At 48.9% G+C, this 57,671-nt stretch carries 52 protein-coding genes (1 of these 52 running past the window's edge); 22 read left to right on the top strand and 30 right to left on the bottom strand.

Annotated elements, in window-relative coordinates; all coding sequences use genetic code 11:
* From VFK44_09740 to gerQ, 5 genes are all read left to right on the top strand, one after another.
* On the top strand, positions 1-545 hold the 3' portion of the coding sequence (locus VFK44_09740) for an ABC transporter ATP-binding protein (GenBank protein ID HET7628656.1). It extends 178 nt beyond the left edge of the window; the window shows 545 of its 723 coding nt (coding positions 179-723); its start codon lies off the left edge, out of view; the stop codon is at positions 543-545.
* On the top strand, positions 542-1,564 hold the full coding sequence (locus tag VFK44_09735) for an ABC transporter permease (protein ID HET7628655.1): 1,023 nt from the start codon (positions 542-544) through the stop codon (positions 1,562-1,564). The genes VFK44_09740 and VFK44_09735 overlap by 4 nt, the downstream gene beginning before the upstream one ends.
* 34 nt (positions 1,565-1,598) lie before the next feature.
* Positions 1,599-2,252, top strand: a complete 654-nt coding sequence (locus tag VFK44_09730) for a TetR/AcrR family transcriptional regulator (GenBank protein ID HET7628654.1) — start codon at positions 1,599-1,601, stop codon at positions 2,250-2,252.
* Between the two features lie 195 nt (positions 2,253-2,447).
* On the top strand, positions 2,448-2,876 hold the full coding sequence (locus VFK44_09725; protein ID HET7628653.1) for a cell wall hydrolase: 429 nt from the start codon (positions 2,448-2,450) through the stop codon (positions 2,874-2,876).
* 25 nt (positions 2,877-2,901) lie between these two features.
* Positions 2,902-3,528, top strand: coding sequence for a spore coat protein GerQ (gene gerQ, locus VFK44_09720; GenBank protein HET7628652.1), 627 nt, complete (start codon positions 2,902-2,904; stop codon positions 3,526-3,528).
* Between the two features lie 48 nt (positions 3,529-3,576).
* Here gerQ and VFK44_09715 read toward each other — a convergent pair whose 3' ends face one another.
* A complete protein-coding gene (locus VFK44_09715) occupies positions 3,577-3,942 on the bottom strand; it encodes a DUF423 domain-containing protein (protein ID HET7628651.1) in 366 nt (121 codons plus the stop codon).
* Positions 3,943-4,235: 293 nt separating this feature from the next.
* Between VFK44_09715 and VFK44_09710 the strand changes: the two genes are divergently transcribed.
* The 3 genes from VFK44_09710 to VFK44_09700 all read left to right on the top strand — a co-directional run bounded on the left by VFK44_09710 (position 4,236) and on the right by VFK44_09700 (position 7,433).
* Entirely contained in the window at positions 4,236-5,246 is a 1,011-nt protein-coding gene (locus VFK44_09710) for an ABC transporter substrate-binding protein (protein HET7628650.1), read from the top strand.
* A gap of 121 nt (positions 5,247-5,367) precedes the next feature.
* A complete protein-coding gene (locus VFK44_09705; protein ID HET7628649.1) occupies positions 5,368-6,219 on the top strand; it encodes a proline/glycine betaine ABC transporter permease in 852 nt (283 codons plus the stop codon).
* A 41-nt stretch (positions 6,220-6,260) separates the two neighbouring features.
* The gene (locus VFK44_09700; GenBank protein HET7628648.1) at positions 6,261-7,433 is read left to right on the top strand and encodes a glycine betaine/L-proline ABC transporter ATP-binding protein; all 1,173 of its coding nucleotides are present in this window, start codon (positions 6,261-6,263) and stop codon (positions 7,431-7,433) included.
* A 26-nt stretch (positions 7,434-7,459) separates the two neighbouring features.
* Here VFK44_09700 and VFK44_09695 read toward each other — a convergent pair whose 3' ends face one another.
* Positions 7,460-8,830 carry an FAD-linked oxidase C-terminal domain-containing protein gene (locus VFK44_09695; protein ID HET7628647.1) on the bottom strand — a complete coding sequence of 457 codons (1,371 nt, stop codon included), beginning with the start codon at positions 8,828-8,830 and terminating at the stop codon, positions 7,460-7,462.
* Between the two features lie 99 nt (positions 8,831-8,929).
* On the opposite strand from VFK44_09695, the gene VFK44_09690 reads away from it, so the two are divergent.
* Positions 8,930-9,694 (top strand): sulfite exporter TauE/SafE family protein, encoded by a 765-nt coding sequence (locus tag VFK44_09690; GenBank protein ID HET7628646.1) that lies wholly within the window; start codon positions 8,930-8,932, stop codon positions 9,692-9,694.
* Between the two features lie 74 nt (positions 9,695-9,768).
* Here VFK44_09690 and fumC read toward each other — a convergent pair whose 3' ends face one another.
* Positions 9,769-11,157 carry a class II fumarate hydratase gene (fumC, locus tag VFK44_09685; GenBank protein HET7628645.1) on the bottom strand — a complete coding sequence of 463 codons (1,389 nt, stop codon included), beginning with the start codon at positions 11,155-11,157 and terminating at the stop codon, positions 9,769-9,771.
* A 143-nt stretch (positions 11,158-11,300) separates the two neighbouring features.
* Here fumC and VFK44_09680 point away from each other — a divergent pair, with 143 nt between their 5' ends.
* Complete coding sequence (locus VFK44_09680; protein ID HET7628644.1) at positions 11,301-11,585, top strand: hypothetical protein; 285 nt, start codon at positions 11,301-11,303, stop codon at positions 11,583-11,585.
* Between the two features lie 3 nt (positions 11,586-11,588).
* On the opposite strand, the gene VFK44_09675 is transcribed toward VFK44_09680, so the two are convergent.
* The 6 genes from VFK44_09675 to VFK44_09650 all read right to left on the bottom strand — a co-directional run bounded on the left by VFK44_09675 (position 11,589) and on the right by VFK44_09650 (position 16,715).
* On the bottom strand, positions 11,589-12,482 hold the full coding sequence (locus VFK44_09675; GenBank protein ID HET7628643.1) for an NAD(P)-dependent oxidoreductase: 894 nt from the start codon (positions 12,480-12,482) through the stop codon (positions 11,589-11,591).
* A 12-nt stretch (positions 12,483-12,494) separates the two neighbouring features.
* Positions 12,495-12,884: a hypothetical protein gene (locus VFK44_09670; GenBank protein ID HET7628642.1), complete on the bottom strand. Its 390-nt coding sequence runs from the start codon at positions 12,882-12,884 to the stop codon at positions 12,495-12,497.
* A 4-nt stretch (positions 12,885-12,888) separates the two neighbouring features.
* Entirely contained in the window at positions 12,889-14,121 is a 1,233-nt protein-coding gene (locus VFK44_09665; protein ID HET7628641.1) for a ParM/StbA family protein, read from the bottom strand.
* 192 nt (positions 14,122-14,313) lie between these two features.
* A complete protein-coding gene (locus tag VFK44_09660) occupies positions 14,314-14,880 on the bottom strand; it encodes a uracil-DNA glycosylase (GenBank protein HET7628640.1) in 567 nt (188 codons plus the stop codon).
* Positions 14,881-15,025: 145 nt separating this feature from the next.
* Entirely contained in the window at positions 15,026-15,844 is an 819-nt protein-coding gene (locus tag VFK44_09655) for an aldo/keto reductase (protein ID HET7628639.1), read from the bottom strand.
* 103 nt (positions 15,845-15,947) lie between these two features.
* The gene (locus VFK44_09650) at positions 15,948-16,715 is read right to left on the bottom strand and encodes an APH(3') family aminoglycoside O-phosphotransferase (GenBank protein ID HET7628638.1); all 768 of its coding nucleotides are present in this window, start codon (positions 16,713-16,715) and stop codon (positions 15,948-15,950) included.
* A 72-nt stretch (positions 16,716-16,787) separates the two neighbouring features.
* Here VFK44_09650 and VFK44_09645 point away from each other — a divergent pair, with 72 nt between their 5' ends.
* Positions 16,788-17,060 (top strand): alpha/beta-type small acid-soluble spore protein, encoded by a 273-nt coding sequence (locus VFK44_09645; GenBank protein HET7628637.1) that lies wholly within the window; start codon positions 16,788-16,790, stop codon positions 17,058-17,060.
* A gap of 28 nt (positions 17,061-17,088) precedes the next feature.
* Here the strand turns inward: VFK44_09645 and VFK44_09640 are convergent, their stop codons facing one another.
* On the bottom strand, positions 17,089-18,351 hold the full coding sequence (locus VFK44_09640) for an NAD(P)/FAD-dependent oxidoreductase (GenBank protein ID HET7628636.1): 1,263 nt from the start codon (positions 18,349-18,351) through the stop codon (positions 17,089-17,091).
* 106 nt (positions 18,352-18,457) lie between these two features.
* Between VFK44_09640 and VFK44_09635 the strand changes: the two genes are divergently transcribed.
* Genes VFK44_09635 through VFK44_09625 form a run of 3 tightly spaced genes read left to right on the top strand, consistent with a single transcriptional unit; the run spans position 18,458 to position 20,001 of the window.
* Positions 18,458-19,327 carry an AraC family transcriptional regulator gene (locus tag VFK44_09635; GenBank protein ID HET7628635.1) on the top strand — a complete coding sequence of 290 codons (870 nt, stop codon included), beginning with the start codon at positions 18,458-18,460 and terminating at the stop codon, positions 19,325-19,327.
* A 40-nt stretch (positions 19,328-19,367) separates the two neighbouring features.
* Complete coding sequence (locus VFK44_09630; GenBank protein ID HET7628634.1) at positions 19,368-19,745, top strand: VOC family protein; 378 nt, start codon at positions 19,368-19,370, stop codon at positions 19,743-19,745.
* A gap of 46 nt (positions 19,746-19,791) precedes the next feature.
* Positions 19,792-20,001 carry a gamma-type small acid-soluble spore protein gene (locus tag VFK44_09625; GenBank protein HET7628633.1) on the top strand — a complete coding sequence of 70 codons (210 nt, stop codon included), beginning with the start codon at positions 19,792-19,794 and terminating at the stop codon, positions 19,999-20,001.
* A gap of 12 nt (positions 20,002-20,013) precedes the next feature.
* On the opposite strand, the gene VFK44_09620 is transcribed toward VFK44_09625, so the two are convergent.
* Positions 20,014-20,586, bottom strand: a complete 573-nt coding sequence (locus VFK44_09620) for a DUF6241 domain-containing protein (GenBank protein HET7628632.1) — start codon at positions 20,584-20,586, stop codon at positions 20,014-20,016.
* Positions 20,587-20,868: 282 nt separating this feature from the next.
* Between VFK44_09620 and VFK44_09615 the strand changes: the two genes are divergently transcribed.
* Complete coding sequence (locus VFK44_09615) at positions 20,869-21,138, top strand: hypothetical protein (protein ID HET7628631.1); 270 nt, start codon at positions 20,869-20,871, stop codon at positions 21,136-21,138.
* A gap of 110 nt (positions 21,139-21,248) precedes the next feature.
* On the opposite strand, the gene VFK44_09610 is transcribed toward VFK44_09615, so the two are convergent.
* The 4 genes from VFK44_09610 to VFK44_09595 form a co-directional block, all read right to left on the bottom strand.
* On the bottom strand, positions 21,249-21,731 hold the full coding sequence (locus VFK44_09610) for a divergent PAP2 family protein (GenBank protein ID HET7628630.1): 483 nt from the start codon (positions 21,729-21,731) through the stop codon (positions 21,249-21,251).
* Positions 21,732-21,792: 61 nt separating this feature from the next.
* Positions 21,793-22,884, bottom strand: a complete 1,092-nt coding sequence (locus VFK44_09605; GenBank protein ID HET7628629.1) for an acetyl-CoA C-acyltransferase — start codon at positions 22,882-22,884, stop codon at positions 21,793-21,795.
* Positions 22,877-24,325 carry an AMP-binding protein gene (locus VFK44_09600; GenBank protein ID HET7628628.1) on the bottom strand — a complete coding sequence of 483 codons (1,449 nt, stop codon included), beginning with the start codon at positions 24,323-24,325 and terminating at the stop codon, positions 22,877-22,879. Before VFK44_09600 ends, VFK44_09605 begins: the two co-directional genes overlap by 8 nt.
* A gap of 20 nt (positions 24,326-24,345) precedes the next feature.
* Positions 24,346-24,909 carry a biotin transporter BioY gene (locus VFK44_09595; protein HET7628627.1) on the bottom strand — a complete coding sequence of 188 codons (564 nt, stop codon included), beginning with the start codon at positions 24,907-24,909 and terminating at the stop codon, positions 24,346-24,348.
* 103 nt (positions 24,910-25,012) lie between these two features.
* Between VFK44_09595 and VFK44_09590 the strand changes: the two genes are divergently transcribed.
* The gene (locus tag VFK44_09590) at positions 25,013-25,462 is read left to right on the top strand and encodes a hypothetical protein (protein HET7628626.1); all 450 of its coding nucleotides are present in this window, start codon (positions 25,013-25,015) and stop codon (positions 25,460-25,462) included.
* Positions 25,463-25,529: 67 nt separating this feature from the next.
* Positions 25,530-26,351, top strand: coding sequence for a peptidoglycan-binding protein (locus VFK44_09585; GenBank protein HET7628625.1), 822 nt, complete (start codon positions 25,530-25,532; stop codon positions 26,349-26,351).
* Positions 26,352-26,866: 515 nt separating this feature from the next.
* Here VFK44_09585 and VFK44_09580 read toward each other — a convergent pair.
* Entirely contained in the window at positions 26,867-29,995 is a 3,129-nt protein-coding gene (locus tag VFK44_09580) for an MMPL family transporter (protein ID HET7628624.1), read from the bottom strand.
* A gap of 144 nt (positions 29,996-30,139) precedes the next feature.
* Here VFK44_09580 and VFK44_09575 point away from each other — a divergent pair, with 144 nt between their 5' ends.
* Positions 30,140-30,724: a TetR/AcrR family transcriptional regulator gene (locus VFK44_09575; GenBank protein ID HET7628623.1), complete on the top strand. Its 585-nt coding sequence runs from the start codon at positions 30,140-30,142 to the stop codon at positions 30,722-30,724.
* Between the two features lie 27 nt (positions 30,725-30,751).
* Here VFK44_09575 and rlmN read toward each other — a convergent pair whose 3' ends face one another.
* From rlmN to VFK44_09545, 6 genes are all read right to left on the bottom strand, one after another.
* Positions 30,752-31,831 (bottom strand): 23S rRNA (adenine(2503)-C(2))-methyltransferase RlmN, encoded by a 1,080-nt coding sequence (rlmN, locus tag VFK44_09570; GenBank protein ID HET7628622.1) that lies wholly within the window; start codon positions 31,829-31,831, stop codon positions 30,752-30,754.
* A 154-nt stretch (positions 31,832-31,985) separates the two neighbouring features.
* Positions 31,986-33,359, bottom strand: a complete 1,374-nt coding sequence (locus tag VFK44_09565; protein ID HET7628621.1) for a DUF4179 domain-containing protein — start codon at positions 33,357-33,359, stop codon at positions 31,986-31,988.
* Entirely contained in the window at positions 33,337-33,879 is a 543-nt protein-coding gene (locus tag VFK44_09560) for a sigma-70 family RNA polymerase sigma factor (protein ID HET7628620.1), read from the bottom strand. The genes VFK44_09565 and VFK44_09560 overlap by 23 nt, the downstream gene beginning before the upstream one ends.
* Before the next feature lie 455 nt (positions 33,880-34,334).
* Positions 34,335-35,249, bottom strand: a complete 915-nt coding sequence (locus tag VFK44_09555) for a transglutaminase family protein (protein HET7628619.1) — start codon at positions 35,247-35,249, stop codon at positions 34,335-34,337.
* Positions 35,246-36,211 (bottom strand): alpha-E domain-containing protein, encoded by a 966-nt coding sequence (locus tag VFK44_09550; protein ID HET7628618.1) that lies wholly within the window; start codon positions 36,209-36,211, stop codon positions 35,246-35,248. Before VFK44_09550 ends, VFK44_09555 begins: the two co-directional genes overlap by 4 nt.
* Positions 36,212-36,232: 21 nt before the next feature.
* Complete coding sequence (locus tag VFK44_09545; GenBank protein HET7628617.1) at positions 36,233-37,663, bottom strand: circularly permuted type 2 ATP-grasp protein; 1,431 nt, start codon at positions 37,661-37,663, stop codon at positions 36,233-36,235.
* A gap of 661 nt (positions 37,664-38,324) precedes the next feature.
* Between VFK44_09545 and VFK44_09540 the strand changes: the two genes are divergently transcribed.
* The gene (locus VFK44_09540; protein ID HET7628616.1) at positions 38,325-40,214 is read left to right on the top strand and encodes an Ig-like domain repeat protein; all 1,890 of its coding nucleotides are present in this window, start codon (positions 38,325-38,327) and stop codon (positions 40,212-40,214) included.
* Positions 40,215-40,371: 157 nt separating this feature from the next.
* Entirely contained in the window at positions 40,372-40,767 is a 396-nt protein-coding gene (locus VFK44_09535) for a hypothetical protein (protein HET7628615.1), read from the top strand.
* A gap of 192 nt (positions 40,768-40,959) precedes the next feature.
* On the opposite strand, the gene VFK44_09530 is transcribed toward VFK44_09535, so the two are convergent.
* From VFK44_09530 to VFK44_09500, 7 genes are all read right to left on the bottom strand, one after another.
* A complete protein-coding gene (locus VFK44_09530) occupies positions 40,960-41,571 on the bottom strand; it encodes a class D sortase (GenBank protein HET7628614.1) in 612 nt (203 codons plus the stop codon).
* Positions 41,572-41,641: 70 nt separating this feature from the next.
* Positions 41,642-46,681: an Ig-like domain-containing protein gene (locus VFK44_09525; GenBank protein HET7628613.1), complete on the bottom strand. Its 5,040-nt coding sequence runs from the start codon at positions 46,679-46,681 to the stop codon at positions 41,642-41,644.
* Positions 46,682-46,812: 131 nt separating this feature from the next.
* Positions 46,813-48,426, bottom strand: coding sequence for a leucine-rich repeat domain-containing protein (locus tag VFK44_09520; protein ID HET7628612.1), 1,614 nt, complete (start codon positions 48,424-48,426; stop codon positions 46,813-46,815).
* A gap of 172 nt (positions 48,427-48,598) precedes the next feature.
* Complete coding sequence (locus VFK44_09515; protein HET7628611.1) at positions 48,599-49,195, bottom strand: response regulator transcription factor; 597 nt, start codon at positions 49,193-49,195, stop codon at positions 48,599-48,601.
* Positions 49,195-51,006 (bottom strand): histidine kinase N-terminal 7TM domain-containing protein, encoded by a 1,812-nt coding sequence (locus VFK44_09510; protein HET7628610.1) that lies wholly within the window; start codon positions 51,004-51,006, stop codon positions 49,195-49,197. The genes VFK44_09515 and VFK44_09510 overlap by 1 nt, the downstream gene beginning before the upstream one ends.
* 137 nt (positions 51,007-51,143) lie before the next feature.
* Positions 51,144-51,809, bottom strand: a complete 666-nt coding sequence (locus VFK44_09505) for a YdeI/OmpD-associated family protein (protein ID HET7628609.1) — start codon at positions 51,807-51,809, stop codon at positions 51,144-51,146.
* A gap of 49 nt (positions 51,810-51,858) precedes the next feature.
* Complete coding sequence (locus VFK44_09500) at positions 51,859-54,063, bottom strand: FUSC family protein (GenBank protein HET7628608.1); 2,205 nt, start codon at positions 54,061-54,063, stop codon at positions 51,859-51,861.
* Positions 54,064-54,482: 419 nt separating this feature from the next.
* Here VFK44_09500 and katG point away from each other — a divergent pair, with 419 nt between their 5' ends.
* A complete protein-coding gene (katG, locus tag VFK44_09495; GenBank protein HET7628607.1) occupies positions 54,483-56,687 on the top strand; it encodes a catalase/peroxidase HPI in 2,205 nt (734 codons plus the stop codon).
* A gap of 30 nt (positions 56,688-56,717) precedes the next feature.
* Here the strand turns inward: katG and VFK44_09490 are convergent, their stop codons facing one another.
* Positions 56,718-56,909, bottom strand: a complete 192-nt coding sequence (locus tag VFK44_09490; GenBank protein ID HET7628606.1) for a hypothetical protein — start codon at positions 56,907-56,909, stop codon at positions 56,718-56,720.
* 180 nt (positions 56,910-57,089) lie between these two features.
* On the opposite strand from VFK44_09490, the gene VFK44_09485 reads away from it, so the two are divergent.
* A partial coding sequence (locus VFK44_09485) for an aminotransferase class I/II-fold pyridoxal phosphate-dependent enzyme (protein HET7628605.1) occupies positions 57,090-57,671 on the top strand: 582 nt, incomplete at its 3' end.

Raw genomic sequence — 57,671 nt, 5'->3', positions numbered from 1 at the left:
AGGTCGACGTACTTGGTACACGTATGCCAAATTTGAGTACCGTGAAGCGAATCGGATACATGGCGCAATCCGACGCTTTGTATGATGATTTGACCGCGAAGGAGAATTTGCATTTCTTTGCGTCGTTGTACGGTTTGCGGAGGCAAGCGCGCACAGAACGCATCAGCGCCGTACTTGAGATTGTCAACTTGACGCATGAGGCGGATAAGCTCGTCCGGAAGTTTTCCGGCGGCATGAAACGGCGGCTTTCATTGGCGATCGCGCTCGTACACGAGCCGAAGGTGCTCATTCTCGACGAGCCGACGGTCGGCATCGACCCGGTGCTGCGCCGACAAGTGTGGCATGCGTTTGAAAAATTGCGGGACAATGGCACCGCGATTCTCGTCACGACGCATGTCATGGATGAGGCGGAGCGGTGCGACCGGTTGGCGATGATTCGCGACGGCGAATTGATCGCGAACGGGACGCCGGACGCTTTAAAAAAAGAAACCGGAACCGCGTCGATCGAAGATGCTTTTCTCGTATACGGAGGTGCCGCCCAATGAAAATCATGATGCTCGTGAAAAGAATTTTGCTCGAATTCAAACGCGACAAACGGACGCTTGCGCTCATGTTTGTGGCCCCGCTCTTCATCATGAGCTTGTTGTACCTTGTCTTTCAAAACGACGAGTACAAACCGTCCGTCGCCTTCGTCGACGTACCCGCACCGATCGTGCAGCACGCCAAGTCGACGAATGCCGATATTCACGAATGGTCGATGCCGAAAGCAAAAAGTGCATTGGCCGATCAAGAGCTGGACGCCATCGTTTCCTTCACCGACCACAAACCGGAAGTGTGGCTCGAAGGCAGCGACCCGACGGCCAACCGCGCCGTCCTGCAACTTTTACAAAATGTCTTTCAATCCGCAGTCGGCCCGGCTGCCGTGCAGCCGGACATTCATTATTTGCACGGAGGTCCGTCGCTTTCTTCCTTCGACCGCTTCGGCCCGGTGCTGCTCGGCTTTTTCGTCTTCTTCTTCGTGTTCTTGATCGCCGGCGTCGCCTTTTTGCGCGAGCGCACGAAAGGCACGCTTGAGCGCTTGCTGTCGAGCCCGATCCGCCGTACGGAAATCGTCGTCGGCTACGTGATCGGCTTCGGACTCTTCGCGATGATGCAAACCGCCGTTTTCGTTGCCTACACCGTCTATGTGCTCGACCTATGGATGGCCGGCAGCGTCGGCTACGTTTTTCTCATCAATTTGCTGCTCGCCTTGACCGCGCTTTCGCTCGGCATCTTGCTGTCGGCCGCCGCCCGGAACGAATTGCAAATGATTCAATTCATTCCGCTCGTGATCGTGCCGCAAGTATTTTTCTCCGGCCTTTTCGAACTGGAGACGATCTCAGATTGGGTGAGTTGGATCGGTTACTTCACTCCATTGTTTTACGGAGCGGACGCCTTGCGCGGCGTCATGCTCAGAGATGCTTCTTTCGGAGACATCGGCCTCGATTTGGCCGTCTTGCTCGGGTACGCGTTGTTGTTCATGATCCTGAACATTGTCGCATTGAAACGGCTTCGTCGTTTATAATGAGAGCGACCGGTTTTGAAAAGAGGGATATTGAATGGACTGGGATGCATGGTTTCAAGAAACCGCCCAAGACGAAACGTTAACGGAAAAGCAGAAGCAAATCATGATCGCGGCAATCGAAATGTTTTCTGAGAAAGGCTACGCCTCATCCTCGACGAGCGAGATCGCCCGGCGCGCAGGCGTCGCCGAAGGTACGATTTTTCGCCATTATAAGACGAAGGAAAAACTGCTTCAGGCGATCGTCGAACCCGTAATCCGCCAAATTATCGCGCCGTTCATCATCGGCGACTTGAACAAAGTACTCAATCGGCGTTATGAGCATTTCGAGGACTTCGTACGGTCGATGATTGAAAACCGAAGAAAGTTTCTCGAACGTCATTTTTCGCTCATTAAGATCGTGTTTCAAGAAATCCCGTTTCACCCGCAGCTGCAACAACTGTTCAAAAAACATGTCGCCCCGGCGCCGCTCGCCAAAATTCGCGGCATCATCGTCCATTTTCAGGAGAAGGGCGAACTCATTCAAGGATCGCCGTACACGATCATGCGCCTCGCGGCGTCATCGGGGGCAGGCTATTTGCTGGCCCGCCAATGGTTGCGATCCGAGCTGAATTGGGATGACGAGGAAGAACGCGAAGCGACGATCCGTTATATATTGAAAGGGCTCAGCCCGGATGCCCCGCCATCTTGACCTCCCGAACGGGAGGTTTTTTTGTTCCTCGTTGCTTAAGCACATTTCGCCACGCCTTCGCATTCCCTATAAAAGAAACTTGTGGGCGGTTGACTCGATATGTTCCAAAGCAATTCAATCCTTGTCCCCGTTGACTTTCGGGCATAATCGATCGATACGCTCATAAAATGGATACAGATCAGGGTGAGGTGAATTATGGCCGTTATTAGAGCAACTTCGGAAGACATTAAGCTGCTTGCGCGTTTAATGCGGGCGGAGGCGGTGAGCGACGGTAATTTAGCGATGCTGATGGTAGGAAACGTCGGCGTCAATCGCGTGTTGGCCAATTGTCTCGACTTTGAAGGGATCCGAACGATTCCGCAAATGGTCTACCAACGCCCGGGAGGATTCGAAGCCACATTGTACGGTTTTTTTTATCGACGAGCTCGTCAACACGACATCAATCTTGCCCGGAAAGTCATTCAAGGCCAACGGTATTATCCAGCCAGCAATTCGTTGTGGTTTTTCGAGCCCTCGGGCGAATGCCCCGCGCAATGGTTTGATCAGTGGAACGTCGGAAGGTATAAGTCATTCTGCTATTACGCGCCGGCTGAGAGTGAATGTCCGCACGTGTACAATGGTTAACTTCCAATAAAAAGGAGTGAGGCGGTTGTCGGAATATGAATCCGAGGAAACGCGTGAACAAGGGAAAAAGGGAGCCTATCCGGAAGGAGGCATGATGCAGTCCAACCCGTACAGCGGCTATTACGGCGGTGCTGCTTGGCCGGGTTATGCGCAGCAGTCAGCGTACCCGTATACGCAAGCTTCATATCCGTACGGTTATGCCCCCCAGCAGCCTTCGTTCCAATCGCAGCCAATGGGCGGATCGATGGGCTTTCAAATGGGCGGACAGGGACAACATTATTATGGTGTAGGCGGAACCGGCGCGCCGCAAGGCGTTGCCGGAGCTGGAGGTTTCGGTCAAGGGGTGTTCGGCGGAGTTCCGCCATCGATCGCTCAGCAAGTGCAGGAAGCCTCTTACATTGAAAACATCCTTCGTCTCAACGCCGGAAAAGTAGCGACCATTTACATGTCTTTCGAAAACAACTCGCCGTGGTCCAGCAAAGTTTTTACAGGTGTTATTGAAGCCGCCGGAAAAGATCATATCATCCTGAGGGAAAGAAACGGAACAAGGCGTTACGTATTGCTGATGATTTACGTCGATTACATTACTTTCGAAACGGAAATCAACTACTTTTATCCGCCGGCACCTCAATTTTATTCGATTTCCGGTTAGGAACCGGAAAAAGACCGCGGGAAGTTGAATCTTCCAGCGGTCTTATCTTTATCCCCGGAGTACGGCAACCAGCACGAACACCCAGCCAGCTAGAAAAGCGACACCGCCGATTGGGGTGATTGCTCCAAGCACCGAAATTTTCGTTATACTCATCACGTACAAACTGCCGGAAAACAACACGATTCCGGCAAACAACAGCCAACCGGCTGCCTGCATGAACGTTCCGGGAAACTTGTCTGCCAGAATGCCTACTAAAATAAGCGCCAGCGCATGGATCAAGTGATAGTGCACGCCTGTCTCATAAATGTCCGCCCATTTGCCAGTTACAATGTTTTTTAAGCTGTGTGCGCCGAACGCGCCGATCACGACGCCGAGAAAAGCCATCAAGCTGCCGAGGGCCACAAACCCTTTCATCGGAGGTCACCACTCCTTTTTTATCAAGTTGAAAATCATCTTTACCAAGTATACCGTGCCAATTCCGGCGCGGCAAGATTCTTGGCAACCCCTCGCAATCTTTGTAAAACAGGTTTAATTTGTTTTAATTTGTGGTATTTATTCCTTTGATTGATTCTCTGTCCATTCTCAAGCCATAATAACCTCATATCCCCGCAATTCCATTCATACAACGTTTGCCGCATCGGATTACCCGGTGTTAACATAAGTATAGGTTATTAATAACATCATTCGATATAAGGAGGACATAATCAGTGAACCGAAAGATGAAACCGATTTTGTTTTCATTACTCGTCATCCCGCTTCTCGTTTTATCTGCCTGCGGCAGCCAAAATTCTTCAGGGAAAGACGTTGGGAAGATCGTTTTCGCTGATCCCCAATGGAGCAGTGTTGAATTGCATAACTGGATTGCCCGCACCATCCTTGAAGAAGGGTACGGATACGAAACCGATGTAAAAACGGGTTCTACGGCATCGACCTTCTTGGCTTTTCGTCAAGGCGATATCGACGTGTACATGGAAATTTGGCCGTTGAACATTCAAGATATTTATAACAAAGCGATTGAAAACGGCGAGATTAAACAAGTTTCTGTCAACTACTCCGACGCCCGCCAAGGAATCTTCGTACCGACGTATATGCTCAAAGGCGATCCCGATCGCGGCATCGAGCCGATGGCTCCGGATCTCAAGTCGGTGAAAGACCTTCCGAAATACTGGGAATTATTCAAAGATCCTTCCAATCCCGAAAAAGGAAGAATCATCGGATCGCCGACGGGTTGGGAAGCAGACAAGGTACTTCGCCAGAAAATCAAAGCGTACGGCTTGGACAAAACATACAACTATTTCAGCCCTGGTTCGCAAACGGCGTTGTTTACGTCTTTGAAGAAAGCTTATGAAGCTGGCGAACCGTGGGTCGGCTACATGTGGGGCCCGACTTGGGTGCTCGGCAAATACGACATGACGTTGCTGCAGGAGCCGCCTTTCAGCGAAGAAGTGTGGAAGAAAAGCAAAGCTTGTGCTTGGCCGCAAGAAGAAGTGTCGGTCGCCGTCAATATGGAGTTCGCCGACAAAGCGCCTGAGGTCGTTGATTTCTTAAGCAATTACCATACAAGCGCAGATTTGACAAATGCGGCATTAAGCTACATGGAAGAAAATGAAGCGAAACCGAAAGATGCCGCCCAATGGTGGTTGAAGAAATACAAGGACATTTGGACGAAATGGGTTCCGAAAGATGTAGCCAAGAAAGTGGAACAATCGCTACAATAAAAAAGTGGAGTCACAATTGCACCGAAGCAAGGAGAGTAGTTGGCCGTTGGCGCCAACTATTCTTCCTTTACCAACTGAAAAAGAGAGGTGAGCAGGTTCGGATTCGTCCGGACCGTTTGACATGTTCGATTTTCCGGAGGCATTACGAATTCACGCCGGCGATTATGTCGCCGATTTCGTGAACTGGCTGAAAACGACTCTCGGATTTGTGTTCGACGCCATCGGAAATTTTGTTCTTCATTTATTACTGTATATCCAAGATTTCTTGCTATGGCTTCCGTGGTGGAGTTTTATCATTATTGTTTTCTTGATCGGCTGGTGGTTGCGTACGTTCGGCCTTGGCTTGTTGTTCGCCGCGATGTTGTTTCTTATTGGTACGTTCAACCTTTGGGATCATATGATGCTGACCTTGGCGATCGTTTTGACCTCGGTCATTATTGCGGTCATCATCGGAATTCCGGTCGGTATCTTAATGGCGACATGGAAAACGATTGAAATGATCATGAAACCGATTTTGGACTTTATGCAAACAATGCCGAGTTTCGTTTATTTGATTCCTGCCATTTTGTTGTTCAGTCTCGGCGTCGTTCCCGCGATTTTCGCAACCCTTATTTATTGCGCACCTCCGGTCATTCGCTTAACGAGTTTGGCCATCAACGGCGTTTCGAAAGAAATGGTGGAGGCGGCCCAATCCTTCGGTTCCTCGCGCTGGCAGTTGTTGATGAAAGTTCAATTGCCGCAGGCGATGCCGACGATCATGACGGGGGTCAACCAGACGACCATGATGGCGTTGGCGATGGTCGTCATTGCTTCGATGGTTGGCGCCGAAGGACTCGGCATGGATGTGCTGCAAGCGATTAACCACATTCGCATTGGCGACGGGTTTGAAGCCGGAATCAGCATCGTTTTTCTCGCGATCATCATCGACCGGTTGACGATCGGCATTGCCAATCGTTTTACGACGCAAAAATAACGGCAGATGAACACGCCTGTCCATAGTAAAGGAGCAAAAATATGGCCACGAAAATTCAAGTGAATCACGTATCGAAAATTTTCGGACCGCATGCAAAATCGATTTTATCGAAAGTAAAAGAAGGAAAAGCGAAAGACGAAATCTTAAAAGAAACGGGGCATACCGTCGGGGTAAACGATGTTTCCTTCGACGTCAACGAAGGAGAAATCTTCGTTATCATGGGCTTGTCCGGCAGCGGAAAATCGACATTGATCCGGTGCTTGAACTTGCTCAACCGGCCGACCGCCGGGGAAATCCTTGTTGACGGAGAAAACATCGTCGCCTTTGATAAAAAAAGATTGAAAGCCTTTCGGCAACAAAAATTGGCGATGGTCTTTCAACATTTCGGGCTTTTCAGCCATCGCTCGGTCGCCGCAAACGTCGAATACGGCCTGGAAATTCGCGGCGTCGACAAAGAAACGCGGCGCGAAAAAGCTTTGGAAATGTTGAAAACGGTCGGCTTGCAAGGGTGGGAAGACAAGTTGCCGAGCGAATTGTCAGGCGGCATGCAGCAACGGGTCGGTCTGGCAAGGGCGCTGGCAAACGATCCTGACATCTTGCTGATGGACGAACCATTCAGTGCCCTTGATCCGCTCATCCGACGCGAAATGCAGTTGGAACTGTTGGATCTGCAATCGAAATTGAAAAAGACGATCGTCTTCATTACGCATGACGTGAACGAAGCGTTTAAGCTCGGCGATCGGGTCGCGGTCATGAAGGACGGAGAAGTCGTCCAGATCGGCACGCCGGAAGACATCTTGTCCAACCCGGCGAACGAATACATTTCCGACTTTGTCCAGGACATCGACCGCACAAAAGTTTTGCAAGCGAAACATATTATGCGCAAGCCGACGACGACCATCCATGCTTCCGCCGGACCGAAAGTAGCGGTTAAAGAAATGGAGGCCGACGGTTTGTCCAGTATTTTCGTCGTCGACGCCGATCGGAAATTGCTCGGCCTCGTCACCGTCGACGATGCGGTGAAAGCGGCGAAAGAAAAACGTCCGCTGACGGAAATTGTCCGCAAAGAATTTCATACGACTGATCCGGAAACGTATATCCAAGATTTGATCGATCTCGCGGTTGAATCGAAATACCCGATCGCGGTGGTCGACGATGACGAAAAGTTCGTCGGCATCATCGTCCGCGTCTCGGTTCTTTCTGGACTCATGTAACAGACGGCCGTAACGGCCGTCTGTTTTCATTTATCGCACGGCAACACTTTCCCTGGATTCAAGATTCCCGCGGGATCTAACGTTTTCTTCAACGCCTTCATGACTTCGAGTGATTCACCGTGCTCTTTTTGTTGGTATTTTTGTTTGCCGATCCCGACTCCGTGTTCTCCTGTGCACGTTCCCCCTCTGCTTAACGCGTGATCGACGATCTTCTCGTTCGCTTGAATCGCTGCCTCCAATTCACGGCTGTCGTGAGGATCATACATAATGAGCGCATGAAAATTCCCATCACCGATATGACCGAGCACCGCACCGTCCAATCCGGCCAGCTCCAATTGCTCGCGGGCATGAACGACGGCGCCGGTCAACTCTGTTAACGGCACGCATACATCGGTGAACATAATCTTTTTGTCTGGATACCCGTGAATGAATGCGTAAGCAAGATGGTGCCTGGCCAGCCACAACTGCGCTCTTTTTTTCGAATCAGATTCGATTTCGAACGATTCTGCCCGCTCATCTTCTGCACATTGCTGCGCCAAGACCACATCTGCTTTTAACCCGTCTTCGTTTCCGTGAAATTCCAAAAATAACGTTGCCTTTTCACTATATGCCGTTCCTTCATGCCCGTTCACTTGCTTGATCGAACGGGCGTCGACCAATTCGACCCGTGCCAGCGGAATTCCGGAAGCCAACATCGTCAACGCCGCGTCGACAGCGTTCTTCACACTCGGAAAAGCCGCCCGCGCTGCCGCCGTCGCCTCGGGAATGCCGTGCACGCGCAGCGTAATTTCTGTGAACACGCCAAGCGTTCCTTCAGAACCTAGGAACAAATGAGTTAAATTGTATCCCGATGAAGACTTAGCAGCCAAGCCGCCGGTATGAATGATTCGCCCGTCGGCGAGAACCACCTCGAGGTCCCGCACTTGATCCCTCATCACCCCGTAGCGAACTGCCGTCGTGCCGCTCGCATTGGTCGCCGCCATACCGCCGATCGTCGCATCTGCCCCCGGATCGACTGGGAAAAACAGCCCGTGTTTTTTCAACGCTTGGTTCAATTGCGTCCGCGTCACACCTGGTTGAACTTTTACTAAAAAGTCGCCGGACCGGACCTCCAATATGCGGTTCATTCGCTCAAAATCAATCGATATCCCGCCTTTTATCGGGATTACATGGCCTTCAAGACTGGAACCGACGCCGAAAGGCACGATCGGCACGCCGTTTCGGCTCGCATAGGCAAGCAGTTCAGCAATCTCTTCTGTTGTCTCGGGAAACACGACAACATCAGGAAGTCTCGGTTCATGATGCGATTCATCCTTCGCATGATTCCTTCGAATCGTTTCGTTTTCACTGACGCGTTCCGGCGCCAGGATTTCCCGTAATTCTTTCGCAAGCTTCATGAAACTTTACCCCTCTCCCGGCTGTAAGCAGAATGCTGTTCACATTCGGTTTTTCTGATATATGATAGGAAGACAAGACGAAAAGGACGTAGGACACTTATGACTATCGAACATTTGCTGCTCATGATCACGGTCGGCATCTTTGCCGGTTTCATCAATGTCATGGCGGGAGGCGGATCTTTACTCACGATGCCCGTGCTCATATTCATGGGTCTCCCCTCTGCTACGGCGAACGGCACAAACCGAATCGCTCTCGTGTTTCAAAGCCTCACATCGATATGGAATTTCCGCAGAAAAGGTATCTTCGATTGGAAAATGAGCCTGTGGCTCAGCATTCCGGCGGTGATTGGCTCGATCATCGGGGCAAGTTTCGCGATTACGATCTCCGATGCCTTGTTTCAAAAAATATTGGCCGTCGTTATGATCGTCGTCGTCGTTTTCATCGTTTGGCAGCCGCAGAAAAAACTGCAACAGCTGAATGCTCCGCTCTCCCGGGGCAGAAAAACATTGGCCGTCATCATCTTTTTTGCGGTAGGACTTTACGGCGGTTTTATTCAAGCCGGCGTAGGGTTATTGATCATCGCCAGTGCAACGGCCGTGCTCGGCATGTCGCTCGTTCGAGCGAACGCCATGAAAATGTTTGTCACTGGCGTGTACATTTTGTGCTCCTTTCTCATCTTCGTCATTAACGGCGAAGTCGATTGGCTGCTCGGTCTCATCCTTGCGGCCGGAAACAGTATCGGCGCTTGGATCGGAACGCATTTGGCCGTCGAAAAAGGCGACAAATGGGTTCGCGCCGTTCTCGTCATCGCCGTCGTCCTCATGGCGCTGAAACTGCTCGGCTGGTTCGAACCTTTGTTTTAAAACAACCGGTCGCAGACACGAACTATTTGGATCGAGCAAGAAAACCGGAACGCGTCGACGTTCCGGTTTTTCCGTTATTCTTTCGGATGAATCATTTCTTCGGGACGAACGTATTGTTCAAATTGTTCTTCCGTCAAAAGGCCGCTCTGTACGGCAGCTTCTTTCAACGTCAACCCTTCTTGGTGCGCTTTTTTCGCAATCGTTGCCGCCTTTTCATAGCCGATGTGCGGGTTCAACGCGGTGACGAGCATGAGCGAGTTCTTCAAATGCTCGGCGATTTTCTCCTCGTTCGGCTCGATTCCGACCGCACAAAGATCGTTAAACGATTTCATCGAGTCCGCCAACAATTTCGCCGATTGCAAGAAGTTGTAACCGATGACCGGTTTGAACACATTCAGTTCAAAATTACCTTGACTGGCGGCGAAACCGATCGTCGCGTCGTTGCCCATCACTTGAGCGGCTACCATCGTTACCGCTTCCGCCTGTGTCGGATTCACTTTCCCCGGCATGATCGAACTCCCCGGTTCGTTTGCCGGAATCTCCAGCTCGCCGATGCCGCAGCGCGGACCGCTCGCAAGCCAGCGGACGTCATTCGCAATTTTCATCAGATCGGCGGCGAGCGCCTTCAATGCCCCGTGGGCCGTCGTAATTTCATCATGACTCGTCAAGGCATGGAACTTATTCGGCGAAGAAAAGAAATCGATGCCTGTTACATGGCTGATCTCCTTAGCGACCATGTCACCGAAATCGGGATGAGCGTTTAATCCGGTGCCAACAGCGGTTCCTCCGATCGCCAGCGCTTTCATTTTCTCCGTCGTTTCGCGGATCATTTCTTTCGACCGGTCCAGCATGTACCGCCAGCCGCTGATTTCTTGCCCGAGCGTAAGCGGCGTCGCATCTTGCAAATGCGTTCTCCCCGTCTTGATGATAGCTTTGAATTTTTCTTCCTTCTCCCTCAACGTATTTCTCAATTCGTCCAGCGCGGGGATGACTTGTTCTTCGACCGCCAAAACGGATGCAACATGCAACGCCGTCGGGAAAGTATCGTTAGAGCTTTGCGACATGTTCACGTCATCGTTCGGGTGCACGCTTTCTTGACTTCCTTTTTCCTGCAAGATTTGGTTGGCCCGATTGGCGATGACTTCATTCGTGTTCATGTTCGATTGCGTACCGCTTCCGGTTTGCCAAACGACGAGCGGAAAATGTTCATTCAACTCTCCATTAATGATTTCATTTGCGGCCTGCACAATCGCTTCCGCTTTTTCGCCGGGCAGTTTCCCGAGTTTCTCATTCGTAATCGCCGCACTTTTCTTTAACACGGCAAATGCATGAATGATCGGTTGCGGCATTTTCTCCCAACCGATTTTGAAATTTTCGCGGCTCCTTTGCGTTTGCGCCGCCCAGAGCTTATCCGCCGGCACTTTCATTTCGCCGAGCGTATCTTTTTCGATTCTGTACTCCATCGTTTCCCTCCTTAATGAAACTTTCGGTGATCTTCCTCTTTCTATTTTCCTCGCCGGCATCCCATTTGTCAAAAAGATCACTTGTTTAGATCATAGAAGAACTCGCCGATATAGAAGATAAGTCGAAAATAAGGAGTCGTCGAATGAATGTTACGCAACGCACAATAAAAATCGGCCGTACGGCCGATCGGAAAGTTGGGATGCGCAGGCGGGACAACGAGGAAAGGCTCGCGTTCATCTGCATGGCTTTCTTCATTCCAGTGTTCGGCCTCATCCCGGCCGTATACGTAATGCTATCCACCATTCGCTCCGGAAACCCGCGTTCCGCGAAAGCGCAACTTGCTTATCCGTGCGCGGCGTTAACTTTGTGTCTCAACGGCATTCCCGTCTTATTTCTTTTTGCCGTCTTGCTGGCTTTTCACAGGTAATGCTCAAACGTTCGCCTCTCCGGCCTTGTACAGTTTATACAGCGCTTGCGTTCCGCTGTTTTCATCGCCCCGCTCCGCGAGTTTTTCATATAATGATTTCGCTAGGCTAAGCCCCGGAGTAAGCAGCCCCATTTCTTCAGCCGAACGCAAAGCGATCGTCATATCTTTGATAAAATGTTTCACGTAAAAACCCGGCGCGAAGTCACCCGCAATCATTCTTGGCGCCAAGTTGCTCAACGACCAGCTTCCGGCGGCGCCGAAGGCGATGCTTTTCAATACGTGATCCGGATCGAGCCCGGCTTTTTCGGCATAAACGAGCGATTCGGCAACACCGATCATGTTCGAAGCAATGGCGATCTGGTTGGCCATCTTCGTATGCTGGCCGGCCCCCGGCTCCCCTTGACGGACGACGTTTTCCCCCATCACTTGAAAAACCGGCGTCATCCGCTCATAAATTTCCGCATCGCCGCCGACCATGATCGTCAATTTGCCGTTTCTCGCCCCGATGTCTCCCCCGGAAACCGGTGCGTCGAGCGCATGGATCCCCTTCTCCCGAGCGTTTCGGTCAATGTTTTCCGCCAACCGCGGGCTGGACGTCGTCATATCGATGACGACTGCTCCCCGCCGGGCATGGTTCAAAATCCCGCCGTCCGCGAAATACACTTCTTCAACATCGCTCGGATAGCCAACCATCGTTATCACGACATCCACTTGTTCGGCCAAAACGGCAACTGATTCGGCCCAACGCGCACCTTCGGCGATCACCTCATCCGCCTTCGTTTTTGTCCGCGTGTACACGTCAACTGGATATCCGGCTTTCATTAAATTGAGCACCATGCTTTTCCCCATGACTCCGGTCCCAATAAATCCGATTCTTTCTTTCTCCGCAACGCACATGCGCGTCCCCCCTTAAATGTTCATCCAATGATCAATAATGTCATCCGAATACTCTTCTTCACTTTCTTCTTTCTTGTCAACTTCATCGGCCTTCCCGGTCTCTGCCTCAGCGGTTTCCGTCTCAGGCTCTGATTCCCGCTCCTGCCTGTCCGGCTTTTCCTTCTCCGGCTCTGCCCCGACTTCATGCCGCTCCAGCTCGACAAGCGCGAGCGGCTTTCGTTTTGCCGGTACATACTCCTGCAAGTCCCTAACGGCATTGGCGCGGATTTCTTCCTCAATCAAGTAGCGGATCGCGTCGCTCAAGTTCGATTGACGGTTCATCCATTCGAGTACGAGCGGAGACTCATTGTTTTTTAACCGCAAAATAATATGATCCCCGGGTTTCTTCTCCTTCTTCGCCATGTCATCATCCTTCTACTTCCGCCGGTTCCTTCTCCGTTGGCTGCCCAAGCACCTTCTCCTTCAAGGCAGAAAATATTTTTCCTCTCACGAACAAATCCAGCCCTTCCGCGTTCATTGTCACCGCGTAGGCCTCCGGAACGTACAACAATTGAATGTCCAACCGTTCTGTAAGTGTTTCCAGTTCTGGATGCAAGACGTCGCGCATTAAAATACTTCCGCCGCCGTAAACGACCACGACGTCGATCAAATTGCGCGCAGAGCTGATTTGCCGTTTCACGTTGTCAACGATCGCTCGCGCTTGGTTTTGCAGCGGCGTACGAATGTGTTCCATCGCTGCCGCATGAAATTTATGGCTTTTGTCGACAAGGCATTTGCTGAAGAAGCTTCGCGGCACTTCCGTCTGCATAATCGCTTGCTTGAAATCGGGAGCGGCTTCCTCAATCGCGTAACCGACACCGTTGTTCGAGCCATGCTGGAAATTGGAATCAACCCGGCTTCCTCTTGTGATCGGATATTCTGTCGTACCTTCGCCGATGTCGACGTGCAATACGTCTTTGTCTGCAAAATATTTCCCGTCCATCTTCGCGAGCTTGTACGTTTTTTTGAAATCGGCAAACAGATCATCGTTCCGCCACTTATCCTCATGATCCTTTTGCAAAGCAAAAATGACCGGCGTCGCTTCCGGAAGCACTTTGACAAATTCAAATTTCAATTCCACAGACACGCGTTTTCTGCCGACATGCACCGTTGCCCGATGCGTTCCTTCGGTAAACCGTTTTTCATAACGCTTGCTCGTCTGCTCTTTATATTCCTCGTATGGAATCGCCGTTGCCATATCAACGTTCACTTTGATTGATTCCGGGACTTGTTTGTTCTCCTCGAACGCCCGCTGAACGGCGACGCCGGCAATGTTTCCGACCGTATTAATAATCGGAAGCGCCGATTCCGACTTTCGGTCGATGCCAACGACCATGTTGTTCGCGGAATTGCTGTTCTTGCTGTTGACCGCGCTTTCCCCGATAAAATAAAGTCCCGCAGGAGCTTCCGGCGAATCGATCGTAACGATTAACTGTTCGTGGATGGATGGAATGAACGCTTCAGGATTCACCTCGTCCACCCATGGAATGCGGTCTTGCCTTATGTACGTATTCGGCTGTCGGATCAATTGACCGTCCACAAAAAGATCCTGTTCACTGTTCCCGATGTCATTGCCCACCTTAAAATGATAGTCTGCCATTTCGCTTCCTCCCGCTAAATAGTAGTCGTCCCAAGTCAGACTTTTCCCTCTGCAGCAAACACGCCATGTCCAGCATAGCGCAGGTCTTAATGTCTTGTATATACTTATTCGTCAGCCGGCATGAGAAATCGGGGAGGAAATGACCGTTTTTTTGGTTATTTTTGTATATACATTATCTATACAATGTATTTATTATTTATAGAGTTTGTATAGATAAGACCAGTCTTTCATAAAAAGGGTTCTCAAGTTCGGGCGGCGCCGTACGGCAAGCGGATGGTAGGACACGACGGCGGGAAGCGAAAAAATTTCATGGACGGTCGAGCGCAGTGATTTAACGTTAAGGGTGGGATCGTCAAAAACCGACTGCACAGCCGCGTCACCGAGACAAAAAAGCATTTCCGGCCGACGGCTGAGCAATTGCTCGCGCAAATGCCGCATACAAAGACGGCGCGTCGCAGGCTTATCATACTTTCGTATCGGCCTGCGTTTTAATACGTACGTCACATACAAATCTTCCGTCCCGAATCCGGCGTGGAAGGCCGCCTCCTGCAAGGTCTTCCGCGTTCCGCACACGAACGGTTCCCCTTCCCTGCTTTCCCGCATGCCCGGATTATCCAACACAACGAAGATCGGTGCGGTCGGACATCCTTCGCCCCAAACCATCCTTGTTCCGTGCGTATCGAGTCCGCAAATTTTACAATTTTGTACTTCGGCAGGCACCGGATCTTCCGGCCAAACGATTGGACAAAACGGTGTCATTTGCTGGCGGCCTCCTTCGAAAGTACGCCTATCATACCCTTTCCTGCCGACGAATATGTCGGCGTGCGGCGAAGGCGGACGAAAAAAATCCTTCCCCGAAAAGAGGAAGGAAGCGTTCTGAAAGTTTTTGATGTTCATGATTCTTTTAAAAATCATCCGGGTCCGGACCGGTACGTTCGTTTCGGTTCAATTCCGCGATTTGCTGCATGTCTTTCGCACTCAACTCAAAGTCGAACAAGTCAGCGTTGCTTTTGATTCTTTCATCGCGAACCGATTTTGGAATCGTTACGACACCGAGCTGCAGTTCCCAACGCAAAACGACTTGCGCCGGTGTTTTTCCATGCCGTTCGGCGATTGCCATCAAGGTCGGATCATCGAGAATCCTCCCGCGCATGAGCGGTCCCCATGCTTCCAGCTGAATGTCGTGGCCGCTGCAAAAGTCGAGCAGTTCTTTTTGGAAAAGGCGCGGATGGAATTCGACTTGATTGACCATCGGATTGACTTCGTTGTCTTTCATCAAGTCTTCAAGGTGGTGGATCTTGAAGTTACATACGCCGATCGCTTTGGCGCGTCCTTCTTTGTATATCGTCTCAAGCGCTTTCCAAGTTTCCTTGTACTTCCCGGAAACCGGCCAATGCACTAAATATAAATCAACGTATTCCATGTCAAGCTTGCTCATGCTTTCTTCAAAGGCGCGAAGCGTTTCGTCATAACCTTGGCGGTCGTTCCACACTTTCGTCGTGATAAACAAGTCTTCCCGAGGCACTTCCGATGCTTTCACGGCTTTGCCGACGCCGATTTCGTTGTCATAAAAGGCTGCCGTGTCAATGCTTCGATAGCCCGTCTCGATTGCCGTGCTCACCGCATGCTCAACTTCGTTTCCCTCTTCGATTTTATAGACGCCAAACCCGAGCTGAGGCATTTCTACGCCGTTGGCCAGCGTCACCGTTTGTCTGATGTCCATTCTCGACTTCATCTCCTCTCACGCTTTAGATTCCCTTATTATCGTATACCATAATGGCGTAACATTCGAATCATTTGACCGGCACCGCATCCGAACCCTTTGCTTAAAAAAATTCGTCCAACAGCTGATAATAGTCGATTTTTTCCGGTTCAGGACGGTCAATGCCGTAATGGTAAAAGAACGGCTCGACCCATGATTCCCCGTAATTGCGAACGATGCTTCGCGCCGCCAGTCCTAGATCTTGGTAACGGTCTGCGATGCCGGCGCGTCCCCAATCAATAAATCCGCTGATCCCGTTTTCGTTAAGCAAGATGTTCGGCATGCAATAATCGCCATGCGTGAAAACAAGGTCTTCTTCATCTGGACGGCAAGCGACAAGTTCCTCCAACAACACCGACGCCGTCTTACCCGCCCTCGATTCATCAAAATTCGTCTCATCGACGGTTCCGCACATCACACGCTCTTTCGCTTGCGTCAGTTTTCTCGTCAACGTTTCATCAAACGGACAGGCCTTCAACGACACGGAATGAATCTGTTTCAAACCTGCGGCGAGTGCATGCACTGCGAATTTCGGATCCGCGCCCACCGCAGGCGATGCGGCATGTACGCCGTCGACGGCGGTCGTCAGCAAATACTCGCCATCGTCGCCCACCGCGTAACCGACGACTTTCGGCACTGGCAGCTTTCCGTCCAGCCATACCAACTTGTTGCGTTCCTCGCTTAACGGCTCCGGGAGTCCGAACGGCTGAACTTTTAAATAATATCGGTTTCCGACGCGGTACACCTCGGCTCCGGATTCGCCGATGATCTCTTTTTCCATACGCAGCGCGCCGATCAACCGTCGGATCGTTGGCGGCAAATGTTTCCCCATCGTATTTCACCATCGCTTTCATACGCTCCCCTTAAAAAGGATACGTTAAGAATAAAGGAGGGATGCACCCACATGGCAAAAAGGCGCATACTCGTGCCTGAGGCACGGGATGAAATGGACAAGCTTAAACAACAAGTCATGGCCGATCAAGGTTATCCGGTCGATCCAAACGAGCCGAAAAACACAAAGTACGCAGTAGCCCGCCAAGAAGGCGTGCCGTTGAAGAAAGGTTACAACGGCGACTTGAAAGCGAAAGAAGCAGGCCAAGTCGGAGGTAATATTGGCGGAAACATGGTCCGCGATTTGATTAAGCGTGCGGAAAACAGCCTCGGCCAGAAAAGTTAAGCCACCGGAGCAGCCATCGGCTGCTCCGTCATTCGCTGTGCATTGCTGCGCTTTCCCCGGCGGCATGGCCGGTCACGAAAGCAGCGGTGATGTTGTAGCCGCCGGTGTAGCCGTGAATGTCGAGAATTTCCCCGCAAAAATAAAGACCTTCCGCTTTCTTCGATGCCATCGTTTTCGGATCGACTTCCTTCAAGGAAATGCCGCCTCCGGTAATGAACGCCTTTTCGATCGATAACGTTCCGGTCACCTGAATGGGAAAGGCCTTCAGCATTCCCGCCAATCGCCGAACTTTCTGTTTCGGCAACTGAGGAAACGTCGTTTCCGGCGACAGCTCCACCTGCTCAAGCAAAAAGAGCATATAACGCTCGGGCACGACACGTTTCCAAACGTTTTTCACCGCTTTGGCCGGTTCTTGCTTCGCCGTCCCCAGCAACTGCTGAAACAACTGTTCTTCCTTTTCGTCCGGTTTCGCGTCGATCGATACCGTGATCGCATCCGTCTCGTATTTTTTTAACGCTTTGACGACGTATTGGCTGCAGCGGAGCACGGCCGGTCCGGAAAGACCGAAATGCGTGAAAATCATGTCCCAGCGGTGTGTCTTGATCACTTTCCCTTTCGGATTGTGCACACTGACGGCGACATCGCGCAACGACAACCCTTGCAAGGTTTTGTTGCGAATAAACGGATCATCGGAAACCAACGGGACTTCCGTCGGATACAAATCGGTAATCGTGTGTCCCGCTTTTCTCGCCCATGCATAACCATCTCCTGTCGAACCGGTTCGCGGCACGGATTTTCCGCCGGCGGCGAGAATGACGCTCTTCGAGCGGATTTCTTCTCCTGTTCGCAGCCGCACCCCTTTTACCGCACCTCCTGCGTACAACACGTCTTCGACCGGCGTATTTGTTCGCGCTTGAACACCTAGCTCGTCCATTTTGCGCAGCAACGCATCGACAACCGATTTCGCACTGTCCGATACAGGGAACATGCGGCCGCGATCTTCTTCCTTGAGCGAGATGCCTAGCTGTTCGAAAAAAGCGATGATCGCCTCGTTGTCAAAGCGGGAGAAGGCTCCGTACAAAAATTTGCCGTTCCCCGGAATGAATTTAACCAATTCGGCGATCGGTTTCCGGTTCGTCACGTTGCAGCGGCCGCCGCCGGAGATGGCCAGTTTTCGTCCAAGTTTGTTTCCCTTTTCAAGCAGCAGCACGCCGGCGCCCGATTCCGCTGCCGCAACCGAAGCCATCAAACCGGCCGGTCCGCCGCCAATCACGATTACATCGTAGTTCATGGTGCACCTCTTCGCCTCTTTTCGTTCTAGTTGTAGTCTACCGAATTCTTATCGTGAAGCCAAACGGCCGCGCTTGCGCTATAATAAGTGCAAAACGACGAGGCAGGTGAAACCGGTGGATACGCACGACAGTCATTTCATCCTTCATGCGAAAAGCAAGACGCATCATTTCGAAGGAGAAGGCGCCTTGTCGCTGAAAACCTTTGCGAATGGACGTGCTTTTTACGAAGCGGGCGGCGGCTGTTATGCAGTTGACGAAACCCGCTATTTGCTGCTCAATCCCGGCCGTTATGCCATCACAATCGAAGACGAGCGCGAGGTCGAATCGTTTTGCCTGTTTTTCAAAGACGGTTTCGCCGGCGAAGTGCATGATGCTGTTGCCTCAACTGCGGAACAAGGGCTGGACGACCCGTTTCGTCCGCCTTCCAAAGAAATCGAATGGGTTCAAAAAACGTATCCGAACGATACCTGCTTGATGATGTTGTTGCGCCGCCTGAAAACGGAGCGGAACGATGAGGTACGCCGCGACGAGCTCATGCATGACATCATGAGACGAATGCTCGTGATCCACATGGAAACGAAAAAAGAAATCGAGCGTCTGCCGGCGATGCGGCCCGCTGTGCGGGAAGAAATATACCGCAGGGTCGCAACCGCGCACGATTTTCTCGAAGCATGCTATGCTCAACCGTTGACATTGGACACCATCGCTCAAACCGCCTGTCTCTCGGCGAATCATTTGTTGAAAAATTATAAGGCGGTGCACGGCAAAAGCCCGTCACAGCAGCTTAGCGAAATTCGGATGCGCGAAGCGAAACGACTGTTGGCCGACGAGGATATCGCTGTGACCGATATTGCATTCGCCGTCGGCTTCGAAACCGCATCTGCCTTCAGCAAAAAATTTCGGAGGCACACGGGCTGCGCTCCGAGCGTATTCCGAAAAAAAGTGAGATTGGACAAGCCGCCTCGCTCACGCTGAGGTAAAATAAAGAAAACGAGACAAAGGATGTGCAGCAACAATGACGATCGGTATCAAAAACATCGGCCAGATTGCCGTTCCCGTTCATGATTTGAAACAAGCGGTCGCTTTTTACCGCGACGTGCTCGAACTCCCGTTTTTATTTGAATTTCCGAATTTGGCTTTCTTTGATTGCGGCGGCGTGCGCCTGTTAATCAGCGAACCGGAAAACGAAGAGGTCGATCATCCGAGCTCAATTATTTATTTTCGAGTCGAAGAGATTCAACAATCGTATGAAAAACTCGTCGAGAGGAACGTAGAGATGGTCGACGAGCCGCACATCATCGCGGAAATCGACGGCGTGCAAACGTGGATGGTGTTCTTTAAAGATCCCGACGGCAACATGCATGGGTTAATGAGCGAAACGCCGTCCGAATAAACGCCTCGTTTTTATCGCATTTTACAAAATGCGGAGGTGTTTCCATATGGCTCAAGACGAAAAACGATTTACGGTGGCAGGCACTGACATTGAAGAAGTGAAGAAAAAGAATGCCGATTCCGGAATGTCCTATAACGAAGCGAAAGAATGGCTCGCTCTGACGACCGGCGGACGAGGGACGAACATTTACAGCGACACAGACGTCGAAGAAGTTAAGCGGCAAAACAATCTATCGCAACAACGGACAGGGAAATAAATCCCCGGCCCGTTACCAACGCCAAGTACCGTCGACGGAGCCAAAACGGGAGCGTACAAACTGCTTTTCTTCAGCGGGGCTCATGAGCCTCGTCGCTCTTCCAACGGTTCCGTCTTCCCATTTCCACAGAAGGTTATGTTGGTCGACCGCCTGACTAAAATCTCCCCGTTCCCACGAATTCAACATCTTCCTGTAAAAAGCGTAATGTTCCAGCGATTCTTTTCGCTTTCGCACGATCGCGATCATCGCCTTGACGTTTTCCAACGTCATCGGTACCGCGCCCCACTTTTCGGAAGACACCACCTTTTGATGTGTCATTTCATGCAAAGTCCTCATGATTTCTGCTTCGGTCCACCGAGCATTTCTTTGCACACGCCCATTCTTTATCCGTTGCATCTTCCCGACTGATCCGAGCTTGCGACCTTCGCCGTTCTCATCCGCATTTAAGGTTGGCTTCTCGGTGTTTGACGTTCCTGTCTGCTCATGCGGCGCGTACAGGACCGCGTTCATGGCATAATACGACACTCCCCCGGTTATTACCAACAACAAAAGGATGATACCGGTCCAAATCGCTTTCTTTTTCAAAATACCGACCCCCCTAAATCATTTGACCCCTTATCATTATACAGGAAAGGAAATAACATCCAATGGGGATAGGGAATTCCATCTCAAACCGTACCGAAATGTCCGAGGGGTTCGTGTCTCATTTTTTATGAATACGGGAAATCCTGCGCGAAGTGGAAAGGCGCGTCACGTTAGCGGCCGGCCGAAAGAATTCGTAAAAGCAACGGAACAGCCCTTTGCGACGCACACATTCACATCTTTTTATTCGAATATTGCAAAGGATGAGAAAGGACTTATGCAAAGATGCGAACCGTCTATTATAACAGCGAGGAAGGATCCTTCTTCAGCCTGAAAGGGAAAGGCTTTCTATGGGGCGCCGACAATCAACAAGTTCATTTGTTGCAGTCTTGGACGTCGAACGTCGTGATCGCTGTGCCGGACCTTGCTTTTCACCAACATTTTTTTCGAATGGATTCCAACTATTTAGACAAACATTTATTTCGTTTAGGCTGGTCCGAATTCGGCGTGAAGAAATTTTTGAAAGACCATGACAAATACTTGCGCGACAGTTAAAAAATAAACACCGCCGGAACCTTTCGAGCTGTTGCGGACACTGCTTTCCAAGATTGGAATAAGGACTTTTTGTGCAAAAAAAGAACCAGGAGGCTCCTGGTTTTTTCCATTTACCCGCCGATCCAAATCCAATAGTACATGACATAAGCGATAATAATGCCGAGAATGGCGCCGGAATACACTTCGGCCGGTTTATGACCGAGCAATTCCTTCAAGTCGTTCTGTTTTTGATAGCCGGGCTTCTCCTGCCATTGTTTGAATTCGGTCACCAGATTCGCGAAATCTTTGCGCAGCTGGTTCAACAATGAAGCATGTTCTCCGGCCTGCCTGCGAACGCCTGCGGCATCGAACATCGTGATGATCGCAAACATCGCCGCAACGGCAAATACAGGAGACTCAAAACCGGTTTGAAGACCGACGGAGACGGCAAGAGCCGTTACCGCGCAGGAATGCGAGCTGGGCATGCCGCCATTGCTGATCAACAAGCCCCAATTCAACTTCTTCGCCACGACCAGGTGAATGGGAACTTTCAACACCTGAGCAAGGACTACCCCGATTAAAGCAGCCACGAACGCGAAATTATGAAAAATCAAGACGGCGCATCCTTTCCTTGGACTCTGCCTTCATTATAACAAAAAAACGCGCCAGTCGCGGTTAAACCTTTTCAAACAGCACCGCCGTCCCGATACCGCCTCCGCTGCCCATCGCCGCAAGAAAATACTGCGTTTCCGGGTTCCGCAACGCCTCGAAATACAACCTCGTCACCAATATCGCGCCAGACGCCCCGTACGGATGGCCGATGGCAATCGCACCGCCGTGCACGTTCAACCGGTCTTCCCGCAGCCCAAGCTCCTGCACGCACGCGGCCACCTTCGCCGCAAATGCCTCATTCAATTCCACCTGGTCGATCTCGTTCACACCCAACCCGTTCCGCGCCAACAACCGGCGTACCGCCGGCACCGGCGCGATCCCCGGATAGCGCGGATCGACGCCGGTCACCTCGCTGTCGACGAACCGCAGCACCGGCGCCAGCCCGCGCGCCTCCGCCATCCGCTCGCTCATCACGACGACCGCTCCCGCGCCGTCGTTCACGCCGCAGCTGTTCGCGGCCGTCACCGTCCCGCCGCTCACGAACACCGGCTTCGCTCGCTCCACGAGCCGCCGCATCTCCCGCTTCCGCCCGAACACCTCGTCCTCCCGGACGAGGCCGACGGGCACAAGCTCCTCCGCGAACACGCCAGCCTCGTGCGCCCGCCACGACCGCTCGTAACTCGCGAGCGCGAGCGCATCCTGGCGTTCCCGGCTGACGCCGTACTTCTCGGCGACGAGTTCCGCCGCCTCGCCCATCTCCGGATCGCCTAACGCATCCGGCGCGAACCGCGCCCGATGCGGAAACGGCGACCGGCTCGCGCTTTCCACGCCGCCCGCGATGTAGCATTCGCCCGCACCGCCCTGGACGAAGTAGCAGGCGGTGCGAATCGCTTCAAGGCCGGCGCTGCATTGCCGGTCGATCGTCATTCCGGTGACGCTGAGCGGAAGACCGGCATCGAGCGCGCATAAGCGGGCGACGTTGCCTCCCGGGCCGACGACGTTGCCGAGGATGACGTCGCAGACGTCATCCTCAATGCCGGCACTGACGTGCTGCAGCACCGGGCGGGCGAGTCCGTCGACGTCGACGTTCTTGAGAAGCCCGCCCTTGCGGCCGATCGGCGTCCGCTTGGCCCGCACAATGACTGCTTTATGCATGCTCGCTCACCTCGCTTTCAACGAGGGCCGCTAACCGGCGGCGATCGATCTTCCCGCCCGGCGTATGAGGCAGTTCATCGACGAAATGCCAGCGCCTCGGAATTTTATAGGCCGATAATCGCTGCTTGCACCAAGCCTGAAGCGACCTCCGAGTGCCCTCTCCCTTAACAACAGCCGTCACGAGCTGTCCCCAGTAATCGTCTGTCGTGCCGATCACCGCAGCTTCCTCGATGTCCGGATGCGCCTGAAGCACTGTTTCGACCTCCTCAGGAAAGACGTTGATGCCGCCGTACAAAATCATCATGTTTTCGCGTCCTTCAATATACAAATAACCATCCTCGTCCAAATAACCGATGTCGTCCACCGTATGCCAACCGTCCTGAGGCGGCTCGCGATGCTCCCCTAAATAACCGAGAAACGTCATGTCGCTTTTGACGAAAATTTTCCCCCGTTCAAACGGTGCGCACGTGCGATCATTGTTGCGAATTTCAAGCAGCACGTTATGAAACGGCTTGCCGACGGACTTCGGTTTGCGTTGGTGATCGTCCCCACTCAAGTAACTAACAAAGCTTAATTCCGAAGCCCCGTAAAATTCATACAGCTGGAGCCCTGGGAAACGGTCTTTCAAACGCTGTTTCGAAGCCGCTTGCCATTTCGCCCCGGAACTGATGATGCGGAAACGACGTTCAAGCGTCCGTTGCTCGCGCCCCAATGCTTCATTCATCGTAGGGACCGTGAAAACGGTGTCGGCTGTCCCGCGTTCAAGTTCATCCAACACGCGCCCCGCATTGAATTTTTCCAAAAGCACCACCGTTCCGCCAAAATATAACGTGCTAACAGCTCCATACAAAAAATGAGAATGAATGAGCTGCCCGGGAATGAGCACTTTGGCAGCAGGCGGCAGGTGAAAATCTTCGATGTTGCAGCGAAAGCTGTTCACCCACGAATCGTGCGCACGCAAAAAAGCCTTCGGGCGGCCGGTCGTCCCCGAAGTAAACCCCATATAAAAAGGCATCTTGTCCGCATCCTCGAGAGCGTCAACCGCCGAAGCCTCCAACATTTGTTTCTTGCAGTCATCTTCATGTATGACCGAAACCGGAAGGTCAATGAATTTTTCCGATAAAATTGCAGCCGTCACAACGAACGAAACTCCCGTCGCTTCCAGCCGCTCGCGCATTTCGCGCGGCTTCCATTTCGGGTCAAGCGGCACCGCCGTCCAACCGGCAGCCGCTGCCCCTGCAAAAAGCTGCAGGAACAACGGCCCGTTGTTCAGCAAAATGCCGATTCTTTTTTTCGGATCGTCATATGCAGCGAGCCAACCTGCCGTTTGGCTCACCGCTGCATGCCACTCGCGATAACTGTACGTCTCATCTTTGAAACGCAAAGCTGTCCGCTCCGCGAACCGCTCGGCGTAAATTTTATAAGAACCGGCAATGTTCATATCGTTGGAACTCCTTTAAGTCAACCTGCCTGTTTCATTGGACCTGCCTTGTCGTGAATCGACATATGCTTACGCACCCGCAACGCCAGATAGGACGCGACAACTGCTTTCAGCAAATCACCCGGAATGTACACGCTGCTAATAACGATAGCATGCCATAAGGAAATATCCATCATAAAAGCTTGATACGGAATCCCGATTGCATAAACGACCAGCACGCCGCCGAGAATATTCGCGGCGAGAAACCTCCAATATGTAGGTTTTTGCATGCGCGCCAACAGCAATCCGACGACAAAAGCAGCAATCGGATAAGCAATCAAGTAACCGCCGCTCACGCCGAAAAACACGGCGAGACCGCCTCTGCCCCCCGTCAAAACCGGAGCGCCCGCAGCCACGAGAGCCAAAAACAACAGTTGGCTCAACGCCCCGAGCCGCGCGCCGAGCATGCTTCCCGACAGCATTACCCCCATGTTTTGCAAAACGATCGGCACCGGGGTGAACGCCAGGTAGATTGCGGGTACGACCCCGAGCACCGCCATGATCGCCGTGAAAAGCGCGACATAAACCATGTGAATGACTTTCATGATTCCACCTCTGCTTCGATTAATATAAAATAAGTGTATAAGCTAGAAAAATTTGTGTCAACTGAAATAATAAATAGGTTAACTCATATAGGAGGCAGAAACGATGAAAAAGACCGGAATGGCGCAAAACCACCAGCGCCATCCGTTTGTCATGCTGGATGTGATGGAAGTGACGGAGGACGGCACGCGCGTGAGCGGGAGGAAGCGCGTGACGGCCGGCGACGCCGGCATGCCCGGCGGGCGCATGCCGGCCGGGCTTGTTCTGGAAGCGCTCGCGCAAACCGCCGGGCCGGTCCTTGACCGGGGCGGCGGGGCGCGGAGCGCGGAAGGGGCGGAAGCAGGAGCGAACGCTGCACCCGCCGCGGAGCGGTGGGTGCTGGCGGGAGTGGAGGCGTGCCGGATGGGGCGGCGCCGGCCGGAGGCCGGGGAGGCGATCGAGACGGAAGTCGAGGTGGTGCGGAGGCGAAGGGCGGCGGTGAAGGTGAGCGCGCGAGCGCGGGTGGGGGGCGTGATGATAGCGGAAGCGGAATTGCGGTTTGTGAGGATCGGCTGAGCCCGGTCGAACGAATTCGGGCGGGCGGCATAAAATGGCATCATCACTTGAAAAAGGGGGATGCCGGATGCCGTTACCGATTTTGCGCAACGGATCTACAGGACGATATGTGACGCGCTTGGAAAGAAATTTGAACGGACTTGCCTTGAATTACAACGGTTTTGTCGTCGACCGCCGCTTTGACGGCAGAACGAGAGATGCGGTGCGAAACTTTCAAGATCGTTTTCGTCTAGCACCAGACGGCATCGTGGGTCCGATCACGTGGCGCGTGCTTCTCGACAATGTGCGTGCGGTTCAGTCGCTTTTGCGGTCGCGCGGGTTTTCTCCCGGTCCCGTAGACGGCTGGTACGGACCGATGACGCGGTCTGCCGTGCTTCGATTTCAAGCCGCCAACGGACTTCGGCAAACCGGGATCGTCGATCCCCGGACGCGACAACGGCTGTTTAATCCGAGGGAAACGGGCCATTATGAACGGCGGCCGAGTTCTTCGGACATTGCCTCGCTTCACCCGACCGTAGCTGCCCAAGCAAGAAGGTTCTTGCGTCTGACGCGTGAGAACGGTCTGAATGTTCGTATTGCAAATGCATTTCGAAGTTGGAACGAACAAGACCGCTTGTATGCACGCGGGCGCACCGAGCCGGGAAGAATCGTGACGAACGCCATGGGCGGCGACTCGTTTCATAATTGGGGGCTCGCGTTCGATGCGTACCCGATTGTGAACGGCCGTGTATCAAACGACCTTAACCTTTACCGACGGATGGGTCGGCTCGGACAACAGGCGGGACTCGAATGGGGCGGAACGTTCCGAAGCATTAAAGATTTCCCGCATTTCCAGAACACGTTCCGCTTGAACACTTGGGATTTACTGAACGGCGTTCGACCCAGGTAATAAAAAATTTCCCGGGAAATGATGCTTTTTGTCGAAAGCGGAACCGCGTGATTCCCTAGAATTCCATGAATCACATCACGGTTTTCTCGACATTTCACTCCATGTCCGCAAGAAATTCGAAATCGGAAATTTTTCGGCCCGCGGCCGAAAATTCTCATCTTAGGATGTAAACACAACCACGACCCTTCTTTTGAACAGAAAGATCGTGGTGTGGTTTCAAATCGCTCACCAGAGTGCTTAATTCCCTTTAAAATCCCGTTTTTAGATGAAATCGCTCATGAGGAGCGCTATTTTCCGAAATTCCGGGGATTTCATTCGCGATTTCCCCCTTTTCCGGAAAATAGCGTGCTCAATGAGCGATTCTTTTCAAATCCTGCCTTTTTTTCTAAAATAACGTTTCTCATGAGCGATTCCGGAATACAGACGGCTAATGCAACTTAGGTCCCTCGCACTCAAACGGCCAATCGAAAAAAGCGTGTGGAGAAACCTTTCGTTTCTCTACACGAATCCTGCTTTTAATCTTCCGTCCGGCGGAACGGCCACCAGTTCGCTTTCCCGAATGTTTTTACCATCACTGGGATAAACAGCGGCAGCACGAACAAGTTATAAATCACCAAACCGGAAATAATGATCGTCGCAATTTCCATCAAGGAAACAACGCCGGATGGCATCATCGCTGCAAAAGTTCCGCCTAGAATAATGGCAGCAGACAAGATGACCGTTCCCATGTTTTTCATAGCTGTCAAAATCGCATCGGTAACGCGCAAATCCCGATTCTCGTTGAATCGATCCATCAAGAATATACTGTAATCGACACCGAGCGTAATCAGCATGACGAATCCAAAGAAAGGCACCGCCCAACTGATCCCCGAATATCCAAGGAAGTTAACGAAAATGAGCTCGCTGATTCCCATCGCCGTATAATAAGCCGCAACAAGCGATAACAAAATGTAAAGCGGCATGATGAACGACCTTAACAAGGCAATGAGAATCAGACCAATGCCAATCAGCATTAAAATCGCCGTCCGCGTATAATCGGCATTCGAGATTTCTCCCAAATCATTATACACGCTCGTAACCCCGCCAATACCGACCTTTGCATTTTCTAAAGAGGTACCCTCTGTTGCCCGATCAACGGCCGCTCGAATATGATCAATTTGCTCAATTGCCGTCGTCGAATACGGATTCACATCGAAAGTAACGTTAATCGACGTCAGTTTTCGGTCAGGCGACATGTAATGATCGATCGCCCGCTGGAATTCCTTGCTCTTCAACACTTGATCCGGAATGTAGAAGCCGGCGAGCGCACTGTTCGATTTCGCCAATTGTTTCAGAAAGCTTTGCGCTTCTGCCAACCCTTCCGAGACACGCTTCAACCCTTTGACGCTGCCCCCTAGACCTTCCGTCAGTCCCGACAGCTTATCGACAAGCTGATCAAATCCTTTCTGCAATTTGATCTGCCCGTTCTTTTCACTTTCCAAACCGTTCGACAACTTCGGCATTTCGTTAATCGCCGCCTGTTGACCTTCGTCAAGCTTCTTCAATCCGTTTCGCAACTGGGCGACGCCGGCTACCGCCTTTTGCAAGTTCTCCGCCAATTGCCGCTGTCCGGCCGTCAGCTGATCGAACGCTTGATTCGCATCGCTCATGTTCGCGATTAACGTGTTCAACTGGCCATTGACCGACGCAAACTTTTCATTCAGGTCCTTCGAGCTGTCAATGAGCAGCTCAGTTGCCTGAACCGCATACTGGTAGTTCGGATCACTTGTAATCTCTGGGTGATCTTGGCCGAGCTGTTTTAGTTTTTCATCGATTGTTCCCAGCTGGTCGTGAATTTGTTGTACACCCGCTTGCAGCTCACCGTAATGGTTCGCCAATTGATGAAGCCCTTGCTGCATTTGCTCGTACCCGTTCAACAGCTTTCTGCTTTCATCCGCGAGCCTTTCAGCTCCCTTTTCAGCCTCGGCTAAACCGTTCTGAAGCTGTGTACTCCCCTCGGCTCCGCGCTGCAAACCTGCCTCGATTCGCTGAAGGCCGTTCTTAAGATCTTGAACCCCTTCCTTCAAATTCGCGGTACCCGAGATGAGAGGTTCAAAGCTGTTAACCGCCGTTTCCAAATCCGGCAGCGACGCGGCAAGCTCGCCGCGCGCTTGTGCCAAACCGCCGCGAATTTTTCCGATGCCGTCACGAGCATCGGAAAGGCCGCCTTGCAGCGACTTCGCCTGCTTCGGAACGAGAAAATTTTCGATCGGCTCTCCTTCCGGACGCGTCACGCTTCGAACCGTTTGCACATGGTCAACTTTTTGCACCTCGCGCGAAATCGCTTCAATCGTTTGCAAATCCGAGCGTTCGTCCATTTTTTCATCGTTTTCGATCACGATTGTCGTCGGCATTAAAGCCCCGGGTCCGAAGACTTTCGAAATGTACTCGAATCCTTTAACAGACTTATAGTCGTCACCGATTTCTTCGATAAAATTGTAGCTTTTCAAATCGTCGTAAGTCAGCATGAAAGGGACGGTGGCACAGGCGACAAGCAGCAGTGAGAGCAGCGGACGCGCCAGCGCGAATCGACCCATGCCGCCCCAAAACCGGCTTTCGTGATGACCAAGCGCATGCCCGGACGGCCAAAACAATTTCGGTCCGAGCCAAAGCATGAAAATCGGAAGCAGCGTCGTCAAAGCAATCATTAAGACAGCAACGCCGATCGCCACTCCTGCTGCTGAGCGATACAGGCTGAAGGTCGACAAGCCGATCGTTGAAAAGCCGATCAATACAGCAACGCCGCTGAAAAACATCGTTCGTCCCGCATTTTTATACGTATGGACAATCGCGTCGGCAACGGAATCGTGTGCGGGCAATTCTTCCTTAAAGCGATTCAACAGCAAGATGCAATAATCCGTGCCGATGCCGAACAATACAGCAACGAGAAAAATTTGCGTGAAATTGGACACCGGAAACTGGACCGCTTCGACGAGAAAAGCAACGATCGCCTGCGTCGCGAGGAAAGTGATGCCTACCGTGACAAGCGGAAGCAGCGGCGCGATCAAGGATCGGAACACGAGCAGCAAAACGAGCAAGATGAAAATCAATGTCAGCCATTCCGTACGGTGCAGCCCTTCCTGGGTGCTTTCCATGTAGTCATCTTGAATCACCCAATTGCCGGTAACATAATGATCCACGGTGACACCCTTGAGCGCATCATACAGCAGCTGCTTTTCTTGTTGCATCGAGCGGCCTTCGAACTGAACGCGAACCATCGCAATGAGAGTCGTTTCGTCCTCGGAAACCAGTTTGTCACGCAGACCGGACTGATTGATCGGGTCCTGGATTGACGTAATCCCAAGCGACGACTTCTTGCGCTTTAACAAGGCGACAGCATGTTCCACTTCGTTGAGGTCCTGCTGCGATAGACCGTTTTTGTCGTGAAAAACGATCGGCGTCAAGGAAGAACCTTCCCGATGCTTTTCACGGTGAACGTGATCCAAAAGCGAAGAAGCCGTTGAGGACGGATAACCGTCGGGGACTTCCGGCTGTCCATTTTCGCGGACGAGATCGGACAGATTCGGAGCCGTTATAAGAAGAATCGTCAAGGCGACGACCCACGCAAGCAATACGAAGCCTTTCGCTTTCAACAACATTTTCATGGAGGAATCACCTGGATGCTATGAAAATATGAAACAGAAAGTTGTGAAATCTAAAAATATGATACAATTGACTCATATAAAACTGTATATAAGGTTGAACACGATGTCAACCGAAATCAAACATGTGAAACAGGAGAGGATGGTATGTATCGCATCAAGGAAGACAAACGTTCTGTGCAATCGTGCCGGTTAATTTACGAAGCCTTGACCGACCTTATGCGAACGACGGAGTTTCAAGAAATTACCGTTCAAAAACTCACTGCTCATGCCGGTGTCGGAAGAGCCACCTTTTACAGATACTTCGACGGCATTGAGGATGTGCTGAGAATGAAATGCGATGAAACGTTTGCACAGTTGTACGACTATCTCTTATCGTTTTGTCGAGAGACCGCACCAACCGAGGAAACCGGCTATTTTCCTTTTTTAAAACCGTATTTGCGATTTTGGTACATACATTCAACGATCATCGAACAGTTAATGCAAGCGAATCTGCTTCATGTTTTCGGAGAAGCCTTCGTTGATTTGGCGAATCACTATCCGCCGTTGCTTCCAGAAACCGAAAATGCGAAAATCATCAGCCGGCATTTCGACTACTTCCTCGCCATACGCAAAGGGATCGCCATAAACATCTTGACGGAATGGATTCGAAACGGCAAAAATCTCCCGCCCGACGACCTTGCCGACCTTGTCATCGCCCAATTCAATGCCGAAGTACAACTGCTTTTCTAAAAAAAAACGGCGTGATCCTGACTCGGATCACGCAGGCGCGGTTTTCTTTCGCGCTTTTTCTTTTGCAATTTGTTTGCTTCGCAGCTGCCCGCATGCGGCATCGATGTCCGTCCCGTGTTCCGTTCGGACGCCGCAGTTCACCCCTTCTTTAAGCAGCGTTTCATAGAAGCCGAGAATCGCGTCCTTCTCGCTCCGATCATACGGATGGTCGCCGACCGGATTATACGGAATCAAGTTCACGTAGGACAGCTTTCGTTTGTCTTTCAGCAGCTGTGCGAGTTGCCGCGCTTCTTTTTTATGATCGTTCACGTCTTTCAACAAAATGTATTCAAACGTGATCCGGCGATTCGTCTTTTTCAAATAATAATCGACCGCAGCCATCACTTTCTCAATCGGATAAGCGCGGTTGATCTTCATGATACGCGTCCGCAGCTCATTGTTCGGCGCATGCAGTGACACCGCCAAATTCACTTGCATATCCTCATCCGCAAAATCGTAAATCTTCGGCGCGAGCCCGCTCGTCGATACCGTGATATGACGCGCACCGATCGACAAACCTTTCTGGTCATTGACGACTCGCAAAAAGTTCATCGTGTTGGCATAGTTGTCAAAAGGCTCGCCGATGCCCATCACAACGATGTGACTCACACGCTCGTCTTTGCCTGCGGCATCGAGATGGTGCTGCACCTTCATGATTTGCTCAACGATCTCACCTGCGTCGAGATCGCGATTTTTCGCCAAAATCCCGCTCGCGCAAAAGCTGCAGCCAATGTTGCAGCCGACTTGCGTCGTCACACAGACCGACAATCCGTAATTGAAACGCATCAGTACCGTTTCAATCACGTTGCCGTCCGCAAGCTTGAACAAGAACTTGATCGTTCCGTCTTTCGACTGCTGCTTCACTTCTTCGGTGAGCGTCTCAATCTCGAAATGCTCCTCAAGCAGCTCGATGCAAGACGCATTCACGTTCTTCATGTCCGCAAACCGGGTCACTCTTTTTTTATAAAGCCATTCCCATACTTGCGTCGCGCGAAATTTCTTCTCACCGCGTTCGACAAGCCAAGAGGTCAGTTCGTCTTTTGTTAATCCGTAAATGGATCGTTTCATGATAAACCCTCATTTCAAATCAAACCGTGTAGGCTTTCCCCATCCTTAAATTATAACAACGGAACGGCAGGTTTAAAAGCAAACGACCCTTAACGAAAACTGAAGCCGAAGAAAAGAAGACCCCCAAAAACCGGAGTCTTCCCTGCCTGTAAGATTATTTCTGTAAAAACACCTTAACCGGGTCCAATGCCAGCGGAATGTTGGCCGACAGGTGACCAAAGTGGACTTTAATGACGGTATCCTCCACACTCAAACTTTCGAAATCGTTCATGTCAAAGGTATTGCGAAATCGCAATTCATCCCTGCTTAACACTTTTGTCGTGTGTGGCTTCGGCAATTGAAACACATTTTTTTCGGATTTCTTTACCAGAGTGACACCATTGCGAGCAAAATTTTTATAAAAGACGAATCCCTTGCCGTACCGTTTTCCGCCATTTACTTGAAAATCAAACGTGACTTTATCCGCTTTCACTTTAATCCGTTCCACTTCCACGGAAAAGTTTTGTCTTTCCGTTTTCACGAACGCGGGCACGCTCTCATCCAATTCAACAAACTGATCCTTCGCATACAACGCGATGTCCGGATGGATTTCTAAAAACTCCGACTTCCCGATAAGATTTTTCGGGAGAATCGAACGGCTTTGCACAATTTCTTTTCCGTCGACGATCTTTGACGTAAGTTCAATTCCGTCAGAAACGATGCGCACTTGACGTCCTTTGTCATCGTAAATTCTCAACCGAACTTGATCATTAATATCAGCCGCAGGAAAAGAAGCTGTATAATTCAATGCCGAAGAAGATTTTCCGGACACAAGTGAATCAAAACGAACCTTCAAATCTCCGTCTTCGCTGCTCGTTGTCTGTTGAAATTTTATCACTTCATACGGCAATTGTTGGATCGGCACGTTAAAGTTCCATTTCCCTTTTTGATCCCCGATTTGCAGGAATGTTACCGGGACCGTGGCGTGCTTTGGCAAATCCACCTTTGGATAGTTGAACCGAATGTGCCCGATGTAGCCGTCTTTCGTCTTTTTCGTTGCGGCCAACTCTTTGCTGTCATCGATGTTTGGATCCCCGCCAAAGATCTCATAAAAGGCGAACAACTCTCGTTTGGATTCCGGTTTCGGTTGGATATCCCCTTTCGCCTTAAATGTTATGCCAATGACGGAGCCGTCATAGTAAGCACTCGTAATCGAAACGTCGATGCCGTGATCGGACGCCTGCTCGTTGAGCATTGTCACCAATTGTTGGGAGGCTAAATCGTTGCCGATTGAATCATTTCCGTATAATTTCCCTAACAAAGGAACATCCGCCATCACATGGCCCACCGCGGGATTAAAAAATCCGAGTGAGAGAAACAACACTGCCGCTGCTGCGATGGAAGCAATGGTTGCCGGGACACGTTTCTTTTTCCGCTGCACACGGCGTTCCGATTCAACACGTCCGATCCCTTTCCGGATCGCCGTTGCCACATCGTCTTTCGGAACCTCAATCTTTTCGATCGGTTCATGAAATTCCTGCTTGTTCATAGCCGCCTGCCCCTCCTAACCTTCTTTTCAAGTCGCGTTTTGCCCGAGACAAATACGTTTTCACCGTATTTTCCGGGACATCCATGATGGCCGCAATCTCTTTGATTTTCAAATCTTCATAGTAATAAAGGACAACGGCCGTTTGATAGTCCCTTTTCAAATGGTTTACGGCATCTGCCAAATCTAATCGATGAGCGTGGTCCGGCTGTTTGCCGTCTTCCATTTGCCGCTCCATCCAATGGTCCACCGGCAGCTCTTTCTTCTTTTTGTCCAAAACTTCATACGCACAATGAATGAGAATTCGGGTGATCCAGGTAAGAAAGTACTTTGGATTTTTCAATTGACCGATCGAACGAAAAGCATTATAGGCCGTCTCTTGAACAATATCGAGTGCATCCTGGCGGTTCCCCGTATATAGGTAAGCGGTGCGGTAAAGCCTTTCGCTGTGTGTTTCAAGCAGTTGTTGAAAAGCTTCGCCGTTCCCCTTCCTCGCTTCTTTAACAAGCTTCCATTGCTCCATCACTGACCTCCTTTCGACCATTAGAGGGACTTAGGCTGCTGGAAAGTTTCATTTTTCTGCCGGTATCCATAAAAAAAGCACCCATAAATTGGGTACGTTTCCCTGCTTTATTCTAAAACCCACTTGCCTTAACTGTCCTTATCGCGATAGATCGCTTGATTCGCAGTGTTCGACCGATACTCCGAACGAGAACGAGGCGTTCTTCCTTCGAGCATATCGTCATACGGTGTGTAATTGTTGGGGGGCAGCTTCTTTTTCCTGAAAAAATTGAAACACATGACCGAGGGAATCCCGATGATAAACGCGAAAGCCATAATGTATTCCGTTAAATTGTACAGTTTTTCGAGTACGTACAAGTGCTTCACCTTCCTCCAACGTTCCTTTCATTCCATTATAAGGGAACTTGATCAAAAATGACAGATTTTTTCGTCAGCATGCAAATAAGGAACCTCCGCTTAAGGAAGTTCCTTGTTTTTTCTCACGAAGTATAAATCCTGCGAAGACCCGGATTCATTGGGGGGATCGATTTTTTTCACGCTGACACCGACTTGAAGGTGTTGCTTTCCGCCGATATAAATGCCTTTCACCGGCACGATATCTTGATAATCCCGGCCAACAGCCAGGCGTATATGCTGGTCTTTAGCGATAACGTTATTTGTCGGATCAAAGCCCACCCATCCAATGTTAGGTAAGGCAATCTCCACCCAAGCATGTGTCGCGGCATCACCACGCATCGCTGAGTTTTCGTCGACATAAATATAACCGCTGACGTAACGAGCTGGAATTCCACGATGCCGACAGAGTGCCAACATCACATGCGTGTAGTCTTGGCAAACCCCTTCTTCGTTGTTCAGCACCTCTTCTGCCTTCGTTTCAACCGTCGTTGCACCCGGCACATATGTGAAAGTCTCATATAAATACGTATTGACTCGATTAACAAAGTCGTGCGGATCTTTGGATTGCTCCCAAATTTTGTCCGTTACGGCTTCGATTTTCGCCTGGTCAATCGTCGTATAGTCGGTTTGAACCAAGAATTCGGCATACTCTTGTTTAAAAGCATCCGAATCAAACATCTGCAGCATCTCCTCGTTGAATGAAGGAGACGGCGGTATCTGTTTTTTACATACTTCGACGACGGAATGCGTTTCGATCATTAACTTGTCATGGGATTCCCAAATGTAAAACGTCTCTACGTGATTTCCCCAATAATCGTTATGGATATAGCACGTTGCTTCCGGATCAATGGTCACGTCAAAAGAAAGACACTTTTGTTCATGGTCTTCGATCGGTTTCAAGCGAAATTGATTAATGCTGTGGCTCACTGATCCCTCGTAGGTAAAATGATTGGTTTGACGAATCTCGTATTTCATAATGCCGGCAGCGCTCCCAAATAATAAGTTTTGAGAATCAATTGTCCAATTTCATTAAAGCGGTTTCGCAAATTATGCAAGAAACCCTGCAACTCTTCATACGGCTGCTGATCGACCGAAAACGCCAGAAGATCCGCTTTTAATTGATTTAATAATTGGTACAACTCCAAGGAGTAGGCATGCACTTCACCGTTTTCATGTTCCATAAAAGCCTCCATGAGCCGATCCATACAGAAAGAAATGGAACGCGGAAAGACAGGATCAACAATGAGAAAATAAATCACACGTTCCCCGTTGATAAAGGACCGATGTTTCTTTAAAAAAGCGTCATGGCCGCTGACCGATTGCAATACAGCCCACCAATGGTGATAATCGACAATTTTTTGATGGGCTTGCGCCGTATTTGTGCGATGGTAATACACGTCCAAAATACGGGCCATCTTATCCGCGCGTTCTAAGTATTTACCCATTTGGATGAATAAATAAGCCTCGTCACGCGGCATCGTGGCTTCAATGATGCCTTGAAGGCGCAATGACTGATTTTTGACCCGCTTCAAGAAGTCCGTTATATTTTCTTTATTTAAGTTCTGTTCGGAGGCTCGCCGAATATCCCAATAAGACGTGTTGATCAATTCCCATAATTCTTGCGGAATGATTTCCCGAATCACTCTGGCGTTATCCCTGCTGATCTGGATGCTTTTCAAAATGGAGTTGCCATTCTTATCGGAAAAAGTGATGAAATCTAATGCGTTTTCGGCATTCATATCCGCATAATGGTTAGTAAATAGATTCGGATCTCCGCAAATTTGAACCATGTCCGACCAGTTTTGATCGTCCTTCGAATGTTTATCGACGTTCTCCAACAAGCTGATCCATTTCATTTCGATCAAGCGCGTGTTATTCTCGGCACGCTCAACGTTTCGTGACAACCAATACAACGAATTGGCAACCCGGCTTAACATTCGCTTTCCCCCCCGCTGAATTTAATCATGCAGCACCCATGTGTCTTTTACACCGCCGCCTTGAGAAGAGTTGACGACGAGCGATCCTTTTTTCAATGCGACGCGCGTCAAACCTCCTGGAAACACCTTCGGTTCATCTCCGTTAAACACGAATGCTCTTAAATCGACATGACAGCTGTTAAATCGATCGGTTTGAAAGGATGGAGACCGGGACAGCTTGATGGTCGGCTGGGCGATGAAAGTATCTGGATTTTGCTTGATCAGTTGGCGAAACTTCTCAATTTCTTCCGGCTCCGCATGAGGACCAATCAACATCCCGTAGCCTCCAGAACCGTTTTTTTGCTTGACGACAAGTTCGTCAAGATGATCCAAAACATAGGCTCTTACGTCAGGGTCGTTCAAGTAATACGTTTCAACATTTTGAATTAAAGGTTCTTCATTCAAATAATAACGAATCATGTCAGGAACGTAATGGTAGACCGCTTTGTCGTCGGCCACACCGTTCCCGATCGCATTTAAAACCGAGACGTTTCCCGCTCTATATGCATCCATTAACCCAGGCACACCCAACAAGGAATCCCCGCGGAATTCAAGTGGATCGATAAATTCATCATCGATTCTTCGATAGATGACATCCACTTGCTGTAGTCCTTTCGTTGTTTTCATATAAACTTTCCGATTGGAAACAAGCATATCCTGTCCTTCGACGAGCTCGATTCCCATTTGTTGAGCCAAAAACATATGGTCGTAATAAGCGGAATTGTATATGCCCGGCGTCAGCAACACCACTTTCGGATCTATCGTTCCGTCGGGGGAAAAATATTGCAGCGAGGCGAGTAAATCGGAAAACTGCTGCTCCAGCGGCCGAACTGAATAATTTTGAAAAAATTCCGGAAACGTCTTCCGCATGACAAAACGGCTCTGAAAAACGTAGGAAAGCCCGGACGGATTTCGCAAATTATCTTCAAGGACACGATAGTTTCCATTTTCATCGCGAATCAGATCAATGCCGGCCATGAAAATATGTTTTCCTCGTGGAAATCTCGTGTTGACCATCTGGTGAAAAAAATGCGGGCAATTCACAACCAAATCCCGCGGAACCACGCCGTCTTTCAAAATATGGCCATCGTGATAAATATCCTCGAGAAAAGCATCCAATGCCCGAATACGTTGCTTCAATCCGACTTCCAACTCGTTCCACTCGTCTTGAGGAATAATCCGGGGAACGAAATCAAACGGAATCGTTCGCTCAATTCCCTCATTTCCTGAATAAACCGTGAACGTAATCCCGTTGAAAAGAAAATCGGATTGTGCGAGATCATAACGCTCTTTCAGCTCTTTCGCTGACATCTCATTGATTTTCGTATAAAACAAATCATAATGTTTTCTCGGAACACCTTTAGTTTCCATCATTTCATCAAAATAATGGCGAACCACGTAATCTGTCAGCATACCGCCAAACCTCCTTATTTTTATTTTATTATTTCGAACGGGATCACTTGTCTAAAGTGACATGTTCCTCAATCTTTCCACATGCTTAAAACCATTGGAGATTCGAAATTTGAACGATGGGAAGCTTTTCAGAGGGGTTTATTTCTTGAACATTCCGATAAATTTATCGATATCAAAATGATTATTCTTTTAAACTTACCCTTTTTTTTGAAAAATGAAACGAATTGAAGGAGGAAAATACTGCAGGAATGGACAGCCCACAATACATGAAACTAAGAAACGCTATTACATGTGCTTCAACTGCAAAAATGAGACTTGTCACAACAACATATCGTTCACTTCCCCGTCTACAAAATCCTCTAATTCATTCTATTATGCTATTGATTATCGCATACGTCTATCTCAATGTTCCATTTTAACGCAAATCACGAACTTAAATAAACATTTATGAAACCATGACTTTTGATACATCAAAATCAACCCCCAAAGAAATATAGTAGAAAAGAACCATTAATAAGTTAGTCAACAAGTAATGATTATTTTCCTATTTTTACCATCTGCTCATTACAAAACTGTCGGGCAGGCAAAACATGCTGGGGGGAGTGTCCAACAGGAACAAGGGCAAGGACATTGGTTGTGTTGTATAAAAAGGAGGAAAACAATGGGTAAACGGTTACAAAAAAATTTGGCTGTTCTGACGGCGGTTTTGTTAGGCGTCTTAACGAGTGTTTCTACCACCCATACAGCCAACGCGGATGATGGCACTTCAGCATATCCCAATGCACCAGGGGCACGTGCTGCATATGGCGGAGCATATGGAACGGAGCTCTTTCTCGGCGGTAACTATATCGAATTAGGCATTAGCAACTGGGGGGATTTAGGCACTGAAGGCCCAAAACCGAGCCATTTCCGCGGGACCAACGGCAGTTACAGGGTTGGCATGAGTGCTGATTTTGACGGATATGGAAAAGGATACGATCTCCCGATTGATTATTACTTGCCAGGCACTCCAGAAGAACGTTTTGCTGTAGGTTATAAAGTAAACGGAGCGATTTACACAAATTCAAACAGTGCTTTAATGCGATCCAAAAATATGCCGACCACTGTCACGAATGAGTCCAAGATCGAAGAAGGTCTGCTCAAAGCAAATATCGAATCCACTTGGTCCAGCAGGATGAAAGTCTCACAAGTGATCAGTTTTAATGTTAACGACAAATTTTATCGGAATGAAGTAACGCTTACGAATTTAACCGCTCAAACATGGGACAGCGCTCGTTACATGCGCTCTTTTGATCCTGACAATACCGTTTTCGCCGGCAGCAGTTATACTGGTTTTACAACAGTCAATACTGTTACGAAAACCGTTGCTGAGGATGGCAAAGCGGTTGTAAAAGCAGAAGCACAAAGCAATGACCGATACTATCAAATGACTGGATCGAGGGCGCCTTTCTTTTTCTACTCAAACGATCCAGCAGCAAGAGCTTCTATTTTTGGTTTTCTTAATACGAACCCTTATGACCCAAGAGCTTATGATGCACCAACACGAAAGGGACAAAGCATTACAAGCGACATTGCTATCACAATGACTTGGGACTCAGGTCAACTCGCTCCTGGAGAAAGCAAAACATTTACTTATTATTCGAGTTTAGATGAACGCGACTTTGATGATGTAATCAAAGAGATCGAAAAAGATACGACAGCCCCTGTAACAACTGACAATGCGCCGACGGAATGGCAAAATCATGATTTCTCGATTGATTTGACGGCAATCGACGACGAATCCGGCGTTGATCAAACTTATTACGCTGTTGATAACGGGGACCTTCAAACCGGTACATCGGTTTCCATTGATACGGAAGGCGTCCATACAGTGAGCTATTACAGTGTTGATAAAGCGGGGAACCAAGAGGCGGGCCATACGGTGACCGTTAAACTTGATAAAACAGCTCCCGAGACAACGGATAATGCGCCAACAAGCTGGCAAAACCATGATTTCTCCATTGATTTATCAGCAAGCGACGACGAATCTGGGGTAGTTCAAACGTATTACACTATTGACAACGGTGACCTTCAAACCGGTACATCCGTATCGATTCATAGTGAAGGGGTTCATACAGTGAAGTATTACAGTGTCGATCAAGCTGGAAATCAAGAGGCGAGCCATACAATAACCGTAAAACTCGATAAAACGACTCCGACGCTCTCGGTCGATCTCAGTAAAACAATGTTGTGGTCTCCGAATCATAAAATGGTTCCGATTGACGCATCGGTAGATGCCGATGACGAAAGTTCAGGTGTGGCTTCCGTTGTTCTCCGTTCAATTACGAGCAATGAAGCCGATCAAGTCAACAACGGGGACAAAGCAAACGATATCCAGAACGCCGACTTTGGTACGAACGATACAACGTTTGCCTTGCGCGCCGAACGTTTAGGAAAGGGCACAGGTCGAATTTACAAGATTACGTATACCGTTACCGATAAAGCCGGCAACAGCACATCCGTAACGCAAACTGTGGAAGTCCCTCATGATCAGGGAAAGCACGGCAAGTAAGGAAACACAGCAAGTAATGGTAATTGGTGAACATACAAGAGAGCACTTCAAGCGAAGTGCTCTTTTTTTCCGTCTAAGAAAAATAAAGACTTTTTGACTTTGTATTGAAACTTTTAAAGAGGGTAATGTGTCTAATTCCGTAAGGGGGGATTATCGGGTGAAGAAAATTCCTTTTTTAGCCTTTTCTGCATTTCTTTTATTAGGATTATTCGCTTGTTCTAATCAAAACGGACAAGAAAGTAATAATGCGGACCCAAATACTGATTATACCCAAGAACAAAGCAATACTAAAAAGGATGTAAGAGAAGTTGTTTGGGGGCAACTATCTGAACCGCAAAAAGAACGCATTAACGGCACTTGGGAAGACGGTAAGGTATCAACAGTAACTTTAAGAAAGAATATGATGAATCTAGTTAAGGACAAGGCATACGAAGGAAAAGAAGTTTATGCGATTGATTTTCCAACAAACGATAAATCCAGAAGTCCAAATAATATGATTGTTTATGCTGATAAGGATACCTTTAAGTATATCGGTGAGGGTCTAGTAGATTGATAACACTGGAAAACAGCCTTCTAAAAAAAAGAGCCCTTTCGGGTCCCATGATTTTACGAGTTCTGACGATGGATATTTCAAACCGTTTTGCAGCCTTACCATTTAATCCGGCCAACTTTTTTTCTTCGGCAACTTCTACACGTCGCTTCAATAATGCTTTTTACGCCCTCTTTCAGTTTCTCGACAATCGACTTAATCTTTTACCGGATAAGCATAAACGATATATCGTTTCGGCGCATTGCCAATATAGTAAAAGGGGTAACACGTGGTCAATACAAGTTCTTCCCGGTCGGTAGGATGAATGACTTCCTGGTTGTCAGCCATGACGATTGTTGTGTGGTCTACGGTGTAAGTAAAGGATCCGTACGGTAACTTAACCCTAATTTGATCCCCTTTTTTCAATTCCCCTAAATGGGAGAAAACCGTGTCTCGGTGCCCTGATAAAATCACTTGACTCCCTTGTCCCGGAAAAGAGCTTTTCGAGTAATGACCGACACCTTTTTTTAATTGGGGCGTTTCGGTCCCTTGAATGATCGGTAACTTTTTGTCGTTGGGCAGGCTTATCAAGCCTAGCACCTGACCGATTTTAGGAACAAAAGTATCTACTGTCGTTTCGATTTCCGCCTTAGGACGCGGGGAATTTACCATGGTAATCGTTTTTGCCTCTTGCAACGATTTTCCCACGGAAACATGCTGGGTCCAGATTCCGGTGATCCCCAATACGAGAAACACACTCCCTCCTAATAAAAGAAGGAGGGAGAAGATTTTAGTGAACGAGAGCTTGCTTCTCTTCCCCCAAACCATTCAATCACCCTCTAATTTGTTTGATAAAATTTTCATCCATAGTGATAAGACTCTTTGGCATGCTCATCTTTCATTCTTCTCCTTCGGCTTTTCGACCCTTTAAAGCGATCAATAAAATGCCTAAACCCATCATGACTAAACCGATGAACAGTCTGTCATACAAACGAGTGGCTGTATTCGGCAATTCTTTATTTTCCATCTTTCCGATCTCCGTATTCGCAGTTCCTTCGTCTTGAGGTTGCGGAGTATCGATTTCTTTAACCGTTGCTTCTTTCGGCTCATCGGTTTGAGTAGATGAAGGCTGCGAATGCAAAGCATTCATTGCAATGTCGTAACGAATCATGGTGTGTCCAATATGAATAGTCCCGTTTCGAATCCAGCTATCCCCAACTTGAGTATCCGTTTTTAGATCTTGACGACTGTCATAGGTGGTATATCCATCTTTTTCGGAAATGATATAATAATCACCGTTTGCAAAAAGCATCCAGGCATAGTTCCCAACCCCTAGATGACTCTTTAGCACCTCCGTTGTGATTTGCGGATTACGGTTTTGATTTGGCGGAAAGTGATCCAACGTTGGCAGTTCTACCAAAGTGTTGGGTGTGTGACCCTTGTCCCTGTTCAATTGGGTGTCCGCCCAGTAGATCTTCATGGTAACTCCTGGGATAGGATCACCGGTTCTCGAATCTGTGACAATGCCAAACGGATCAATTAATTCATTCACAACGACGATTTGACCGTCCGTCCCAACTGTAATTTCAGAAAGTTTACCTGCCAAACTTTCTCCATTCTTTTCAATACTGAAAACCACTTGATAAGTTTTTCCGGGTTCAAAACCTGTTAATTCATACTTCCCAGCCTGATTAATCTTTGCCTGAATGAGACCATTTGGATCATTTAGTACATGGACAGATAATTTCCCGTCAGGAAACATTTCTTGAGTGGTTTTGATTTGATGATTTCTCGTATTCACGAAAAGTTGTCCGCTCACTTTTCGGTCCGGTTTGTATAGCTCACTTTGTCCCGTCGACTTTACTTCTGCCTGTTGAGTAAAAGTGGAGATGACCTCTTGTCCGTCCACAAGCATTGCTACCTTGATATGAACCGTGTAATCTCCACTGCGAGGGACGGTAATCCTATACTTACCGTTACGATTGGTGACTGCCTTTATTTTTTCACCGTCGACCATAATCCAGACAGTTGCATTTGCAATGGGCTTTCCATTGGCATCCAGAACTTGTCCAACAATGATTGGCGGTTGAAAATGAATGGCTATTTCATCCTTAGCCGATATGCCTCTGACCGGGTCAACTACAATAACTCTGACATGTTTAGTGATGGCTTCCGTTCCAATCATTCGCGGAGAAGTTAAGGTCGCCACTGCTTCGCCATGATGATTCGTTTCCACCATTTCCTTTGACAATGTCCCTACTTCCGCAACAAACTGAACTTCCACGTGAGAAATGGGATTCCCGTTTAAATCATGTAAAACAGCTTTTAAAGTCGCCTGTGATTTTCCATCCCCAACAATGCTTTTCGGATCGGAGGTTAATTGAAGCACAACCGGCCAAACGATTGAAATGGAATGTTCGGATACGCTGCCATCTCCAGCTTTAATACGAATGATCATATCACCCGTTACATCCGTTATTTCAGGATTTTCTACGATTACGCCGTTTTTATTTACCATTTCGATCTTTGTACCTTTTGAAACCATGAGACCTTCTAGAAAATCACTGACTTGGGTTCCGGCTGGAACACCTGTTACATTATTTGCAGCATCGACCTCTCCAAATTTTGTTGAAACAATTTGCTTTTCACTGCTCAACGCCTTTAATACCGTAATCAATCCCGTCGGCGCCGCCACGTTCCCCGCGTTGTCTATGCCCTCCGGCAGCGTCCCGAACGTTCCCGTGTACACATAATCGCCGGCTGTGCTGCCGTCATATTCCGGTGAGGCCTCTGTACTCCAGGTGATGGGAACTGAGATCACACTTCCGTTTTCTAACGTTACCTCCACCGTTGCCCCCAGCGCTGCCTTCGCTTCCGCTTCACTCGTCCCGTTTGCGACGACTTTCTTCACATTCGACACACTCTGAATGCTTACTTTTGCTGGCGCTCCGACGGTCACCGCTCCCGTCGGCGCCGTCACGTTTTCTGCATTATCTATGCCCTCCGGCAGCGTCCCGAACGTTCCCGTGTACACATAATCTCCGGCAGTGTTACCATCATACTCCGGTGAGGCATCTGTACTCCAGGTGATGGGAACTGAGATCACACTTCCGTTTTGTAAAGTAACCTCCACCGTTGTCCCCAGCGCTGCCTTCGCTTCCACTTCACTTGTCCCGTTTGCGACGACTTTCTTCACATTCGACACACTCTGAATGCTTACCGTTTGTGGTGCTTCCACAGTCACCGTACCTGTCGGAGCCGCCACGTTTTCCGCGTTGTCTATTCCCTCCGGCAGCGTTCCGAATGTTCCCGTGTACACATAATCTCCGGCTGTGGTGCCGTCATAATTCGGGGTAGCCTCGGTACTCCAAGTGATGGGAACCGAGATCGCGCTTCCGTTTTCTAAAGTAACCTCCACCGTTGTCCCCAGCGCTGCCTTCGCTTCCGCTTCACTTGTCCCGTTTGCGACGACTTTCTTCACATTTGATACACTCTGAATGCTTACTTTTGCTGGCGCTCCGACGGTCACCGTTCCCGTCGGCGCCGCCACGTTCCCCGCGTTGTCTATGCCCTCCGGCAACGTCCCGAACGTTCCCGTGTACACATAATCTCCGGCTGTGCTGCCGTCATAATTCGGGGTAGCCTCGGTACTCCAAGTAATCGGCACCTCAAGCTTTGTTCCGTTTTCTAAAGTAACCTCCACCGTTATCCCCAGCGCTGCCTTCGCTTCCGCTTCACTCGTCCCATTCGACACTGTGGCTGTCACAGGATCAACATTTGCTATACTGATCTTTGTTGACGTAATCGTAAATGAACTCGTTTCCACCGCCTCGTTGGCATTTCTATCGGAAGCCGTTGCTGTTAAAGTGTAAGTCCCTACAGGTAAACCATCTGCTAAAGCAGCGATCCAATCCCCTTTATTGGGATCCAAAAGATTTTGAGCAGCGGTTACATTTTTTATAAAGGCGGCTTTGCCCTCCGTATTTGTTAAAATCAGTTCAACCGTTGCTGCTTTTTCAGACGTCCCCGATAATAAGGGACTCGTCTCCGATGTGGATGACCCATCGCTTGGTTTGGTTATCGTAACAAATGTTGATGTATCAACGGTTAACGTCTGGTTTGCACTCGCTTCACCAACCGTGACTGTTACTGGATAAGTGCCGTCAGGTAAATATTGATCCAAAGGATATTCCAAAACCCATCTTTCGTTCAATGCCTTTACTTGATAGGTTTCGCTCCCAATTTTTACAGTTATCATCGTTCCATCCGGAGCATTCGTATTCCCTTGAATGGTCGGTTGATTGTCATTCGTCACCAGGGCCGTTCCGTTGTCGATACTGATGGCCGTACTGCTGATCGTGTACGTCGTTTTGGCTGTTGCGCTTCCATAACTGTTTTTCGCAATCACTTTTATTTCATGAGAACCTTCTGCGAATGGCTTTTCAAGCGATATACTCCACGAACCTCCTGCCGCAGGAGTAACAATACCAACAATTACACCATCGATTTGCACCTCGATTTGATCAGCTCCGGTACTGCTGCCCTTAATGTTGGGAATGGCATCTCCAGTGACAGTATCAATACCGACCGTCGGAAAAGAAACTGACGCCGCCGTAGATTGATAGGTTAACTCTTGACTTGTCGTTGCAAGAGTTGTTGTGCCATTGCTGTTGGTGTATTTAGCAACTAACGTATACACCTGTCCATCGACAGGATTAGGCAAAGCGACACTGGTCGACCATGTTCCGTTGTTTGCATTTGCACTTCCTTCAACATCACTCTGGTTCGTGGCATCGGCCTGATTGTGAACGAACAATTGAACCTTGGAACCGTTACTTCCACCGGCGGTTCCGGTTATTATAGGATTCACGCTGTTCGTCGTTGCCGTTGCCCCTCCGTCAATGGTGATTAACCCGTCCGAACCCGTATCAATCGTTATTTCTTGTGTCGCAGTTGCTGTCTCTCCCAAATCCGAGACGGTAACGGTCGCCGTATAAACACCATTTACACCCGAGACGGATTCAGGTAAATCTAAATGCCAATTATTGCTTTCAATGGTTGCCATGTACGTAGTTCCATCAATATCAACCGTGGCCGTTCCGCTTTCCAGTGAAGTCATTCCCGACAACGTAAAACCTGTGGTTGCATTATATTCCTTACTGCCACCGCCATTGATGACGACCGTTAATGGTTGTTGATCCAAAATCCATTCAGACAAGCCGTTAAAACTAACCTTTTCTCCATCACTGCTGTTTGTATCCATCCATTCTTTGTTGATCACGGTCAAATTGGCAGCTTTTGAGGTTCCAAGAAAGAACTGCATCGGTGTTGACAACGTCACTTCAGGGGCGACATCTATTATTCTTTGAATGGGGACTTGAAAGTCCAAAAAGTATTGCCTGTTCTCCGCCTCGGTAATTCTTGTTCCCGGAACTGTGTTCCCCCCATCTGTCGGCGTTATGTAAATAGGCTGAACCTTAGTTCCGTCGGCATTGGCCACATACACATAATCAAAATGCGGAGATTTCCCATCTAATCCAATCGTTGCTTTCGTTACTCCGTTAACAGCTAACTTCATGAGCCATACAGAAGAAAGAAATCCTCCTTTTCGGTCGTATGGATTCCCTTTTAATCTAAATCTCACAAATAAATTTGTGCCGTCTGAGGCTATATACATCGACGGTAAATTTCCGTAACCTTTAGCAACCCCGCTCGTGATATCAACATCGATGGGATGTACGTCAGCACCAGGATCAAAAATTGGCGTCCCGTCCGTTTGCGTATAGGGCGTAAATACCTCTGGCCACGCTGTTGGTGTGTCTCCTAAAGTCGACATCTCCTGTGTATTCGCCCTGGCTAAATAGGTGGGCATCAAAGTCATAGATGTGACGAGAGACACGATGACGATCTTCAATATTTTATTCATTCTTTTGGCCATTGAACTCTCCTTTATCTATACAGGCGTCTGAGATTCATCGACAAAACACACAACAAATTGGAATAAAAATCAAGAAAAGGGAAGAGAGCTGACCCAAAAGAACGAACTTTGGGACAACTCCTTTTATCGCGTTAAGCTTTTTGTTTTCTTCGTTGGAACCATAAGAGCGTCACAGCCAAAAGAATCAACAAGGCACCGAACCCTAGAAAGTTCATTGTATTCGTTGCCGTTTCCGGAAGTTCATTTTCGGTACCGTTTCCCGAGTCAGCACTCGTTTCGTTCGAGCTACTCGACGGTTTATCATTCTTTTCGAAGACCGTATACGTACTAAAGTGATGCGTTTGAGCCGTCACGACTCCGTTGGAGTAGGTGCCGCCAATTAACTCCCATTTCTTAGTTGACGTGTTATAGTACCACACTTTTACATTGTCAGGATTCGTTACTTTCTTCGGGTCTACTTGGAATGTAAGAGTAACGGGTTCGGAAAACTGTGAAATGGTTCCGCTCGCCGTTTTAATCGTAAAGTCATAGGTTGCAGAAAGTGCGCCATCAACAGGCTCAAGTTTGTCAACAGCTACTGTGACGTCCTGGTCATCTCCCAACAGTTGGGTCGGGATGCTGACTGTGGCGTCTCCTTTATTGATTTTGACGGCGATATTTTTCTCTTGCATGTTCTTGATTTGTGCAGCGGTCAATTTCACATTGACTTGATCTTGTGTGTAGTTTTTCAAATCGATCTCTAGTGTCCCCCCTGTTTTCACTGCGTCGATATTTTGATCACCAATCGTTGCCAATTGGCCGCCAACGGCAGGTTTGACAGTGACTTGTGGCTGCGGTTGAATGTCTTCCGCTTTCACATGAAGAGTCTTTGTCACTTTGTTGTCTCTTGCGATTAAATTAAAATACGTGCTGAGTTCGATATCATACGTCTGTCCTTCTTTCAAACCGGTAAATGTATGTTCGGACTCAGCCTTTTTGACTAAATCAATCGTCTTAACCGGTTTCCCGTTCAAAGAAAGTGTGAAAAGATGAGGCATTCCGTCTGATTGGTCTATGGTCCATCCTACCGTAATCGCGTTTTTGGTCACCTTTTTGGTTGTAAAGTGAACCATGCCGTCATGATAGACACGCACATCATTTCCGACCAAAGTCTGAAGATCGTTGTATGCAGCGGATCCTGGGTTGAAGTTCAGTGGGTTGTCGGCGACATTGGCCACTGTCAGATTTGGTATTTGTGTCAATACACTGATATCGGTAATTTTATTTCCTGAGAGATTCAAAGATTGTAGCTTTGTCAAGCTTTTTAAGGGGATGAGATCGCTGATGGATCCGTCTGATATTCCCAGCATCACTAAGTTTTTCGCATACTCTAAACCGGAAAGGTTGGAAATGTCTTTTGTAAAAAGATAATTGACTTTTGCGAGGTCGGTTTTGGTGATATCTTCGCCTTGTTTAAGCTGCAACTGACTACGAATAGCCTGGGCAAGGTTAGCGTCCTTAAAAACCACAACCTCATCTGCTGATTGAGTTGTGACTTCAGTTGTTTGTGTTGGGTCCGTCGATTGCGTTTTGTCTGTTGATTTATCTGTTGTTTGAGCGGAATCTCCTGTCGTGGTTGTATCCCCTGTTGGTTGCGTTGTGTTTTCATCTGTGTTCGTGTCAGCTTTCGGCGATTGAGTGGTAAATCCAAACGATAGGACTAATGCTAAAATAGTGATGAAAACCTGCAGCCTTCTCTTTTTCATAAACAAAACCTCTTTCGTACATTCATTTTGATCATGTTTCATTTTACCTATACGAGTATACCCCCCTATTCGACAAAAAAGATGTAACTAAAGTCATGGTTTCCATCCTTTGTTCCAACAAAAAAAGAGCCGATCGGCTCTTTTCCTTCAACCTTTTACAACTTTCACAGGATCAGCGAATGAGCTTATACCTTTTGCCATTAATGGTTGCTTGGACCCGGTTCTTCACCTGCAGTTTCCCGAATATGTTCACGATATGGTTTTTGATCGTCCCCTCCGATAACTTGAACTTCTCAGCAATCTCCTTATTCGAGAGACCATTGCTCATCAACTGAAGCACTTCCGTTTCCCGTCTTGTCAATGGCTCGATGAGAGGAGAAACCGTTCCGTGAGGATTGGGATTTGTACCTTCACCTTCGGCAAGCACACGCTCCACTGTTTCATCTAACCGTTGTTGCGAAAGCGGCTTCACAATGTAATCATACGCGTACACGGAAAAAGCGGGTAAAGCATAATCCTTGTGTGACGTCACAAAAACGATTTTCATCTCCCAATCATTATCCCTTAACCGCTTCGCGAACTCGAGACCGCTCTCCCCAGGCATATGAATATCTACAAAGACCAAATCGACAGGATGACTATGGATATACGAAAAAGCGGATGCCGTCTCCTGAAAACAGGCTGCCACTTCAACCTGATGAAACTTGCCAAGCATTCTTTTAATGATTAAGTGCATGGCCAACTCGTCATCGACGATTACAGCTTTCATCATTGTGCCTCCTCCCGGTTCATTCTACGGGTTGTCGCCGGTTTTTCTTCGGAAGCGGGAATCGAGAAATAAAAGGTGCTTCCTTGTTCAGGCGTGCTTTCGAACCACAAATCCCCGCCGTTGATTTTGACAAATTCCTTGCATAGCGTTAGCCCGATTCCAATTCCCCGTTCCCCGGCGGTCCCCATCGAAGGTGTTAAATTAAATTTTTGCCCCTTCAGCAAACCGTGGACTTGGTCCGGTCCTATGCCTTTTCCGGTATCTTCGATGGAAACGATGACTTTGTCGCCGTCTTGAACCGCTTTTAACTCGATTCGCCCGCCTTCGTGAGTGAATTTCACCGCATTGGATAAAAGATTTCGGATGATCAAATCGAGCATCTCTTTATCGCCGTAAATCATTATATCGTCCGAGATCTCCGACTGGATGCGAATGCGTTTTCGCTCGCTTTGAATATGTAGTAATTCGATATTCTTCTGAACAACTTCAGTCAAACGCCATACAATTGGGTCGAACATCAGCCCGCCTTGTTGACTCCTGAACCAATCAAGCAGATGCTCGGCAATGGAAAATGTTTTTTGAATTTGCTGTTCCATGGAATGAGCGATTTCCTCATGTTTGTCCCCACAGGTTTCCATTTCCTCTCTCAAAATTTCCATCAAACTGACAAGAATCGAAAGCGGATCTCGAATATCATGGGCGATGACCTTAAACAATTGATCTTTAAAAGCATTCATTTCCCTTAATTGTTTTGCATTGGCGACCAGTTTCTCTTCAGCAAAAACAGCCTCGGTGATGTCGGTCAACAAAACCATCTTTCCAATGCAGTTAGGTTCCTTGCCATAAACCTCCGAGACGTGCATTTGGTAATGTTTGATGTTGTTGTCATGTGAGATTTTGATTTTCTGTCGTAAAGAGGTTCCCTGCGCGATGGCTGCAATTAGTTCCGGGTAAGCGGCAAGTACGTATGTAACGGATTGACCAATAACTTTTCGATCGTTTAAACCCCGAAAGATTTGCTTCGCTGACTTGTTGAAACTTGTGATACTGTTATCCAAATCCAACACGATTACGGCATCTTTCATCGAGTTGAAAACTTTGTTCAACGCGTGCGGAACCAATTTCAACATTTGATATTGATAAATGCCCCACGTAAAGAAAATCCCCGAAAAAAGAAACCCGAAAGGAGAAATATCGATCGGAGATCCTAAAATGCCGCTCAAATAAACCAAAGTGATCACGTACGGACCGGCCGATCCGATCATCATAAAAATGACTTGTTTTTTCATGTAACCGGTCGTTCTTCGATACATTCGACTCAACAACCACATGCCAATGACAACAAGAATGTATGAATAAAGGACATGAAGAAGATAAAAAGGACCTGGAGTCGTCGAAACGAGCGGAAAACCTTCTGACCTCGAAATGGCCATCGTTTTATAAAATAAATGATGCCACCTATTCGTATATTCACTTAGCAATGTAAAGACGGGACCGGCGGCCAGCAACACCAAAATCCATTTTCGCAGCAGTGCGCGATGACCGGTATATTGCAACACCATAATAAACCACATGTATGGACCGATTGAAATTCCAATATATTCAATCCTGAGCCAAAAACGAATTTGGTCCAGGTTGGAGCTGATCAGTTCAAAGGCATAACCGAAAGAATAAAAAGCGCCTGCGCACATTCCGATGCACAAGCTCAGCGCAACCGGAAGTTCCCTTTTCCGCCATGCAAGATAAGCTATGTACAGGAGACAACATGTGATCGCTATCAATAACACAGATAAATACTGGTTATAGCCCATTCGAGTATGAACCTCCGGTTCAACTTTTTTATCATATCCCTTTCCATTTTACTATATTTTTCATATTTTTGAGTATTTTTTGATTTTTTCAATAAAAAAATTCCACCTTGAAAGATGGAAAACAACACAGTTCCTCTTCATCGATTGCGATAAAGGTCGCGGCTTTTGTAGCCGGCGCCAAGAATTTTCTTCATTTCTTCCCGGCGTTTTTGCTTTGTCGCTTCTTGCTTTGCGCTGTATACGTAACGCGCCCAATCTTTCTGATATCCAGGCGTCAACGATTGGTAAAAAGCAAGCAAGTCCGGCGTATCCCGCAAATCTTGCTCGATATCAGCAATTTTTTCGATATAATCGTCGACCCGTTGACTCGTTTTCGTTGAATTCCGTTTCTTCTTTCGATCCTCACGCTTCAACCCTGCAACAGTGAAAACATCGTCCAATCCGACCATGCGAGAGAATTTCAAATCACTTTTTCCGACATATCCTTCTTTATCAGCACCGAGGTGTTTGAATAATTCATCCCTATGTATATACGTTTCATATCGTTTATTGCCTTTCTTCGGATAAGCGAGAAACAGATAACCGTTCGCCTCCAAGTGATCGTTTTCGATGACCCGGTTGACCGTCGCTTTTAACGCCTCCACGTCCAACACAAATGCAAAAATCAAATCGCAGGCATCCTCTGCCAACTCGGTATCATAATTTATTAACCCCGTGAAATAATCCTGATTCTCTGGCATCCCCAGCACGACGACGCGCTTATATTTTTGCAAATTCAACTTCTCCACGAAAGTCTTCGCCATGGAGCACCACCTCCTGGAATAAAATGACCCGGATCCCCCGCAAAACTTTCTACAAGGGGTCCGCCGGGTTTTCACATAGCTCTTGCAACAAACGTTTCAATTGCAAAATGCGGGTGTAAATCGGATGGACTGCCCATTCGTTCGGCTTGATGGACATGTCGCCAAACAAAATTTTTTCAGCCTCAGCGATTTTATCCTTTGCTGTTGATTGCGCGTTTGATGGATCATGCTCTGTCAATTGCGATGCGGTTTTCGCCAAATTTGTGCAAGCAGACGAAAGTTCTTCCGCCGCTGCCGTATCCGGCCGACGCAAGGCGACCGTCAATGCACGAGCATCATTAGCAATCGCAGCGTAAAGCGCCACACGATGGCGCACACGTGAATTTTGTCTTCTCATAATGATACTTGTGAGCGGTTTGACCACAAGCGACAGCTGACGTATGCGGTCATCCAACGTCAAAGTCAATGCATCCAAGTTCACCTGTTTTTCTGGATTCGAAAGTTTCTCGGCAGAAGCCTCCAGCAACTCGCTTAAACCTTTCAACATATTATTGCGTGCGAGCCGAATCGTATCGCGCGTCGATAACGGCACAAAAATAAGCGCCACGATAAAACCTACAAAGGCACCGATGATGGTCTCTTCAAATCTTAACACAAGCAATCCCGGAGAGAACATATGCATGACGCTGTACAATTGCCCAACCATAATCGTAATGAAAAAAATCATGTAAGCATAGGACAACCGGATCAAATAGAACCCGCAAAAAATGCAGGCGACGATCGTAAAGAGCACCCAAAGGATGTGTCCGGCAGTCAGATGTGCCGCATAGATCGCGGCAATCAACCCAACGAGCGTACCAAGTACCCGGTTGAGTCCTTTTAAAAAAGTTTCTGATCTTGTCGCGGTTCCGGTAAACATGACAAATGCGGCAATGACCGCCCAATAATAACGGGTGGGCGACAATTCCCGTCCAAGCCAAATCGCCAACCCGCCGGCAACCGCCACTTGCAGCGCTTGGCGGTTGACGAGACTCATGCGTGCCAACGGATTCCAACCCGCGCCGCGTGCCGAAACTTCGCGTGCGATGGCGGGGGATCCAGACAAATTCCCGAAAAAGAGCCCGACCACCGGTTCAAATTCATCGATCTCTTCTTCACTTGCATCTTTGTCTAAATGACCGGTTCTCAATTGTTCCGACAAATTCATAAATTCCATGACGGCTTCGGAAAATTGCATGACGGCTAAATGAACACTCTTTCCATCCTGTACGTTCGTCACGTTTCCGTTTTGTTTTGCTTCCTGCGAATATTGAATGAAAGCTTCAACCTCCGCTTTAACCGCTGCATCCTCCCGCTGCGCCAAATGTTCAGTAATTTCAGCAGCTCGTCCAATGACCTCGTCATTTTGACTGGCGATCAAAGTGTGCGAACCATCAGCAATCCGATCCAACACGTGTTGGACATCAATTAAAAGCCTACGTAAAGAAGGTCCGGATGTATCTTCCGGTAACGCACCAGGTTCGGCCGTCCATCCTTCGGCCATCAATGCCGCTTCCGAGACCTTAACTTGGGTGGCGTGCAGCTTCCGCTTTAACCGTTGCCGTTGTTTTTCGTCTGAGGCGAGCAAGACGTCGGCACAATCCCGAATCATCGTGCGGGAGCGAGAGCTGAAAGACGAAAGTGTTCGGCGTAAATTTTTTGGCGGATTCGTGCGCATCAATGTTGATGACAACAACAGCACCCACAAGGTCCCTATGATGATTGCCACGATATACATCGGGAGCATGGACAGTTTTGCATGCGTGAAGATCGCAAAAAAATAGCCCATCCAACCCATGAAACCGTAAAAGAAAAAAGGAATGCCGTATTGGCGAACAAACACCGCGGCAAACATAATCACCACGAAAATGACTAGCATGAGATCGGTATTCCCGCTCACGAAAACACCGCATAACAAACCAATGCCGATGGCCACAGGGAAAAAGACGGCGACACGAATCTTCGGCCAAATCCTGGGTCCGTTGAGGGCCATCATCCCCATCATCGTAACAATGGCGCCGAGCAGCATAAAAATAATCGTCCCCATTTTTTCGGCATGAACGAGCGCCGCAAACAGAAACTCAATCAACAATGCGCTCGCGACACCAGTCGCGGCAGAACCTGCCATCTGCAAACGGGTGAGTCCTGGATCCGATGCCACCAAACGATCCCACGCTTCCGTCAACCAACCTGAGATCCAAGTGAACTTATTCAAAGGAGATGTCCATCCAATTGATCTTTCTTCATTCAAACGCCTCCACTCAACTGGGCAGGTCGTCACTATCATCTAAGACGCGTGCCGCATTTAAGCTGTTTTCATATGGTTACTTCCAAGTATAATCCATGTGAAATCTCATTCAAGAATCCTGCACTTACATATAGAAAGCATATCGTTCTATGCAGCTGCTTATTTTTCATAAAATGTAGTGAAAAACCATCGATATTAATAAACATGTAAACGATCAAATCAAGTATCCTTGCCCCAAGATTTACAGCAGCCTTTTGACACGTCCGAGACAATCCATTGTCCATTTTTGTATTGAAATGTTTTTCTTCTCATCCGTCTATTTATTTAGTATAATTATAATCTGAAGGTGATTCTAAATTGAGTGATTGCAAAGGGGAGAATTGCACATGGATCACAACCAGATGCATGACAGTGAAGCTGGAAAATGCCCTGTATCGCACGGAAATAGCCAGGAAGAAAGTGCAGTAACGACGAAGAAAGTCGGGACAACGAATAAACATTGGTGGCCGAACCAACTGAATTTGCACATCCTTCATCAACATGATAAAAAGACGAATCCGATGGATGAAGACTTTAATTATGCGGAAGCATTCAAGAAGCTGGATTATGAGGCATTGAAGCAGGATCTTCGCGAGCTCATGAAGACGAGCCAAGACTGGTGGCCGGCTGATTACGGTCATTATGGACCGCTCTTTATCCGAATGTCGTGGCATTCTGCTGGTACTTACCGAGTCGGTGACGGACGCGGTGGAGGGGCAACCGGTTCACAACGTTTCGCTCCGCTCAACAGCTGGCCGGATAACGCCAACTTGGATAAAGCCCGCAGGTTGTTGTGGCCGATCAAACAAAAATACGGAAACAACATTTCATGGGCGGATCTGCTTGTGCTCGCAGGTAACGTTGCGCTTGAAGACATGGGTTTGCAAACCTTTGGATTCGGCGGCGGACGCGAGGATGTCTGGCATCCTGAAGAAGACGTCTATTGGGGCAATGAAACGGAATGGCTCGGAGATAACCGTCATTCCGGAGATCGCGAGCTGGAAAATCCGTTGGCAGCCGTTCAAATGGGGCTTATTTACGTGAATCCGGAAGGACCGAACGGCGAACCGGACCCGGTTGCCAGCGCAAAAGACATCCGCGAAACCTTCGCTCGGATGGGCATGAACGATTATGAGACCGTCGCGCTGATTGCCGGCGGACACACTTTTGGAAAAGCGCACGGAGCCGGCGATCCTGAAAAAGTCGGACCGGATCCGGAATCCGCAGAAATCGAGGAGATGGGCTTAGGCTGGAAAAGCTCGCACGGCAGCGGCAAAGGCCGCGACACGATCACGAGCGGCGTCGACGGCGCTTGGACCGCTAATCCGACGAAGTGGGACAACGGGTATTTCGATTTGCTGTTCGGCTACGAATGGGAGAAAACGAAAAGCCGATCAGGCGCCAATCAATGGGCACCGGTCAACCCGAAAGAGGAACATCTGGCCCCGGATGCCGAAGATGCCACAATGAAAGTCCCTACTTTTATGACAACCGCCGACATGGCGTTGCGAATGGACCCGGATTATGAAAAAATTTCACGCCATTTCCACGAGCACCCGGATGAATTCGAAGAAGCTTTCGCCCGGGCATGGTTCAAGCTGCTCCATCGCGATATGGGACCGAAATCGCGCTACCTTGGACCAGAAGTGCCGGAAGAAGATTTGATCTGGCAAGATCCGATTCCCGCAGTCGACTATGAGCTGAGTGATGAAGAAATCACAGACTTGAAAAAGAAAATCCTTGATTCGGGCCTCACCGTCAGTGAGCTCGTCAAAACGGCTTGGGCATCTGCCAGCACGTACCGCGGCTCCGATATGCGCGGCGGAGCGAATGGCGCACGCATCCGGCTCGCTCCCCAGAAAGATTGGGAAGCCAACGAGCCTGAACAACTGGCGAAAGTGCTCTCTGTCTATGAAAAAATTCAGGACGAATTGAATAAAAAAGTGAGTTTGGCCGATCTGATTGTACTTGGCGGCAGCGCAGCGGTGGAAAAAGCCGCAAAAGACGCCGGTGTTGACGTGACGGTACCGTTCGCACCGGGACGCGGCGACGCCACGGACGAGATGACCGATGCGGAAAGCTTCGACGTGCTGAAACCGGTATCGGACGGATTCCGCAACTATCAGGAGAAGGAATTCGCGGTCAGCCCAGAGGAATTGTTGGTCGACAAAGCCCAGCTGCTCGGCCTGACCGCACCGGAAATGACGGTGCTGATCGGCGGCATGCGTGTGCTCGGTGCCAACTATAAAGGCATGAAGCACGGGGTATTTACGGATCGCCTCGGTACCCTTACGAATGACTTTTTCGTGAATCTGCTGGACATGGGCATCGAATGGAAGCCGGCCGGCTTTAATCGTTACGAAGGACGCGACCGCAAAACCGGCAAAGTGGTTCGCACCGCCACACGCGTCGATCTCGTCTTCGGTTCCAACTCGATCCTCCGTGCCTATGCAGAAGTGTATGCCCAACACGACAACAAGGAAAAATTCGTGCGCGACTTTGTTAACGCCTGGGTGAAAGTCATGAACGCCGACCGTTTCGACTTGAAATAAAAAAAGCACCTTAAGGTGCTTTTTTTATGTTTATATCAACGACAACAAATAGACGCTGGCTCCGATCACCACTGCACCACTGACTGTCCAAAAGAACTCAAGCGAATCCATCTTGCCCGCTTTTCTTTCCCAGCTTTCGCTGTTTTGCTCTTGGGAAACAGAGCGAGCAAACCCTTCCGACTGATTTTTTAATACTGCTGTGTTATAGATACGTTCCTCCACTTTGCATCCTCCTCTTTTATTACAATAACGTTACAACTATGTTACAACCATTCTCTCACTTTGTAACACATTTGTAAAGAGAATGAGACAAAGTTTTTTTAAAAATCGTCTAAACATTTCTCCATTTAAGCATTGTCAGGTAAAATGAGCCTAAGAAATCATGTTGCAGGAGGCTCCACAATGAACGAAACCGATACCTTAAAAGAATCCTACATGCAGACAAAAAATCGATTGGCGGGTCACGGGGAACGCGATATTCAAGTGTTAAAGAAAGCTTTTCAAAACATGGACGGCGAACTCAAAAGTGATATCTATGGAAAAGGACCTGTGATTGAAGATTTTCAAGCGAAAATCGCGGCATTCCTCGGCAAGGAGACCGCCGTCTTTTTCCCAAGCGGAACGATGGCGCAACAAATTGCTCTGCGCATTTGGTGTGATGAAAAGAACGCAAAAAAAGTCGCTTATCATCCACTCAGCCATTTAGAGATTCACGAGGAAGACGGTTTGAAGGAATTGCATCAAATCGAAACCGTTTTACTTGCTGACAAAAACCGTGTCATCGAACTGGATGATGTTGTGAACATGGGGGATGGAATTGCGTGTCTGTTGCTGGAACTGCCTCAGCGTGAAATCGGCGGCCAATTGCCGAGTTTCGAAACACTCGAGCAAATTTCAAAGCATTGCCGCAATCATGACATTAAGTTGCATCTCGATGGCGCTCGTCTTTTGGAGGTACTGCCTTATTATCAAAAATCCGCCGCA

It is taken from the genome of Bacillales bacterium (assembly GCA_035700025.1).
Classification (GTDB): Bacteria; Bacillota; Bacilli; order Bacillales; family DASSOY01; genus DASSOY01.
This window is presented reverse-complemented; position numbering and strand designations above follow the sequence as displayed.

What these genes read in the sequence shown, in the direction of transcription:
- VFK44_09735 (HET7628655.1), top strand. Translation starts at nt 542, where the DNA reads ATGAAAATCATGATGCTCGTGAAAAGAATTTTGCTCGAATTCAAACGC.
- VFK44_09730 (HET7628654.1), top strand. Translation starts at nt 1,599, where the DNA reads ATGGACTGGGATGCATGGTTTCAAGAAACCGCCCAAGACGAAACGTTA.
- VFK44_09725 (HET7628653.1), top strand. Translation starts at nt 2,448, where the DNA reads ATGGCCGTTATTAGAGCAACTTCGGAAGACATTAAGCTGCTTGCGCGT.
- VFK44_09715 (HET7628651.1), bottom strand. Translation starts at nt 3,942, where the DNA reads ATGAAAGGGTTTGTGGCCCTCGGCAGCTTGATGGCTTTTCTCGGCGTC.
- VFK44_09705 (HET7628649.1), top strand. Translation starts at nt 5,368, where the DNA reads ATGTTCGATTTTCCGGAGGCATTACGAATTCACGCCGGCGATTATGTC.
- VFK44_09700 (HET7628648.1), top strand. Translation starts at nt 6,261, where the DNA reads ATGGCCACGAAAATTCAAGTGAATCACGTATCGAAAATTTTCGGACCG.
- VFK44_09695 (HET7628647.1), bottom strand. Translation starts at nt 8,830, where the DNA reads ATGAAGCTTGCGAAAGAATTACGGGAAATCCTGGCGCCGGAACGCGTC.
- VFK44_09690 (HET7628646.1), top strand. Translation starts at nt 8,930, where the DNA reads ATGACTATCGAACATTTGCTGCTCATGATCACGGTCGGCATCTTTGCC.
- fumC (HET7628645.1), bottom strand. Translation starts at nt 11,157, where the DNA reads ATGGAGTACAGAATCGAAAAAGATACGCTCGGCGAAATGAAAGTGCCG.
- VFK44_09680 (HET7628644.1), top strand. Translation starts at nt 11,301, where the DNA reads ATGAATGTTACGCAACGCACAATAAAAATCGGCCGTACGGCCGATCGG.
- VFK44_09675 (HET7628643.1), bottom strand. Translation starts at nt 12,482, where the DNA reads ATGTGCGTTGCGGAGAAAGAAAGAATCGGATTTATTGGGACCGGAGTC.
- VFK44_09670 (HET7628642.1), bottom strand. Translation starts at nt 12,884, where the DNA reads ATGGCGAAGAAGGAGAAGAAACCCGGGGATCATATTATTTTGCGGTTA.
- VFK44_09665 (HET7628641.1), bottom strand. Translation starts at nt 14,121, where the DNA reads ATGGCAGACTATCATTTTAAGGTGGGCAATGACATCGGGAACAGTGAA.
- VFK44_09660 (HET7628640.1), bottom strand. Translation starts at nt 14,880, where the DNA reads ATGACACCGTTTTGTCCAATCGTTTGGCCGGAAGATCCGGTGCCTGCC.
- VFK44_09655 (HET7628639.1), bottom strand. Translation starts at nt 15,844, where the DNA reads ATGGACATCAGACAAACGGTGACGCTGGCCAACGGCGTAGAAATGCCT.
- VFK44_09650 (HET7628638.1), bottom strand. Translation starts at nt 16,715, where the DNA reads ATGGGGAAACATTTGCCGCCAACGATCCGACGGTTGATCGGCGCGCTG.
- VFK44_09645 (HET7628637.1), top strand. Translation starts at nt 16,788, where the DNA reads ATGGCAAAAAGGCGCATACTCGTGCCTGAGGCACGGGATGAAATGGAC.
- VFK44_09640 (HET7628636.1), bottom strand. Translation starts at nt 18,351, where the DNA reads ATGAACTACGATGTAATCGTGATTGGCGGCGGACCGGCCGGTTTGATG.
- VFK44_09630 (HET7628634.1), top strand. Translation starts at nt 19,368, where the DNA reads ATGACGATCGGTATCAAAAACATCGGCCAGATTGCCGTTCCCGTTCAT.
- VFK44_09625 (HET7628633.1), top strand. Translation starts at nt 19,792, where the DNA reads ATGGCTCAAGACGAAAAACGATTTACGGTGGCAGGCACTGACATTGAA.
- VFK44_09615 (HET7628631.1), top strand. Translation starts at nt 20,869, where the DNA reads ATGCGAACCGTCTATTATAACAGCGAGGAAGGATCCTTCTTCAGCCTG.
- VFK44_09605 (HET7628629.1), bottom strand. Translation starts at nt 22,884, where the DNA reads ATGCATAAAGCAGTCATTGTGCGGGCCAAGCGGACGCCGATCGGCCGC.
- VFK44_09600 (HET7628628.1), bottom strand. Translation starts at nt 24,325, where the DNA reads ATGAACATTGCCGGTTCTTATAAAATTTACGCCGAGCGGTTCGCGGAG.
- VFK44_09595 (HET7628627.1), bottom strand. Translation starts at nt 24,909, where the DNA reads ATGAAAGTCATTCACATGGTTTATGTCGCGCTTTTCACGGCGATCATG.
- VFK44_09590 (HET7628626.1), top strand. Translation starts at nt 25,013, where the DNA reads ATGAAAAAGACCGGAATGGCGCAAAACCACCAGCGCCATCCGTTTGTC.
- VFK44_09585 (HET7628625.1), top strand. Translation starts at nt 25,530, where the DNA reads ATGCCGTTACCGATTTTGCGCAACGGATCTACAGGACGATATGTGACG.
- VFK44_09580 (HET7628624.1), bottom strand. Translation starts at nt 29,995, where the DNA reads ATGAAAATGTTGTTGAAAGCGAAAGGCTTCGTATTGCTTGCGTGGGTC.
- VFK44_09575 (HET7628623.1), top strand. Translation starts at nt 30,140, where the DNA reads ATGTATCGCATCAAGGAAGACAAACGTTCTGTGCAATCGTGCCGGTTA.
- rlmN (HET7628622.1), bottom strand. Translation starts at nt 31,831, where the DNA reads ATGAAACGATCCATTTACGGATTAACAAAAGACGAACTGACCTCTTGG.
- VFK44_09565 (HET7628621.1), bottom strand. Translation starts at nt 33,359, where the DNA reads ATGAACAAGCAGGAATTTCATGAACCGATCGAAAAGATTGAGGTTCCG.
- VFK44_09560 (HET7628620.1), bottom strand. Translation starts at nt 33,879, where the DNA reads ATGGAGCAATGGAAGCTTGTTAAAGAAGCGAGGAAGGGGAACGGCGAA.
- VFK44_09555 (HET7628619.1), bottom strand. Translation starts at nt 35,249, where the DNA reads ATGAAATACGAGATTCGTCAAACCAATCATTTTACCTACGAGGGATCA.
- VFK44_09550 (HET7628618.1), bottom strand. Translation starts at nt 36,211, where the DNA reads ATGTTAAGCCGGGTTGCCAATTCGTTGTATTGGTTGTCACGAAACGTT.
- VFK44_09545 (HET7628617.1), bottom strand. Translation starts at nt 37,663, where the DNA reads ATGCTGACAGATTACGTGGTTCGCCATTATTTTGATGAAATGATGGAA.
- VFK44_09540 (HET7628616.1), top strand. Translation starts at nt 38,325, where the DNA reads ATGGGTAAACGGTTACAAAAAAATTTGGCTGTTCTGACGGCGGTTTTG.
- VFK44_09530 (HET7628614.1), bottom strand. Translation starts at nt 41,571, where the DNA reads ATGGTTTGGGGGAAGAGAAGCAAGCTCTCGTTCACTAAAATCTTCTCC.
- VFK44_09525 (HET7628613.1), bottom strand. Translation starts at nt 46,681, where the DNA reads ATGGCCAAAAGAATGAATAAAATATTGAAGATCGTCATCGTGTCTCTC.
- VFK44_09520 (HET7628612.1), bottom strand. Translation starts at nt 48,426, where the DNA reads ATGAAAAAGAGAAGGCTGCAGGTTTTCATCACTATTTTAGCATTAGTC.
- VFK44_09515 (HET7628611.1), bottom strand. Translation starts at nt 49,195, where the DNA reads ATGAAAGCTGTAATCGTCGATGACGAGTTGGCCATGCACTTAATCATT.
- VFK44_09510 (HET7628610.1), bottom strand. Translation starts at nt 51,006, where the DNA reads ATGGGCTATAACCAGTATTTATCTGTGTTATTGATAGCGATCACATGT.
- VFK44_09505 (HET7628609.1), bottom strand. Translation starts at nt 51,809, where the DNA reads ATGGCGAAGACTTTCGTGGAGAAGTTGAATTTGCAAAAATATAAGCGC.
- katG (HET7628607.1), top strand. Translation starts at nt 54,483, where the DNA reads ATGGATCACAACCAGATGCATGACAGTGAAGCTGGAAAATGCCCTGTA.